This window comes from Kocuria sp. KRD140 (assembly GCF_017168375.1).
Classification (GTDB): domain Bacteria; phylum Actinomycetota; class Actinomycetes; order Actinomycetales; family Micrococcaceae; genus Kocuria; species Kocuria marina.
Window position 1 is genome coordinate 103,630 of sequence record NZ_JABFAW010000001.1, and the last position, 57,671, is coordinate 161,300.

Below are 57,671 nucleotides of genomic sequence, written 5' to 3' on the forward strand. Positions count from 1 at the left end.
CCCAGAAGGTGTCCCATTCGCCCACGGGCACGTCCCGGCGCGTGTAATGCGCCGTGAGCCCCAGGGCCTCGTAGGCGGCCGCGTGCAGCACCGGGGACAGAGAGTGGCCCACGGGGTGCCCCAGCACCGCGGCCCGCACAGAGGATCGCGTCATCGCGCGCCCCTCAGGAGCACTTACCGGGGTTGTCCGAGCACCACTGCTGGTACTCCTGCACGTAGCGCTGGTGCTCCTCGTACGTCTTGGAGAACTTGGTCTCACCGGTGTCGAGGTTCACCGTTACCCAGTAGTAGTAGTCGTTCTTCTCGGGGTTCGCCGCTGCGGCGATCGCGTCGTCGCTCGGGGACCCGATGGGACCCACGGGCAGGCCCGGGTTCGCGTACGTGTTGTACGGATTGGACTTGTCCCGCTTCTCCTCGTCAGTAAGGTGCACGGTGGTCTTGCCGAGCCCGTAGGTCACGGAGGCATCCGACTGGATGAAGCCGCTGGTCTCGCCGTTCGGGTTGTTGATCCGGTTCTCGATCGCCCCGGCCACGGAACGGTAGACCTGGGGCGTGCCCTCGAACTCCACGATGGAGCCGATCGTGAGCACCTCGAACCAGCGGTCCTCGGGGACGTTGTTCTTGGACAGCGTGTCCTTGGTGCGGTCCACCATTTCCTGCAGGATCTGCTCCGCGGTGGCGTCGAGCGGGAAGTGGTACTCCCCCGGGTGCAGCCAGCCCTCCAGGTCGGGGAAGCGGTCCGGGATGCCGAACTTGGCCTTGTCCGTGGCGAGCTTCTCGAACTCGGACTTGTCGATCCCGGTGGCCTGGCTCAGGGCCGCGAACGTGTCCCCCTTGCGCTGGGTCTTGGGGATGGCCGCATAGTGGGTGGCCTCCCCCCGTTCCATGAGGGCGTCGATGGCGGCGTCGGAGCTCATGCGGGTCTTGAGCTGGTACTCCCCGGGCTGGATGAACTGCTCTGGGTAGCGCTGCTGGAACGTGGAGACGAAGTGGGAGGCGTTGGCCACGATGTCCTGCGCCTGCAGGTCCTGGGCGATCTGTCCCGTGGAACTGCCGTCCGCCACGGAGAACGTGACGTCCTGGTCCCCGGAACCGTGGTAGTCCTTGCGTTCGAACAAACCGAACGCGGACCCCAGGACGGCCACGACCACGACCAGAGCCGCGATGAACAGCGCGATCGCCGTGGCCAGGGACGCGCGCGAACGGACCTTGCGGCGCTGCCGCTGTTCCGGGGTCACGTCGTGGTGTTCGAAGGCCCCCGCCAGGCGGGATTCCCCCGCGTCGTTCGAAGAGGTCAGCACGTCACCGTCGGACCGGTGGCCCTGTCCGTCACCGGTGCCGGTCTCCCGCGGCTCTCTGCTCACGAATTCTCTCCGCTCACGAATTCTCTCCGTCCGCCGTTCATGGTGCACATGTGGGGTGCTGCGGGCCAGGATCACCGCCCGCACGGTCAACTCTAATCAGCAGCCCGGTCCGGGACGGGTTCGCCCGGTTCCGTACCGGTCCGCCGCCCCTGGTCCACCGCCGTCTGCAGGAACGTCACCGCGGCGGCCTGATCGACCCTGTCCATGTGATGACGTCGGGACACACCCGAGTCCGACAGCGACCGGTGCGCGCTCACCGTGGACAACCGCTCGTCCACCAGGCGCACCGCTGTGGTGCACCCCCGTGAGCCTAACCGACGAACCAGTGAGGCCGCGTAATCACGAGCCATCCGCGTCGAGGCATTCTCACCGCCGTCGAGGCTGCGCGGCAGCCCCACGTAGACGGTCACCACGTCCCGTTCCTCGCACAACCGGGTGATGATCTTCACATCGAAGGCCTTACGGGAGTTGCTGTCCCGCCCGAGGGTGTCGTGCGGGGTCGCGAGCACGGCGTCGGGGTCGGTCAGGGCGATACCGACCCTGACCGTCCCCACGTCCACGCCCATGCGCACACCGCGTGCGAAGGGTTGCGGCATCAGCCCGCCGTGGCCAGGATCTGCTCGCGGATCCCGGCCAGCGCGTCGGGGATGCGGGCCGGGTCGGAACCGCCGCCCTGGGCCACGTCCGGCTTTCCTCCCCCGCCACCACCGAGCGCGGTCGCTGCGGTGCGCACGAGCTGGCCCGCGGCCAGGCCGGCGTCACGAGCGGCGTCGTTGACGGCGACGACGACGAGCGGGCGCCCGTTCGCGACACCGGTCACCGCGGCCACGGCGGCGTCGGATCCCAGACGGGCGCGCAGGTCGAGCGCGAGGGTGCGCAGGGCGTCCGCCGAGGCGATCTCACCGGCGTCGTGCAGGACGGCGCGCACGGAGCCCACGGTCTGCGCGTCCTGCGCGAGCTGGCCGGCCTGCGCCTGCAGCTGCTGCTGGCGCAGCCCCGCGAGCTGGCGCTCGGTCTCCTTGAGCTTCTCGAGCGTCGCGGCGAGGCGCTCGGGCAGTTCGGCGCTGGACTGGACCTTGAGCATGCCCGTGAGCTGGTTGACCAGGGTGCGCTCGGCGGCCAGGTGGTTGAACGAATTCAACCCCACGAGCGCCTCCACACGGCGGTTGCCCGAGCCCACGGACTGCTCCGAGACCAGGGACAGCGAGCCGAGCTGGGACGTGGAGCCCACGTGCGTGCCACCGCACAGTTCACGTGACCACGGGCCGTTCATCTCGACCACGCGCACCTCGTCCCCGTACTTCTCACCGAACAGGGACATCGCCCCGAGCTTTTTGGCCTCGGCGAGCGGCATCTCGCGGGTCACGACCTCGAAGTCGTCCCGGATCGCGGTGTTGGCGATCTGTTCGATCTCCTGCACCTGGGACGGCGTGAGGGCCTCCCCGTGGGAGAAGTCGAAGCGCAGGTAACCCTCCTTGTTGAACGACCCGCGCTGGACGGCGTCGGGACCCAACACGTCGTGCAGCGCCGCGTGGATCACGTGCGTGCCCGAGTGGGCGGCCTCGCCGTCGTGACGGCGCCGCGAGTCCACGCGCGCGGTGACCTCGTCACCCGTGACGACCTGGCCTGCGGCCACGGTGACCCGGTGCACGGACAGTCCCTTGACGGGTTGCTGGACGTCCTCCACGGTCAGGCGCAGCCCGTCCGCGGAGTCGATCACGCCGGTGTCGGCGGCCTGGCCACCGGACTCGGCGTAGAACGGCGTGGCCTCGAGTACGACCTCCACGCGCGCGCCCTCGCTCGCCGCGGGCACCGGGACGCCGTCGGCGAGGATCGCGCGTACGGTCGTGGGGGTCACGAGCTCGGTGTAGCCCGTGAACCGGCTGCCGTGGTCGTCCAACAGGCGGCGCAGTTCGGACAGGTCCGCCATGGCGCCCTTCTTGGCGCGCGCGTCCTGCTGGGCCCGCTCACGCTGCTCGGCCATGAGCTCACGGAAGGCCCGCTCGTCCACGGCCACGCCCGCCTCACCGGCCATCTCCAGGGTCAGGTCGATGGGGAAACCGAACGTGTCGTGCAGCGCGAACGCGTCCGCGCCGCTCAGGGCGCGCTTCTCGCCCTTGGCGAGCTCCACGGCGTGCTCGAGGCGGGTGGTGCCCGACTCGATGGTCTTGAGGAACGCGCGTTCCTCGGCGTACGCGATTTTGGAGATCCGTTCGAAGTCATCCGCGACCACGGGGTAGACGCCCTTCATCGCGTCGCGAGAGCGCGGAAGCAGCACGGGCAGGCAAGGGTCCGTCACCCCGAGCAGGCGCATCGCGCGCACCGCGCGGCGCAACAAGCGGCGCAGGATGTACCCGCGGGCCTCGTTGCCCGGCGTGACACCGTCCGCGATCAGCATGAGCGAGGAGCGCACGTGGTCGGCGACGACGCGCATGCGGACGTCGTCCTCGTAGCCCTGCTCCCCCGGCTTCTCCGCGCCGCGGTAGGCGCGACCGGACAGTTCGGCGGCGGCGTCGAGCACGGGGCGGACCTGGTCCGTCTCGTAGAAGTTCTCCACGCCCTGCAGCAGCATGGCCAGACGCTCCACGCCGAGACCGGTATCGATGTTCTTCTGGGGCAGGTCCCCCAGGATCTCGTAGTCCTTGCCGTTGCCCTCGCCACGCTGGTACTGCATGAACACGAGGTTCCAGATCTCGATGAACCGCTCGTCGTCCACGGCCGGACCGCCGTCCTGGCCGTAGCGCGGGCCGCGGTCGTAGAAGATCTCGGAGTCGGGACCCGCGGGGCCCGGCTGGCCGGTGTCCCAGTAGTTCTCGTCCCGGCCCATGCGCTGGATCCGCTCGGCGGGCAGCCCCACGGTGTCGTGCCACAGGTCGTAGGACTCCTGGTCCCCCTCGTACACGGTGACCCACAACCGCTCCGGGTCCAGCCCGAAGCCGCCGTCCTCGAGCGAGGAGGTCAGCAGCTCCCACGCCATGGGGATCGCGCCGGACTTGAAGTAGTCACCGAAGGAGAAGTTCCCGGCCATCTGGAAGAACGTGCCGTGCCGGGCGGTCTTGCCGACCTCGTCGATGTCGAGGGTGCGGATGCACTTCTGCACCGAGGTGGCCCGCGAGTACGGGGGCGTCTCCTGGCCCAGGAAGTACGGGATGAACGGGACCATACCGGCAATGGTGAACATGGCTCCGGGCTGCTGCGACACCAGCGAGGCCGAGGGCACCACCTGGTGGCCCTTGCCCTCGAAGTAGCTTAGCCAGCGCTGTGTGATCTCATGGGAGAGCATTACCGGTCATTCCCTTCCGATGGGACGTGTGTGATGATCCGACCCCGGGGGTCGCCCGGTGCGGGGCCCGGTTCGTGGGCGGTGTCCGCCCGCCACGGGGCATCCGGCGGTGGTGCGGCGTGGTGCGGGGCGTCCGGGTGGTTCGCGGTGTGGTCCACGGGCGTGCGCACGCCGAACTTCTCGTGCAGCTCGGCCTCGCGTTCGTTCATCCCCGCGCGCACCCGGGCGGCGAAGTCCTGGAACCGCCGCGCGGCGGTGCGGAAGAGCTCCACGGCGCTCCCGCTCGCGCGGCGTTCGACGGCGCCCTCGGAGCCGTGGCGGGCCACCGCACCCTGGGTGCCGCTCCGCACCTGCCGCCCGATCGCCTCGCGTGCGGCGGGGTCGGAGGCCACGCGCGTGGCCGCTCCGCCCACCACGGCGCCCGCGGCGAGCAGTGCGAGTTTGGACCACAAACCCATGCTCAGCTCCTGGTGTCCGTGGGCCCGGTCGCACGGCCTGCGGCGTGCGCGTCCGTGGACCCGGTGGTCGTGCCGGTCGCCGCGCCACCGGGCGCGGCACCGGGCTCGGTATGGGGGCCGGGCCGGGTCTGGGCACCGGCCTGGGGGCTGAACGCGCGGCGCAGCCCGTGGGAGAAGGACGCGACCTTGATCAGCGGCTGCCCCACCGTGGAGGCCACGAGGGAGGACAGCGCGGAGACATTGGCGGAGGCGTCCGAGACGTTGGACGTGATCCCGTCCACCTTCTCGAGCTGGGTGTTGGTGGTGGCCACGGTGCGCGTGACCTCGTCGATCAGCGGGGCGGTGCCGTCGTTGATGGAGCGGATGCTCAGGCGCAGCTCATCGAAGACACGACCTAGCTTGATGATGGGCACCGCGAGCAACCCCACGAGCACCGCGAAGACCAATGCCGCGAGCAATCCGGCGATATCCCCACCGTCCATGGGCGACCACAACTCCGTTCCTACTTCGAGATCAGGGTCGGACCCGCGCGCAAGACCGACCGAAGCGCAACTCTACCCAAGAACCCGGGTGCAACGGGGAATCCGGCGCCACCGGGCCCGGTGTGCCCGTGCGCCGTCGTCCCCGGGACGCGAACAGCCCGCAGCCGAGGGCCGCGGGCTGTTCGCCCGTCACCCGTGACACGGGCGACGGAGGGTACGGAGGATCAGACCATCCGTGCGTAGTACTCCACCACGAGCTGTTCCTCGCAGGTCACGGGGACCTCGGAACGCTGCGGCTTGCGCGTGAGCTTGGCCTGCAGACGGTCGATCGTGACGTCCAGGTAGGCCGGGGTGTCCGGGAGGACATCCTGGTTGGCGCCGGTCGCGGCGATCTGGAACGGGACCATCTTCTCGGAACGCGGGTGCACGTGGACCGTCTGGCCCGGGCGCACGCGGTACGAGGGGCGGTCCACGCGCTGACCGTCCACCATGATGTGGCGGTGCACCACGGCCTGGCGGGCAGCGGCCATCGTGCGGACGAAGCCGGCACGCAGGACAAGGGCGTCGAGACGGGTCTCGAGCAGGGCGATGAGGTTCTCACCGGTCTGACCCTCGACACGCTTGGCCTCGACGTACGCGCGGTGCATCTGCTTCTCGCGGATGTTGTACTGCGCGCGCAGCCGCTGCTTCTCCATCAGCCGGACCTTGTAGTCGGAGTCCTGCTTGCGGCGGGCACGGCCGTGCTCACCGGGAGCGTACGGGCGGCGCTCGAAGTACTTCTCGGCCTTCGGCGTCAGCGGGATGCCGAGGGCACGGGACTTGCGCACCTGACGGCGCACACGAACACTGTTGGAGCTGTTGGACACAACTTGCCTTTCATGCGGTTCGACGGCGTACGGGATGGACCCGCGTTCCGTTCTGGGTGGTACTGGCCTCCGGCGCGGGAATCGGTTCCCACGGGAGAGGTGCGGATCAGCCGCAATCCGACGGACCTAGCGTCCGCCGGGCACGCGCGGGATCGTGAGGGTGCCACGGGTCCCGGGAGTGCGCCGACGAGACGTGCCAGCCAACCGTCCACTATAGCCGATTCAGTCCACGTCCTCGTTCACCCAGTCGAGCGACTTGGTCACGGCCTTGCCCCAGTTGCGGAACAGCTTCTCCTGCTGCTCACGGTCCCCCTGGGGGTCCCAGCGCTTCTCCTCGGCCCAGTTGCGGGAGATCTCCTCGAGGTCCGCCCAGAAGCCCACGGCGAGACCGGCCGCGTACGCCGCACCCAGGGCCGTGGTCTCAGTGATCTTCGGCCGGATCACGGGCACACCCAGCTGATCCGCCTGGAACTGCATGAGCAGCTCGTTGGCCGTCATGCCACCGTCCACGCGCAGCTCCGTGAGGTCCTGCTTGGAGTCCTTGTTCATGGCCTCGACCACCTCACGGGACTGGTACGCGGTGGCCTCGAGCACGGCACGGGCGATGTGCTCCTTGCGCACGTAACGCGTGAGCCCCACCAGGGCGCCGCGGGCGTCCGGACGCCAGTGCGGTGCGAACAGACCCGAGAACGCGGGGACGAAGTACGCCCCGCCGTTGTCCTCGACCGCGCGCGCGAGCGGCTCGATCTCCTTGGCGTCCTGGATCAGCCCCAGGTTGTCCCGCACCCACTGCACGAGCGAACCCGTGACCGCGATGGAACCCTCCAGCGCGTAGACCGGCTTCTCGCCCTCGATCTGGTAGCACACGGTGGTGATCAATCCGTGCTCGGAACGCACCGGGGTCTCCCCCACGTTCATGAGCAGGAAACTGCCGGTGCCGTAGGTGTTCTTGCCCATGCCGGGTTCGAAACACGTCTGGCCGAACATGGCCGCCTGCTGGTCACCCAGGATGCCAGCGATCGGGACCTGCTTGAGGAACCCGCGGGCGCGGCCCTTGCCGTAGACCTCGCTGCTGCACCGGATCTCCGGGAGCATGGACATGGGCACGCCCACGGTCTCGCACAACTCCTCGTTCCATTCGAGGGTATCGATGTTCATGAGCAGGGTCCGGGACGCGTTCGTCACGTCCGTGACGTGCACCCCGTCCTCGGAGCCGCCGGTCAAGTTCCACACGAGCCAGCTGTCGGTCGTACCGAAGAGCAGGTCCCCGGCCTCGGCGCGCTCACGGGCGCCCTCCACGTTGTCCAAGATCCACTTGACCTTGGGACCGGCGAAGTAGCTGGCCAGGGGCAGACCCGTGAGCTCGCGGAAGCGTTCCTCCCCGCCGTCCTTGGCGAGTTCGTCTACGATCTCCTGCGTGCGAGTGTCCTGCCACACGATCGCGTTATACACGGGTTCGCCTGTGTTCTTGTCCCACACCACAGTGGTCTCGCGCTGGTTGGTGATACCCACCGCGGCGAGATCGTCCTTGGTCAGCTCGGTCTCTGCGAGCGCGTCCGCGACGCAACGGCGGGTGTTGCGCCAGATCTCCTGTGCATCGTGTTCGACCCACCCGGCGTGAGGGAAGATCTGCTGGTGCTCGTACTGGCCCACACCCATGATGGTGCCGGAATGGTCGAAGACAATGGCGCGGGTGCTCGTGGTGCCCTGATCGATGGCCATCACGTACTGGGGATCACCAGAACCTGTGGTCCTGGTACCTCGGGCGGTCTTGGTGGTGTTTGATTTGCTCATGGTGCTCACTCCTTGGGTCGAGGGGCGGAAATCGATGGGGATGCGTTCAGGGGATCAGAAAGCCGCACCCGGGAACAACTGGAAGACACCGCCGGCGAGCAGCGCGCCGAGGATGGGACCCACGATCGGGACCCACGCGTAGCCCCAGTCGCTACCACCCTTACCTCGGATCGGGAGGATCGCGTGGGCGACGCGAGGGCCCAGGTCACGCGCGGGGTTGATCGCGTAGCCGGTGGGGCCGCCGAGGCTCGCACCGATCCCGACCACGAGCAGCGCCACGGCCAGGGGGCCCAGGCCGGAGGGGGTCCCGCCGAACATGAGGATGACGAAGACCAGGACGAACGTGGCGATCACCTCGGTCAGCACGTTCCACCCCGCGGAGCGGATCTCCGGTCCGGTGGAGAACGTGCCCAGCTTGGCGGCCGGGTCCAGCGGCTCGTCGTAGTGCTGCTTGTACGCGATCCAGCAAACCACGGCACCCAGGAAGGCACCCAGGAACTCGGCGGCCAGGTAGACCACGGTCGACGCGGCGGTGATGGCCACCCCCGGCGCGTAGACATCGGCTCCGGAGGCCCAGATGCCGACCGTCACGGCGGGGTTTAGGTGGGCGCCCGATTGCCAGGCGACGTACACGCCGGCGAACACGGCGAGACCCCACCCGAAGCTGATGAGCAACCAGCCGCCGGCATTGCCCTTGGTCTTGCCCAGGAGGTGGTTGGCCACGACACCGACACCCAGAAGGGTCAACAGTGCGGTGCCCAGGACTTCGGACCAGAACACCGTGCCCAGGGGCACCACTTCCGCCGCCTCCATGGGCAGCATCGCGTTCAAAGTGGTCATGGATTGACTCCTTGCAGATCGTGTCGTTGTTGGGTGATTTGGACACACCGCCTCCCCATGGCATAAGCCACCGGGAAGCGGTGTCGGCGGGAATGGGACGCCCGCCTACGTCACAGGGTGTTGAGCGAGGGGGCTGCGCTGCGCGCGGCCGCCGCGGAGGCGTCGTCCGTGGTCTGCGCGGCGGCGTCCTCGGCGGCGCACACGGCGCGGTAGGCCTGGATCTCCTGCTCCTTACGGGCGTCGTCCCAGCCCAGTTCGGCGGCGAGCAGATCGGCGACCTCCTCGACCGCGGCCAGACCGTGATCGGGTTGGTCGTAGGACATCCGGGTCCGGGTCTCGAAGACGTCCGAGACGTGCAGGACACCCTCGTGCCGCGCCGCCTGGACCACCTCGGCCCGCAGGTAGGCGGGCGCCGCCGCGAGCGGCCGGGCCAGATCCTCCTGCTCCGCCACGAGGTCCTCGATCTCCGTGATGGCCGATCCGTAGCGGTTCAACAGGTGGTCGACCATGTCGTCGCTCCAGCCGTGGCGTGCGCCGATCCGGTCCGCCTGCCGGGTCATGGGAACGTACCCGTTGGCACCGTGGAGCAGCGTCCGGTCGGTGACCGAGGGCAGGCTCTTGGCGCGCTCCTTGCCGAGTGCGAAGTCCACGGCGTCCTGGGCCATGATGCGGTAGGTGGTCAACTTGCCGCCGGCGATCGAGATCAGCCCCGGCGTCGCCTCCGCGACCGTGTGCTCGCGGGAGATCTTGGTGGACGCGGTTTCCGTGCCCTCCTTGACGCCCGGCTGCAGCAACGGCCGCAGACCCGCGTAGGTGCCCATGACGTCGTCCCGGGTCAGGGGCTCGTCCAGGACCACGTTCGCGTGTTCGAGTACGTAGTCGATGTCCGCGGCCGTGGCCACGGGGGCCGAGATGTCCTGCTCGTAGGGGGTGTCCGTGGTGCCGATGATCCAGTAGTGCTCCCACGGGATCACGAACAGCACCGATTTCTCGGTCTGCAGGATCAGGCCCACCTCACCGCGGATCCTGTCCCGGGGCACCACGATGTGGATGCCCTTGGATGCGAGCACCTTGAGGCCCCCGTCCGTGTGGGCCATGTCCTGGGTCTCCTCGGTCCACACACCGGTGGCCGCGATGACCTTGCGGGCGCGGATCTCGTGCTGCGTGCCGGCCTCCAGGTCCGTGACGCGCGCGCCCACGACGGCGCCGTCGTCGTTCTTGAGGAGTTCCGTGACTCGCGTGCGGGTCGCGGCCAGGGCGCCGTAGCCCACGGCCGTGCGGATGAGCGTCAGCACCAGACGGGCATCGTCCACGCGACCGTCCCAGTACTTGACGGCGCCCACCATGACGCCCGGCTTGATGCTGGGGAACGCCTCCTTCACGCCGCGCTGCGAAAGCTGACGGTGGAAGGGCATGGACGCGACCTTGGAGCCCACGTGGGCCAGGGTGTCGTAGAGACCGACGCCCGCCGTCACGTACGGGCGCTCCCAGAACCGGTGCAGGATCGGGTAGAGGAAGGGGACGGGCTTCACCAGGTGGGGAGCCAGCGTGTACAGCAGGCGCTCCCGTTCATGCAGCGCCTCCGTGACGAGCTTGAAGTCGAACTGTTGCAGGTAGCGCAGGCCACCGTGGACCAGCTTGGACGACCAGCGGGACGTCCCTCCCGCCCAGTCCTGGGCCTCCACGATGCCCGTGCGCAGCCCTCGCGTGGCCGCGTCCAGCGCGATGCCGGCACCCGTGATGCCACCGCCGATCACCAGGACGTCCAACTCGGCCCCTTCGCTCATTTCACGGAGCGCGGCCTGACGGGTCTCGGAATTCAATTGGGTGGCAGTCACAGTATCTTCCTCACTCACTGTCGGTGTGGATGCGGTGTGGCCCGCAGTTCTTGCGGACCACGCTACGCACTGGGATGTGACGTACATCCCATTTCGTAGCCGTGCGCACTACCATGTCGCGCCGATGCACGTATGCTCAACCTATTTGCACATGTGTGCACGGGAGGTGAGGGGCGATGCACGACGATTCACTGCTCTACCAAGCCGCGGAACTGTACTTCGTGCAGGACATGACCATGGGTGCCGTGGCCGAGCGGCTGGGGGTCTCACGGTCCACGGTCTCGCGCATGCTGGCGGATGCGAAAGCCAGGGGCATCGTGACGATCACCCTGCGCCCACCCGACACACCCACGGACCGGCTGTCCCGTCGCATCCACGACACGTTCCGGGTCACGGCGCACATCGCGGGGACCCAGCGGGCGTCGCATAGCGGCCAACGACTCGACGCGGTCTCGCGCTACACCGCACAACTACTCGCGTCGTGGGTCCAGGACGGGACGTCCCTGGGGGTCGCGTGGGGCACCACGACCTCCGCGATCGCCTCTCACGTGCGCCACACCAACACCCAGGACGTCTCGGTGGTGCAGCTCAACGGGGCCGCCGGGCCGCGGACGGCCGGCACGGATACGTCCGCCCCACTGCTCTCGACGTTGGCGCAGGCCTTCAGCGCCGAGCTGTACCCGTTCCCGACCCCCGCTTTCTTCGACTGGGAACAGACCCGGACGCTGCTCTGGCAGGAATCCTCGGTCCGCCGCATCCTCGCGGCCCGGGCGAGTGTTGACCTGGCGGTGTTCAGCGTGGGGGCCTTCCACGGCCCGGTGCTGTCCCAGGTCTACACGGAGGGTCACCTCAGCTCGTCCGAGCTGCGCAGTCTGAGCGCGCACCGCGTCGTCGGGGACATCTGCACCGTCTTCATCCGCGAGGACGGCAGTTACTCGGACATCGAGCTGAACCGGCGGGCCTCCGGACCCACCCCCGCGGATCTCGCCAGGATTCCCCGCCGTGTGTGCGTGGTGTCCGGGCGGCACAAGGTGCGCGGCATCGTGGGCGCGCTGCGGTCGGGGGCGGTGACGGACCTGGTGATCGACGACCTGACCGCCAAGGATGTGCTGGACCACGTGGACGGCGCGGGAGCACGGCCCTGACCACGCATCGTCGTAACCGCGCCCTACGGCCGGGTGTCGCCGCGCACGATGTCGCGCAACCGGATCACGCGCTGCGCCAGGTCCCGTTCGTGGCCGTACCCTGTGGGCCGGTAGTAGTCCTTCCCCACGAGCTCGTCCGGCGGGTACTGCTGGGTGGCCACCGCGTTGGGCGTGTCGTGGGCGTAGACATAACCCGCGCCGTGGCCGAGCTCGTTCGCGCCCGGGTAGTGCGAGTCCCGCAGGTGCGGGGGCACGGGCCCAGCACGTCCGGCGCGGACGTCCGCGATGGCCTCGTTGATGGCCAGGTACGCGGCGTTCGACTTGGGCGCGGTGGCCAGATGTGCGACGGCCTCGGCGAGCGGGATCCGCCCCTCGGGCATCCCGATCAACTGCACGGCCTGGGCGGCCGCGACCGCGGTCTGCAGCGCCGCGGGATCAGCGAGACCGATGTCCTCCGACGCGCTGATGATCAACCGGCGCGCGATGAACCGCGGGTCCTCCCCGGCCTCGATCATCCGGGCCAGGTAATGCATCGCGGCGTCCACGTCCGAGCCGCGGATCGATTTGATAAACGCGCTCACGACGTCGTAGTGCTGATCGCCCTGCTTGTCGTAGCGCACCGCCGCGCGGTTGACGGCCTCCTGCGCGTGCTCCAGCGTCACGGTCACGACCGATGCATCGGGGGTTTCGCCCGCTGCCCCGGGCTCGGCCGCGCCGTCGTCCGATACCTCGGCTCCCGAACCCTCCGTGCCCGGGCCCTCCGCCCCGGAACGCGCGGCGCCATCGGCGTCGTCGTCCAACGCCGCCGCGTGGGAGAGCGCGACCGCCGCAGCCGCCTCGAGGGACGTGAGCGCCTTGCGCGCGTCTCCCCCGGAGACGTCCAGCAGGTGCTCGCGCGCCTCCGGACTCAGGACGACGGCACCGTCCAGCCCGCGCGGGTCGGTCACCGCGCGGTCGAGCAACTCCCCGATGTCTGGGCGCTCGAGCGGTTGCAGGGTCAGCAGCAGGGAGCGCGAGAGCAGCGGTGCGATCACGGAGAACGAGGGGTTCTCGGTTGTGGCGGCCACGAGGACCACCCACCCGTTCTCGACCCCGGGCAACAGCGCGTCCTGCTGCGCCTTGGTGAACCGGTGGATCTCGTCGAGGAACAGCACCGTGGTGCGCCCGTGCAGGTCGCGCGCGGTCAGCGCCTCGTCCATGACGCGCCGCACGTCCTTGACCCCGGCCGTAACGGCGGACAGCTCCACGAAGGTGGTGTCGTGGCCGCGCGCGATCACGTGCGCGATCGTCGTCTTGCCCGTGCCCGGCGGGCCCCACAGGATGACCGACGACGCCGCGGTCGGTCCCGAGCGCCCCGCGGTCAATCCGCGCAGGGGCGAGCCGGTGCGCAACAGGTGCTTCTGGCCCACGACCTCGTCCAGGGTGCGGGGGCGCATGCGGACGGCGAGCGGTGCGCGGGAGCGCGCGCGGGACGGGGTCCGATCCCTCGCGTGGGCGGATGGGCCGGACCCGTCCTCGCTCAGGGGATCCGGGACGTCGAACAATGCATCGCTCACGCCTCGACCCTACTGCCCGCCTCGGACACGCACGGGCCGCCGCGGGTTCAGCCGCGACGCGGGCGCTGCAGCTCGTCGCTGTCCACCACGAGGGTCACGGGCCCGTCGTTGACGAGCGAGACCTCCATGTGCGCACCGAACTCCCCGGTTTCCACCGGCAGACCGCGCTCACGTAGCGCCGCCACGAAGGCGTCGAAGAGGGGTTCGCTCACGTCCCCGGGGGCGGCGCGGGACCACGACGGTCGGCGCCCCCTCCGCACGTCCCCGTACAGCGTGAACTGGCTGACCACGAGCACCGGGGCCGAGCGGTCCTCGCACGAGGTCTCTCCCGGCAGGATGCGCAGCCCGGCGATCTTGGCCGCGAGCTGCGCGGCGATCTCCGGGGTGTCCGAGTGGGTGACCCCCACGAGTGCGACGAGCCCGGGGCCGGTGATCTCGCCCGTGCCCCGTTCCCCCACGGTGACACTGGCCCGCGACGCCACCTGTAGCACGATTCTCATGACGCCAGTCCATCACACTCGCACCCCGGCACCGTCCCAGGATGACACGGCCCGTCCCATGGGGAAACGGGTCGCCCCGGGAGTGGAACCGGTCGTCCCGCGAGCGCGGCGGGTCACGCAACCGGACCGCGCACGAAGGCTGCGGGGCCACCAACCTCGGGGGGACATCCCGGATCGGCGGCCCCGCAGCGCGTAGCGACGGTGTCACGTGTCGATGGCGTTACTTCGCGTCGCCGCCCTTGTCGGCGGAGGCTGCCTCGCGCGGCGCCTCGGCCTTCTTGGGCTCGGGCTTGGCGTCCACGCCGGCTTCCTTGCGCTGCTGCGCCGTGATGGGCGCAGGCGCGGCGGTCAGGGGGTCGTAGCCGTTGCCGGTCTTGGGGAACGCGATGACGTCCCGGATGGACTCGGTGCCCGCGAGCAGCGCGACCACGCGGTCCCAGCCGAAGGCGATGCCGCCGTGCGGGGGCGCGCCGAACTGGAAGGCGTCCAGCAGGAAGCCGAACTTCTCCCGGGCGTCCTCCTCGCTGAGCCCCATCACGCGGAACACACGGTCCTGCACGTCCCGGCGGTGGATGCGGATGGAACCGCCGCCGATCTCGTTGCCGTTGCACACGATGTCGTACGCGTAGGCCAGCGCGGAGCCGGGGTCCGTGTCGAAGGTGTCCACGAACTCGGGCTTGGGGGACGTGAACGCGTGGTGCACGGCTGTCCACGCACCGGAGCCTACGGCAACGTCGCCGGACTCGACCGCCTCGGACGCGGGCTCGAACAGCGGCGCGTCCATGATCCACACGAAGGCCCAGTCATTCTCGTTGATCAGGCCCACGCGGTGGCCGATCTCCACGCGCGCGGCACCGAGCAGCGCGCGGGAGGTCTTGGCCCCGCCCGCGGCGAAGAACACGCAGTCGCCGGGCTTCGCGCCCACGGCCTCCGCGAGTCCGGCCTTCTCCTCCTCCGAGATGTTCTTGGCCACCGGCCCGGCGATCTCGCCGTCCTCCTTGAACAGCACGTAGGCGAGGCCCTTGGCGCCGCGCTGCTTGGCCCACTCCTGCCACGCGTCGAGCTGGCGGCGGGGCTGGGATGCACCGCCTGGCATGACCACGGCACCCACGTACGGGGCCTGGAACACGCGGAACGGGGTGTCCTTGAAGTACTCGGTGAGCTCCGTGAGCTTCAGGTCGAAGCGTAGGTCCGGCTTATCGGAGCCGTAGTCGGCCATGGCCTGGGCGTAGGTCATGCGCGGGATGGGGGTCGAGACGTCCACGCCGATCAGAGCCCACAGGGACTTCACGATCTGCTCGCCCAGGGCGATGACATCGTCCTCCTCCACGAAGGAGGCCTCAACGTCCAGCTGGGTGAACTCGGGCTGGCGGTCCGCGCGGAAGTCCTCGTCCCGGTAGCAGCGGGCGATCTGGAAGTACTTCTCGATCCCGCCCACCTGCAGCAGCTGTTTGAACAGCTGCGGGGACTGCGGCAGCGCATACCAGGAGCCCGGGGACAGCCGTGCCGGCACCACGAAGTCACGCGCACCCTCGGGAGTGGAACGGGTGAGGGTGGGGGTCTCCACCTCGGTGAAGCCCTGCTCGTGCAGCAGGGTCCGGGCCACCCGGTTGACCTCGGAACGCAGCCGCATGATGCGGGCGGGCTCCGGGCGGCGCAGGTCCAGGTAGCGGTACTTCAGGCGGGCTTCCTCGCCCACCTCCACGTGCTCGTCGATCTGGAACGGCAGGGGGGCCGCGGTGTTGAGCACGGTGAGCTCATCCACCATGACCTCGACCTCACCGGAGGGCAGGTTGGGGTTCTCGTTGCCCTCGGGGCGGCGCTCCACGGTGCCCGTGACCTGCAGGACGTACTCGTTGCGCAGCTGGTGGAACTGCTCCTCGTCACGCACCACGACCTGCGCCACGCCGGAGGCGTCACGCAGGTCCACGAACGCCACGCCGCCGTGGTCGCGGCGCCGGCCGACCCAGCCCGCCAGCGTGACGGTCTGTCCAATGTTCTCGACGGTCAACGTGCCGAGTTCATGCGTTCGCAACAAGTGCATTCACCTTTTCAATCAATGGGATGGTCGGGATCGCGGGCCGGCGGAGCGCGTCGCACCGAGTGCCCGCGGAGCCGCACCGGATCGGGCGCCCCGGAGCAGGGCGTGCTCCCGTCCCCGCGAGTCTACAAGCCGACGCCGCGAGCGCACGGCCGTCGCGCGCGGGCACGCCTCTCGGAGGACAGAGCCGGCGTCAGTCGTTCGTGGTGGCCGCGCGCAGCACCGTGGCGTGCAGGTCCTCGGCGGGCGGCTGCCACGATGCGGGGTCCGCGGCCACCTGCTCGCCCGAGCGGATGTCCTTGACCTCGTGGGTCGGGCTCCCGTCCTCGGCCACCGAGGAGAACCACACGAACGGGATGCCGCGGCGCTCGGCGTAGCGGATCTGCTTGCCGAACTTCTGAGCCGTGGCGGCTACCTCGGTCGCAATCCCGCGAGCGCGCAACTGCCCGGCGACGTCCTGCGCGGCGGACCACGATGCGTCGTCGTTCAGGGCCACGAGGACCGCGGAGGGCACCGAACGGGAGGCCTGGGCCATGGAGCGGGACAGGATCCGGGTGACCAACCGGGTCACACCGATCGACAGGCCCACACCGGGGTAAGTCTTCTTCCCGGAGGACGCGAGGGACTCGTAGCGACCACCCGAGCACACGGAACCGAGCTGTTCGTGACCCACGAGGACCGTCTCGTACACGGTGCCTGTGTAGTAGTCCAGACCGCGGGCGATGGACAGGTCTGCCACGACCTTGCCGGGGGCGCGGCGGGAGGCCTCCCCCACGACCTCGGCGAGTTCGTTCAGGCCTTCGTCCAGCAGGTTGTTGCTCACACCGAGTTCCCGCACGCGCTCCACGAAGGACGTGTCCTCGGTGCGGATCGCCGCGAGGGACAGCGCGGCCTCCGCCTGCTCGGGCGTGGCACCCACCGTGTCCTGGAGATTCCGGGAGACCTGCTCGGCACCGATCTTTTCGAGTTTGTCGATCTCACGCAGCACCGCGGGGGCGTCATTGAGACCCACACCGCGGTAGAAACCCTCGGCGAGCTTGCGGTTGTTGACCCGCAGTACGAACGGCGGGATGGGCAGCTCGGACAGCGCCTCGATCATCACGAGCGCGAGCTCCACGTCGTAGCGGAACGCGAGCGTGCCGTCCCCCACCACATCGATGTCCGCCTGGGTGAACTCGCGCGCCCGGCCCTCCTGGGGGCGCTCGCCGCGCCACACCTTCTGGATCTGGTAGCGGCGGAATGGGAACGTGAGGTAGCCACTGTTCTCCACGACGTAGCGGGCGAACGGCACGGTCAGGTCGAAGTGCAGCGCCAGCGCGTCCTCGCGGGAGGAGTCCTCGTCCTGTTGCAGCCGGGAGACCCCGTAGACCTCCTTGTCGATCTCACCCTTGCGCAGCAACTGCTCCACGGTCTCCACCGCGCGCGTCTCGATCGAGGAAAAGCCGTGGAGTTCGAAGGTCCTGCGCAAGGAGTCCAGCACGTGTTGCTCCACGATCCGTTCCTCCGGGAGCCATTCGGGGAAACCGGACAGAGACGTGGTGCGGGCCATGGGTGGGAACTCCTCGGTAGTGGGTCTCGGGCGGTCCGGGGCTCGGCCTGTGCGCCGTGGAAGCCCCGGGCGGCGAGGCGTCGTCGTACGAGCAACCCCCGGAACCGGGGCATGCGCGAGCGCGGACGGTGTCAGCTGCCAGTCTAAGCCGCGCGGCTCGATAGGATGGCCGGTGTCCACCATGGGAAACCCCACCGCGACGCCCGCAGCTGCGGGCAGCGCCGGCGGGGTCGTGCAGAAAGAGTTGTAGCGGTGACAGAACGTCCTGAATCCGACGACCGCCGTCCCGTCCCGGGACCGGCCACCCCCGCGGCGTCCGCGCCCAGGCCCGCGGCGCCGTCGCTGCCTCTTATACACATCTGACACCGTCCGCGCTCGCGCATGCCCCGGTTCCGGGGGTTGCTCGTACGACGCCGCCTCGCCGCCCGGGGCTTCCACGGCGCACAGGCCGAGCCCCGGACCGCCCGAGACCCACTACCGAGGAGTTCCCGGACGCCACACCGGACGAGGCGCTCGCGTACTTCGCGCGCAAGTTCGACGACGCCGAGGCGCAGGTCGCACTGCTTGAACAGCGCATCGCCGCCAAGGCACCCGCCGGTGACATGCGCAAGACCGTGGACCACGTGCGCGAGCAGGTGGACGCGCACACCATGGTGGGCGATCTCACGGATCTCTCCACGCGCCTGGATACCCTCGAGGACGCGATCAAGGTGGCTCTGAACCGCGAACGCGAGGAGACCAAGGCCGCCAAGGCGCAGCAGCTCGCGCACCGCACCGCGATCGTGGAGGCCGCCGAGGAGGTCGCCGCGCAGGATCCCGCCAAGACGCAGTGGAAGCACTCGTCCGCGCGCATGGCGGAGCTGTTCTCGCAGTGGCAGGACCACCAGCGCTCTGGCGGACGCCTGTCCAAATCGGACGAGGACGCCCTGTGGAAGCGCTTCCGCAAGGCCCGCACCACGTTCGACCGGCACCGTAAGGCCTTCTTCTCGTCCCTGGACGAGACCAACGCCAAGGCCAAGCGCGTCAAGGAGGGCCTGATCAAGGAGGCCGAGGCGTTGTCCTCGTCCACCGAGTGGGGTGAGACCGCCGGGAAGTACCGAGAGCTCATGGACCGGTGGAAGGAGGCCCCGCGCGCGTCCCGCAAGGAGGACGACGCCTTGTGGGCCCGGTTCCGCGCCGCCCAGGACGCGTTCTTCTCCGCGCGCACCGCCGCGAACGAGCGGATCGACCAGGAATACGCGGGCAACCTCACGGTCAAGGAGCAGCTGCTCGCCGAGGCCAAGCAGATCCTGCCCGTCAAGGACCTCGACGCCGCCAAGAAGCAGCTCGCGTCCGTCCAGCAGCGCTGGGAGGAGGCCGGTAAGGTCCCGCGCGCCCACATGCGCCGCGTGGAGAACGAACTGCGCGCCGTGGAGGACGCCGTGAAGAAGGCCGAGGACGACCGCTGGCGGCGCACCGACCCCGAGACCAAGGCGCGCTCCAACTCCATGCTGTCCCAGCTGGAGAACAAGATCGCCGATCAGCGCGCTGCCCTCGAGGCCGCCCGTGCGGGTGGCAACACCAAGAAGGCCGCGTCACTCGAGAAGGACCTGGCCACGAGCGAGCAGTGGCTCGCCACGCTGCAGGCCTCGGCGTCCGAACTGCGCTGATTTTCTGCCGCTGACTGCAGGAACGCCCCCGTCCCCGGTTTGCCGGGGCGGGGGCGTTCCACTGGTTCCTAAGGGTGGGGGCGCTCCTCGCCTCGGCGCGCGATGCGTACGGCACCGGCCCGCGCACCGTGGCGTGGGAGCGCGCCGCAGGTCTCGGTCCACGGGCGTTCTCCACAATCGGTGCGCTGCCCTGCCCTTCCGGTTCGCCGTGGGGTGGGATGGGTCCATGACCTCCGTGCTCACCGCTCGCGGCACCACCGCGCCCCTCGTCCTGCTCCCGGGCCACCCGTTCAGCCGCGCCGAACTGAGCGCGATGACCGAGGACGGTTTGTTGCGCCGCGAACTGCTCGACGCCTACGTACCTGCGACCACCGCCCCCACGCTCCAGTTAAGAGCCACGGTGGTGAGCAGGGTCGTGCCCGGGCACCTGCAACGGCGGGGTGTGCTGGGGCGGCTCGGAGCCGCGTGGTTCTACCGCTGCGCACCCGAGCCCTCGCCCGTGACGATCCTCGTGGACAAGTCCGCGCGCACAACCACCACGGTGCCGCCGGGCCTCGTGATCCACCAGACGGGGTTCGCGCCGCGGGACCTCGTGGTCCACCACGGCATCACACTGACCACTCCCCTGCGCACCGCCGTGGACCTCGCGATACACGTCACCGGCCCGGCCGGCGACGCCGCTCTGCTCGCCCTACTGAGCGCACCGCGCCTGCACTGCTCACCGCAGCATCTGCTCGCCGAACTCGAGGCCCTGGCAAAGCTGCCGGGGCGCCGGGTCGCGATCGCCCGCGTCCGCAAGCTCGCACGGGCGCTCGAGGCCGGACGCGCGGGCGGACCCGTCAGGAGTTGACCGGGCGGTGTCCCGAGGTGCGGTAGACGTCGTAGACGCCGTCGATCCGGCGCACCTGGTTGAGCACGTGGTCCAGGTAGCGGGTGTCCCCCATCTCGAACGAGAACCGGGAGATCGCCAACCGGGACCGCGAGGTGTGCACCTGGGCCGAGAGGATGTTCACGTGGCTCTCCGACAGCGCCTTGGTCACGTCGTAGAGCAGGGACTTGCGGTCGAGGGCCTCCACCTGGATCTCCACGAGGAACAGGGAGGACTGGGTGGGCGCCCACGAGACGTCCTTGATCCGGTCGTCGTCCTCCGGGATGACACGCATGTTGGCGCAGTCCTTGCGGTGCACTGAGATCCCGGACCCGCGCGTGACGAAACCCACGATCTCGTCCGGGGGCACCGGGGTGCAGCACCGGGCGATCTTGACGTAGACGTCCGAGGCCCCCTGCACGAGCACACCCGCGTCCAAGACGCCGGGGCGCACGGGGTGGGTCACCCGCGTGGTCTCGGCGAGGTCCTCCTCGGTGCCCTCGGCCCCGCCCAGGTGTTGCAACAACTTGTCGACGACCTGGTGGGCGCCCACGGCGTTCGAACCGATGGCTTCGTAGAGCGCCGCCACGTCGCCGCGGTTGAAGTCCTGGGCCACCGCGAGCAGCGCTTCGCTCGTGACCGTGCGCTGCAACGGGAGGTGGTGTTTGCGCAGCGCCCGGGTGAGCTGGTCCTTGCCCCGCTCGATCGCTTCCTCGCGGCGTTCCTTGGAGAACCACTGCCGGATCTTGGTGCGCGCCCGCGGGGAGCCCACGAACTTGAGCCAGTCCTGGGACGGAGCGGCCTGTTCCGACTTGGACGTGAGGATCTCCACGCGGTCCCCGTGCTGCAGCCGGGAGGACAGCGGGGCGAGCTTGCCGTTGACGCGCGCGCCGATCGTGCGGTTGCCCACCTCGGTGTGCACCGCGTACGCGAAGTCCACCGGCGTGGACCCCGTGGGCAGGGCCATGACCTCGCCCTTGGGCGTGAACACGTACACCTCGGCGGTGTTGATCTGATAGCGCAGCGAGTCCAGGAAGTCCGAGGAGTCCTTGGCTTCCTCCTGCCACGACACCAGGGAGCTGAGCCAGTTCAGCTCACCCTCCTTGGCCTTGGGGGTCGCGGAGTTCGCCTGGTTGACCTTGTCCTTGTACTTCCAGTGCGCGGCCACGCCGTACTCGGCGCGGCGGTGCATCTCGTGGGTGCGGATCTGGATCTCCACGGGACGCCCCGCGGGCCCGATCACCGTGGTGTGCAAGGACTGGTACATATTGAACTTCGGCATGGCGATGTAGTCCTTGAACCGCCCGGGCAGCGGCCGCCACTTGGCATGCAGCACGCCCAACGCCGCGTAGCATTCGCGCACGGAGTTCACGAGCACGCGCGCGGCCTGCAGATCGTGGATCTCGTCGAAGTCCTTACCCCGCACGATCATCTTCTGGTAGATCGAGTAGTAGTGCTTCGGCCGGCCCGTGATGGTGGCCTCGATGCCGGAGGCGTCCAGCGCCTCGGCGATCTGACCGCGGATCTCCGCGAGGTGACGCTCGCGCTCGGGGGTGCGTTCCCCCACCATGCGCACGATCTCCTCGTAGACCTTGGGGTGCAGGGCCGCGAAGGACAGGTCCTCGAGCTCCCACTTGATCGTGTTCATGCCCAGTCGGTGGGCCAGCGGCGCGAAGATCTCGAGGGTCTCGCGAGCCTTGCGCCCGGAGGACTCGGAGGACACGAAGCGCCACGTCCGGGCGTTGTGCAAACGGTCCGCGAGTTTGATGACCAACACGCGGATGTCCTTGGCCATGGCCACGATCATCTTGCGAACGGTCTCCGCCTGCGCGTTCTCCCCGTACTGGATCTTGTCCAGCTTGGTCACGCCGTCCACGAGCGCGGCGACCTCCTCGCCGAACTCCTCGCGCACCTGCTGGAGAGTGTAGGACGTGTCCTCCACGGTGTCGTGCAGTAGACCGGCCACGAGCGTGGCACCGGTCATCCCGAGTTCCGCGAGGATCGTGGTCACGGCCACCGGGTGGGTGATGTACGGGTCCCCGGACTTGCGCTTTTGTCCCTCGTGGTGGGTGTCCGCGACCGTGAAGGCCCGCTCCAGGACCGAGAGGTCCTCCTCGGGATGCGTGTTCTGCACCGTGCGCAGCAGGGGCACCAGGATGGGCGAGCTCGGGACCGATTCACCGCTGAGCACCGAGAGGGTCGAGCGGGTGCGTTCACTGCGCCCCGGGAAGACCGCCCGCCCGAACACGGGCCGAGAGGCGGGTAGGACGAAATGGGTGCCCCCGAAGTCACCGTGCGCGACACTCGGGCGAGCGGGCGGGGCGGCATTGGGACGGGACGCCTCTTGAGCGGAGGGCGCGTCGGAGGACGTGACCGCGGAGCCCACGGGTGCCTGGGCACCACCGTTCTCGGACTGGCTGGACATGATCCGGGGCCTCCTCATCGTCGCCGCGACCGCGGGAGGCCGGACATGAGCCCCCGCGGGCTGATGTCCCAGTCTAAGCCCGCGCCGACACGCCGCGGACAACGGTGCGGATGTGCCGCGGACACGGTACGGACGTGCCGCGGACGCAGTGCTCACGTGCCGCGGACGGGGTCCTGAGCGACGTCGCCGCCCGCACCGTTCGGTCACAGCGCTCGTGGCCGGTCACGCCATGCGCGACCGGCCACGAGTGCGAGGTGTCGCGTCAGACCTCGACGGGATCCGCGCTCACCGGAGGGGCCTCGCCCGTGCGGTGCTCGAGCACCCGGCGGGTCTGCTCCCGCACGCCGGCTTCGCGGTCGCGCAACCACGAGTACAGGGGCGCGGCCACGAACAGCGTGGCGAGAGTGCCCACGATGATGCCCACGAACAGCGACAGCGAGAGGTCCTTCAACGTTCCGGCCCCGAGCAGGTACGCACCGATGAACAGGATGGACCCCACGGGGAGGATGCCCACCACGGACGTGTTGATCGAGCGCACGAGGGTCTGGTTCACGGCCAGGTTGACCTGTTCCCCGAACGTGCGTTTCCTGCGTTCCTCCGGGGCGCTGCCGCCCACGAGCCCCGCGGTGTTCTCACGCACCTTGTCGAAGACCACCACGGAGTCGTAGAGCGAGTAGGACAGCACCGTGAGGAAGCCGATCACCGCGGAGGGGGTGATCTCGAAGCCCACCAGGGAGTACACACCCGCGGTGATGACGATCGTGAAGAGCATGGCCGCGATCGCGGCCACGGACATCTTCCACGTGCGGAAGTACAGCGCCATGAGTGCGAGCGCGAGCACCACGAAGATCACGAGCCCCCACAGGGCCTGTCGGGTGACACCCTGGCCCCACGTGGGTCCCACGAAGTTGGAGGTCACCTGGTCCTCGCCCACGCCGTAGGCGTCCTGCAACTTGTTCTTCAGGGTCAGGGTCTGGTCGTCGTCGAGCTGCTGGGTCTGCACCCGCACGGTGCCCGGGGCGATGTTCGTCACGGTCGCCTCGTGGGCACCGGGGGTCTCGGCGACCGCCCGCTCGCCCAGGGAGACGTCCGTGGTGGACACGTCCGAGACCGTGAACTCGGAGCCGCCCGTGAAGTCGATCCCCAGGTTGAACCCGCCCTTGATCACGGGGATCAGCACGGAGATCACCACGAGGGCCAGGCTCACGGCGAGCCACGGTCCCCGCTTCTGGACGAAGGGGTAGGACTTGCGCCCGCTGTGCAGGTCATTGCCGAAACGCGCGAGTCGGTTGCTCATCGCTGGGTCTCCTCGGAATCGGGACGGGCGGTGGCCGCGGTGGAGCCGACGGACGCGTTCCCGTGGGTTCCGGCGGTGGACGACGGCGCTGCGCTCGCCTGCTGTGCCGCGCGGCGTCGTCGTTCGGCGATCGTGAGACCGTCACCGTCCTCGGGGCTGCGCAGCCGGCCGGCGCCGCGGTAGAGCGGGACGGCGTCGAGCGCTTCGGGGTCCAGACCGGAGTGCCGCGCGCCGTTGCCGAAGTAGCGCGTGCGTGCGAGCAACACCATGATCGGGTGAGTGAACAGGAACACGACCAGCAGGTCCGCGATCGCGGTGAGACCGAGCGTGAACGCGAAGCCGCGCACATTGCCCACGGCCACGAAGTAGAGCACCACGGCGGCCAACAGGTTCACGGCCTTGGACGCGAGCACCGTCTGGCGCGCGCGTTGCCAGCCGTGATCCACGGCGGCCGGGATCGTACGCCCGGCGCGGATCTCGTCACGGATGCGTTCGAAGTACACGATGAACGAGTCCGCGGTCTGACCGATCGCCACCACGAGACCCGCGACGCCGGCCAGGGACAGCCGGTAGTTCGCGCCCCACCCCAGCAGGGTGATGGCCAGGTAGGTCACGACACCGGCCACGACGAGTGAGGCGATGGTCACGAGACCCAACCAGCGGTACTGGAACAGCGAGTAGATGCACACGAGCGCCAGACCGATCAGCCCCGCGATGATGCCCATCCGCAACTGGTTACTGCCCAGGGTTGCGGAGATCTGCTGCTCGGAGTCGATCGAGAAGGACACCGGCAGCGCACCGTACTTCAACTGCTCGGACAGGAACTTGGCCTCGTCCTCGGTGAAGTTGCCGGTGATCTGCGCACGACCGTCCGTGATCACGGCGTTCATGGTCGGCGCGGAGACCACGGAACCGTCCAGCACGATCGCGAACCGGTTGCGTGCACCGTTCTGTCCACCCTGGCCGAGTCCGTAGAGCCGTTCGGAAAGTTCCTTGAAGGTCTGCGTGCCCTCGTCGTTGAACTGCAGGTTCACGGCGAACCCGCCCGTCGCGTGGCCCTGGGAGTTGGACGCCTGTGCGTAGGACGCCGTGGCGATGTCCGTGCCGGGGATCTCGACGGGGCCCAGGATGAACTTGGCGTTGCTCAGCGGATCGCACGCCACGATCGCCTTGTCCTGCGGCTGGGAGGCGCGCTCCTCCTGGGGCCGCGGCGCGCTGCAGTCGAGCGCCTCGTACCTGGCGAAGAGATCCCGCGTGACCCACTTGGGGTCGGACGAGTTCTCGGGCTCACCCTCCGGCTGGGGGATCGACTTGGGGTCGGTGCGCTGGTTCTCCGGGGTGGCCGCGCCGGCGCCTGAGACGATCACGGGACGGAACGCCATCTGCGCGGAGGTCTGGATCAGCTCACGCGTCTCGGACGAGGGCACACCGGGCATCGACACCACGATGTTGCGCCCGGACTGCGTGGTGATCTCCGCCTCGGAGACACCCGCACCGTCCACGCGCTGGCGGATGATCTCGACCGCCTGGTCGAGCTGCTCCTGGGAGATGTCCTGACCGGAGTTTTCCCCCTGCAGCGTGGGCGAGAGCACCATCTGCGTGCCACCCTCGAGATCCAGCGCCAGTTTGGGCGCCCACCCGGTGCGGTCGGTCGTCACACCGTAGACGAGCACCCCGGCGAGGATCGCGATCACCGCTGCAAGGGCCACCAGCGCCTTGCGCGCCGCCGACGCCCCCGCCCCGGAGCGGGGGCGCCGCTTCGCGGTACCCGTCCCGTTCCGACCGGACGTGCCGTTCGCCGCTGCGGTCCCGTTCCCGGGGGTCCCCTCCGACGTGCTGGAGGCCTTGGTGCGCCGCCAACGGGACCCGCCACGCGATCCCGGGGTCTGCGCCTTCTTCTCTGCTGCCATTGGTGTCCTTCAACGTGTCCTCGACCGGGGCCGCGGCCCGGTCGACACATGAGAAACGGGCCGAGGTCATCGGCCCGTGTCCCGGTGGGGGGAAATCAGGTAGTGGGGTTACCGCGATCGTCGCGGTCGCGGGCGTCGCGCCAGGTCCGGTGTGAGGCATCCGGGGCCGCCGCGCCCGGTGTGGTGCCGGGCTGGGTGGTGCCGCGCTGGGTAGTGCCCTGCTCGCCGGCGGCCGTGGAACCGTCCACGGGGTCGACCGGGTCCACGCGGCGCGCCGAACCGGCCGCCTCGGGGGTACCGGCCTGCACGGAGTCCGCCTCGACCACGCCGGGGGCGGCGGTGGCCGCGGACTCGGCGGGCAGCTCGTCCACCACGGTGGTCACGGTCTGGGAGTGCACCGTGACGAGCTGGCCCGGGGAGACCTCCAGGACTGCCTTGTTGTTCTCCCGGTCCATGTCCCGCAGGGTGCCGTAGAGACCGAAGCTCGTCATCACGCGCGTACCCGGCTCCATGGTGGCCTGCTTGGCCTTCATCTGGGCCTGGGCCTTCTTCTGTCGGCGCATGGGCAGCCACAGCAGCAGGACCATGACCACGAGCATCACGGGCAGGAACCATGCGGTTCCGGCGCCGCCACCGGCAGCGTCCTGGGTCTGAGCGAGGATGGTCACGAAGGATCCGTTCTGTCGAGGTGCACGTACAGCGCGACCGGGCACGACTGCGCAGGGGTGCGAAGGTCCCGGCCGATCCTCCCCAGCTTAGGGGATGGATCTGGTCACGTGCTGGACGGATCCTCCGAGTCCGGTTCGGTGGCGAGCGCGGTTTTCAGCGCCGGGTCCTTGAACGCAGCGTGCTCCGGGACGTCGAGTCCCAGGTGCTCCCACGCCGCGGCCATGGCGATCCGCCCGCGCGGGGTGCGACCGAGCAGGCCCTCGCGGACCAGGAATGGTTCCGCGACGGTCTCGACCGTCTCGGTCTCCTCCCCCACGGCGATCGCCAGGGTGGACAACCCCACAGGGCCGCCGTTGAACTTGTTCACCAGGGCCGAGAGCACGTTGCGGTCCAAGCGGTCCAGACCCCGGGCGTCCACCTCGTACATGTCGAGTGCGGATCCGGCGGCCCGCGCGTCGATGCGCTCCACGCCGTGCACGAGCGCCCAGTCCCGCACGCGCCGCAGCAGTCGGTTGGCGATACGAGGGGTGCCGCGTGAGCGCGATGCGACCTCCGTGAACGCCTCGCTCGTCATGGTGAGGTCGAGCAGCCCTGCCGAACGGCGCAGCACGAGCTCGAGTTCCTCGACGGAGTAGAACTCCAGGTGACCCGTGAAGCCAAACCGGTCGCGCAGTGGCCCGGGCAGCAGCCCCGCGCGGGTGGTGGCACCCACGAGCGTGAACGGGGGCAGGTCCAGTGGGATGGACGTGGCACCGGCGCCCTTGCCCACCACGATGTCCACGCGGAAGTCCTCCATGGCCATGTACAGCATTTCCTCCGCGGGCCGGGACATCCGGTGGATCTCGTCCAGGAACAGCACCTCCCCGTGGGTCAGGGAGGACAGGATGGCCGCGAGGTCACCGGCGTGCTGGATCGCGGGACCGGACGAGATCCGCAGGGGGACATCCAGCTCCTGCGCGATGATCATGGCCAGGGTCGTCTTGCCGAGGCCCGGGGGCCCGGACAGCAGCACGTGGTCCGCGGTGCGCCCGCGCAGCTTGGAGGCCTCGAGCACGAGGGACAGCTGTGCCCGCACCCGTTTCTGCCCCACGAAGTCGTGCAGGGTCCCCGGGCGCAGGGACGCCTCGAGCTGCTGGTCGTCGTAGTCGCCCTCGGCGCCCACGAGACGTTGTGGGCCCACCGATCCACGTTCCTCCACGGCCATGCTCACCGCCCCCTGGTCCGCGTGTGGGACGTGGCCTTGGCGGTGCCGAGCCAGGACAGCACGGCGCGCAGGATCTCGGCCACGTTGGCGGACTCCGCCAGTTCCGGCTGGGTCTCGAGGGCGTCGTCGATCCCGCGGGCCGCGTCCTTCTCGCTCCAGCCCAGACCCGTGAGAGCGTCCACGACCTGCTCACGCCACACCTGCATGCCGGGCTGTGCGCTCTGCTGCGGCGCGGGGTCCGGCAGGACGAGCTTGTCCGCGAGTTCCAGGACGATGCGCCGCGCGGACTTCGGTCCGATCCCGGGGACGGCCGTGAAGGCTTTGTCGTCGCCGGCGGCGATCGCGCGCCGGGCGTCGTCGGGCCCGAGGACAGAGACTGCGGCGAGCGCGGTGCGCGGGCCCACCCCGGAGACCCCGAGCATGACGGAGAAGATCTCCTTCTCGTCCGCCTGGGCGAAACCGAACAGCACCGGCGCCTCGTCCTTGCGGGCGATGTACGCGGTGTGCAGGTGCGCGGTGGCACCGACCCGCAGCCCGGCGAGCGTGCGGGGGCTCGCGTTGACCTCGATGCCGAAGCCCGAGACCTCCACCACGGCGAGTGTGGCCCCCACGAAGCGCACCTCACCGGTTATCGAGGCGATCACGGTGCCCCTCCCCTCCCACGGCCGCCGGCCGAGAACATCGGTGTGTCCGAACGCGCCGCGACCTGGGGGCAGGACGTGGTGCGCCGTTCGAACACGTGTACGACTTCCTGCTCGTCACTGTACCAAGCGCCGGGGACACCCAGAACGTGTGCTCCCGCTCGTGAGGCGGGCCCGCAACGGGAGGCTCAGGACACCCGGCCGCGCCGCCCGCGGGTACCTGTCGCTGCGCCCGGCGCGCGGGACGCGGCCGTACCGGATGCGCGGGGCGCAGTGGCACCGGGGGCTCGCGACGCGGTCTCGGCGCGTCGCCACGCCTGCTGCGCCGGAGTCAGTGCGGCACCCCGGCGGGTCTGCATCGGGCGCGACCCCGAGTGGGTGGACGTGCGCTCGGCCGCGTTGACACCGGCCATCCCACCGCGCCACCCGTGGCACACGGCCAGGGCCAGCGCGTCGGCGGCGTCCGCGGGCCGCGGCGGGGCGTCCAGGCGCAGGATGCGCACGACCATGCGGTTCACCGATTCCTTGTCCGCGGAGCCGTCCCCGGTGACCGCGGCCTTGACCTCGGACGGGGTGTGCCACGCGACCGGGATGCCCCGCACCGCGGCCGCGGCGATCACGACGCCCGTGGCCTGGGCCGTGCCCACGACCGTGGGAGCGTTGTTCTGCGCGAACACGCGTTCCACGGCCACGACGTCCGGGCGGAAGCGGTCCATGAGTTCCTCGGCGGCCCGCATGATCGACAGCACGCGGTGTTCGAGGGCCTCGTGCGCGCGCGTCCCGCTCACCTGGACGTGCACGAACGTCCCGGTGCGCTGCGCGGACATGTCCACCACGGCGAAACCACACCGGGTGAGACCGGGGTCCACCGCGAGCACGCGCTGTTGGGACTGCCGGGCCACCACGGGACTCACGGAATTACTCGTCGTCCTCGAGCACGGCCATGACCTCGGCCGGGATGTTGGCGTTCGAGTAGACGTTCTGCACGTCGTCGAGCTCCTCGACCGCGTCCGCGAGCTTGAGGAACTTGCGGGCGCCCTCGGCGTCCAGGTCCACCTTCATGGTGGGGCGGAACTGGGGGTCGTCGTTGTTGTACTCGAGACCGGCCTCGTCCAGGGCGGTGCGGATCGCGGGCAGGTCGGTCGCCTCGCTGACCACCTCGAAGTCGTCGGACTCGTCGAGCACTTCCTCGGCGCCGGCGTCGAGCACGGCCATCAGGACGTCGTCCTCGGTGAGACCGTCCGTCTTGGCGACCTCCACCACGCCCTTGCGCTCGAACAGGTACGCCACGGAACCGGAGTCCGCCATGGTGCCGCCGTGGCGGGTCACGGCCACGCGCACCTCGGAGGCCGCGCGGTTCTTGTTGTCCGTGAGGCACTCGATGTACAGCGCGGTGCCTTGCGGGCCGCGGGCCTCATAGAGGATCTCGGTGTAGTCGATCGTCTCGCCCGTGAGCCCGGCGCCGCGCTTGATCGCGCGGTCGATGTTGTCGTTGGGCACCGAGTTCTTCTTGGCCTTGGAGACCGCGAGTTCGAGCGCGGGGTTACCCGAGGTGTCCGCGCCGCCCATGCGGGCCGCGACCTCGATCCCCTTGATGTACTTGGCGAACGCCTTGGCGCGCTTGGCGTCAATCGCCGCCTTCTTGTGCTTGGTCGTGGCCCACTTGGAGTGACCTGACATGAATGACCTCCTCGAAAGAATGCGTCCGGCCCCTGCGGACCGGACACGGATCGACCTCCATGATAACGAGCGCGGGGCGGGGCCCGTCAGCGCGGGCGCGACGCTGCGACGTCGCGGGCGCGCTGGGCGAGCGTGTCGTCGAGTTCCCCCTCCGGCAGGGTCTCGCCGCGCAGCTCGAGTGCCGCCGCGAGCAGGAAGTCCGCGACACGCGGGTTCTTGGGCAGCAGCGACCCATGCAGGTAGCTGCCCAGCACGTTCGCGGTGCGCGCACCCTCCGTGGCGTCCTGCCCGTTGTTGCCGGCCCCCGAGACGACACTCGCGAGGGGTTGTTGCCCGGCGCCCAGGTGGGTGAGCCCCGAGTGGTTCTCGTAGCCGACGATCGTGCCCAGGTCCGCGGACTCGGTCACGATGTTGCCGATCAGCCGTTCCGGACCGGCCACCGTCTCGAGGTCGAAGATCCCGATCCCGGACAGTGTCTCCCCGGCCCCCGTGCGGAAACTGTGCCCGAAGAGCTGGTAGAGCCCGCAGATCGCGAGCATGGGCACGCCTCGGGCCACGGCCTCGTGCAGTCGCGGTGCCACCACGGCGAGGTCGTCGGCCACGCGGAACTGTCCCGAGTCCTGTCCTCCGCCGCCCACGAAGAGGTCGGCGTTCTCGGGCCACGGGTCGCCGGGGTTGTAGTCCACGATCTCGGTCTCGAGGCCGTGGCGTTCGGCGCGGCGCTTGAGCGTGAGTGTGTTGCCCCAGTCGCCGTAGATGTTCATGTCCCGGGGGTAGAGCTGCACGATGCGCAGCGCCCCGGCGGTGTCGTGTGCCACGGTGTCCTCCTAGATGGCCGCCACGTGCGTCATGTCGCCCAGGATCCTGCGCAGGGAGAGCATGGCCGTGTACGTGCAGAAGATTCTCATGGGGCGCTCCCCCGAGTCCGCGATGAACCGGCGTAACGCGTCCTCGAGGTCCGGTTCCACCGCGGCCACGCGCACGAGGTCGTAGTCCAGGCGCAGCGCCATGTCCCACGCGCGCACGCCCGAGACCATGTCCACGCCGCCGTCGCGCAGCGCGTCGAAGTCCACGTCCCACAGCCACGAGACGTCCCGGCCGTCCGCGTACTGGTCGTTGATCGCGATCATCGTGGCGTAGTCCTGCGCGGAGGCCGAGGCCAGGGAGAGCCGGAAGCCCGCGGGGTTCTTCACGAGCAGCAACTGCAGGGGCTTGTCCTGGACCGTGATGGTCTCCCCGCGACCGAACGCCGGGGTGACCTTCCCCAGTTCGGCCACGAGGGAGGGGACGTCCGCGGCGTCGCCGAGCACCTGCAGGCTCGTGGCGAGGGCGGCCGCGGCGTTGTACTGGTTGTAGACGCCGTACAGGTCCACCGTGGCGTCGTGCTTGCGCCCGCGCACGTCGAGTTCCACGCTGCGCGCGTTCACGGCCTCGAGCACGACGTCGGCGTCGGGCCGACGCGCGGACGGCACGTCCGAGTCCTGGGCGCCGGGGTCCACCTGTCGTAGCCCGTCACGCATGTCGTCGTCGGACGGGAACATGGGGCGCAGTGCGTCCGAGAGCCCGAACCAGCTCACGGCGGTGCCCTCGGTCACGTCCTGGGCGAGGCTCGCGATCCGAGGGTCCTCGCGGTTGAGCACGATCGTGCCCGTGGTGGCGCGCGCGACCTGGCTCAGCATCCGGCGCGTGGTGTCGATCTCCCCGAACCGGTCGAGCTGGTCCCGCATCACATTGAGCAACAGCGAGATCCGGGGCCGGACCTGCTTCACGAAGTGCACCGCGTGGGCCTCGTCCAGCTCGAGCACCGCGACGTCCGCCACGAGCCGACCGAACGCGTCCATCTCCGCGAGCAGGGACGCCGCGACACCGCGCACGAAGTTGGAGCCCGTGCGATTGGTGAACACGCGCAGTCCTTGTGAACGCAACAACTGGACGGTCATCTTGGTCGTGGTGGTCTTGCCGTTGGTGCCGCTGATCACCACCACGCCGAGTGGCAGCTTGGCGAGCTCCTCCGCGACGAACCCGGGGTGCAGTTTCTCCATGACCAGGCCGGGGAAGGCGGAGCCACCGCCGCGCAGGCTCGAGGCCCAGCGCACCCCCTGGCCGAGGACACGTACGAGTGGTCGGGACATGGTCTCCATCCTAGTGAGCGGGCGGATTCGCCCGGCGGGGCGGTTCGGGGCCCGCGGGCTGGCTCTTATACACGTCCCGGGGCCACGCGCGGGCGATGTCCTCGCGCGTGGCCGCCAGGGTCTGGATGAGGGGTTTGGTGTGGGCGACGACGGGCATGAAGTTCGCGTCCCCCGTCCAGCGCGGGACCACGTGTTGGTGCAGGTGCTCGGACAGCGAACCGCCGGCGGCCTGGCCCAGGTTGAGTCCCACATTGAACGCCGCGGGGCTGGCGACGTCCCGGATCACGAGGACCACGGTGCGGGTCAGCGTGTTGAGCTCCCACAGTTCGTCGTCCGTGAGCTCCGTGAGCTCCGCCACGTGGCGGTACGGGCACACGAGCACGTGGCCCGGGTTGTACGGGAAGAGGTTGAGCACCGCGAAGCAGTGCTCCCCGCGGTGGACGATCAGCGCGTCCTCGTCCGAGCGGCCCGGCGCGGTGCAGAACGGGCATCCCGGAGGCTGCTCCACGGACGTCTCCTCCCCGCGCACGTACGCCAACCGGTGCGGGGTCCACAGCCGTTGGAAACCGTCCGGGTCGCCGGGCAGTTCGAACTCGTCCCGACTCACGCCCTCCCCGTCCGACGCCGCGGCGTCCGGGGCACTCACGACTGTCCCGACGCCGCGTCACCCGCCGCGGTGTCGGCCGCGACGGCGCCGTCCCCTGCGGCCGGGGCCTCCGGGGTGTCCTGCGCGGGCGCCGTGGGGTCCGCGTTCTGACGCCGATCGATGTGGCCCGTGATCAGTTCCACCGCGTCCTGCTGGGACACTCCGTTGTACTGCGAGCCATCGCGGAAGCGGAACGAGACGGTACCGGCCTCGGCGTCGTCGCCCCCGGCGATCACGACGAACGGGATCTTGTCCTTGGAGGCCGTGCGGATCTTCTTGGGGAACCGGTCCGAGGACGTGTCCACCTCCACACGCACGCCGCGTTCGCGCAAGGCCTGAGCGAACTCGTCAAGGTAATCGTCGAAGGCGTCCGCCACGGGGATCGCCCGGACCTGGGTGGGCGACAGCCACACCGGGAACGCCCCCGCGTAGTGCTCGGTGAGCACGCCCATGAACCGCTCCACGGACCCGAACAGGGCCCGGTGGATCATCACGGGCCGGCGCCGGGTGCCGTCCGACGCCTGGTACTCGAGGTCGAAGCGCTCGGGGAGGTTGAAGTCGAGCTGGATCGTGGACATCTGCCACGTGCGCCCGATCGCGTCCCGCGCCTGCACCGAGATCTTGGGACCATAGAACGCCGCTCCCCCGGGATCCGGTACGAGCTGGAGCCCCGAGTCCTGGGCGACCTCCTGCAGGGTGCGAGTGGCCTCCTCCCAGATCTCGTCCGAGCCCACGAATTTCTCCGGGTCCTTGGTGGACAGTTCCAGGTAGAAGTCGTCCAGACCGTAGTCCTTGAGCAGGGACAGCACGAAGTTCAGGGTGCTCGTGAGCTCGCCCTTCATCTGCTCACGCGTGCAGTAGATGTGGGCGTCGTCCTGCGTCATCCCACGCACACGCGTCAGACCGTGGATCACACCGGACTTCTCGTAGCGGTAGACCGCACCGAACTCGAACAACCGCAGCGGCAGTTCCCGGTAGGAACGGCCCCGGGAGCGGTAGATCAGGTTGTGCATGGGGCAGTTCATGGGCTTGAGGTAGTAGTCCTGGCCCGGTTTGGTCAGCTCACCCGTGGCCGGATCGTGCTCCTCGTCCACGTGCATGGGAGGGAACATCCCGTCCCGGTACCAGTCCAGGTGACCCGAGACCTCGTAGAGATGACCCTTGGTGATGTGGGGCGTGTAGACGAACTCGTACCCGGCCTGGGCATGGCGCTCGCGGGAGTAGTCCTCCATCTCCTTGCGGATGATCCCGCCCTTGGGGTGGAACACCGGCAGCCCGGAGCCCAGTTCGTCCGGGAAGGAGAAAAGGTCCAGCTCCACACCCAGCTTGCGGTGGTCGCGGCGCTCGGCCTCTGCCAATCGTTCCTTGTACTCGCGCAGTTCGTCCTTGGTGGGCCATGCCGTGCCGTAGATCCGCTGCAGCTGCTTGTTCTTCTCGCTCCCGCGCCAGTACGCGGCGGCCGAACGCATCAGCGCGTAGCCGTTGCCGATGTGCTTGGTGTCCGGCAGGTGCGGGCCGCGGCACAGGTCCCGCCACACCACGTCCCCGCTCTTACGGTCCAGGTTGTCATAGATCGTGAGGTCACCGGCGGCCACCTCCACCGAGGCACCCTCCGCGGACTCGTCCATGGCACCGGAGCCGGGACCGCCGGCCAGGTCGATGAGTTCGAGCTTGTACGGCTCGTCCGCCATCTCCGCCCGGGCATCGTCCTCGCTCACGCTGCGCCGGCGGAAGATCTGGTTCTTGTTCACGATCTTGAGCATCGACTTCTCGAGCTTCTTCAGATCGTCCGGGGTGAACGGCTCCTCGACGTCGAAGTCGAAGTAGAACCCGTCCGTGATGTAGGGCCCGATCCCCAGTTTCGCGTCCGGGCGCAGCTCCTGCACGGCCTGGGCCATCACGTGGGCCGTGGAGTGGCGCAGCACCTCGAGGCCCTCGGGGTCGCCGATCAGCACGCGCTCCACGGTGTCCCCGTCCCGCAGCTCGATCGCGAGGTCCTTGAGCTCACCGTTGACGTGCGCCACCACGACGTGGCGCTGCTCGCTGTACAGCTCCGCGGCCGTGGTGCCCTGGTCCACGGTGCGTGACTCGCCGTCCACCGTCAACCGCAGGGAAGGGGCATCCGTCATGGTGTTTCTCCTCGTCAGATCTTGTGTGCGCCCGCCCGTACCGGGGGCGGGCCGTCGTGCAGGACTCGCGCGCTGGACGCGCCGACGACCTCATCGATGCTACCGCCCCGGCCCCGCCGCCACGAAGACGGGCACGACGCCGCTGCGGGGCCGCGTCCGTGCGGACCGCACCTCTCCGACCGAGCCGGCCGCCTCCACGACAGCGCGGTGCGCGGACGCGGGCGTGCCCCGGCGCGGTTGTACCCGGACATGGCTGTACCCCGGGCCGGAACCCGGGGTACAACCGTCAGTGCTCACACGGCGTCAGCCGCGCGCCGCGGATCAGCGGCGGGGAGCCTCGCCGTCACGGCCGAGGTCACCACGATCGACGTCGGTCTCGACATCGACCTGTTCCTTGCGGACGTCGGCCTCGACGCGCTGGGTCTCCTGGACGGTCTGCTTGTTCAGCCCGACCTCTTCCACGGCCACGGCTTCCTTCTGGACGACGGGACGCTCCTCGTGCAGGGTCACGTCCACCTCTTCCTCACCAATGGTGCCGTTGTCCACGCGAGCGTTCGTGTCGTTGATCGGCGTGCGCTCGACGGTGACCTCTTCGCGCTCGACGGGGACGTCCACGGTGTCGTGGTCGGTCACGACGTACTTGCGCAGGCGGGCGTGGCCGGCCTCGCGCTCCTGCGTGCCCACGTTGAGGCGCTCCTCGTGGCGGACCACGGAGGCCTCGTCACCGGCGGTCGCGGCGACATCGCGGCGGTCCTGGGCCACGGCGTCGCGGTCACGATCGGCAACATCGCGGTCGGTGACGCCGCGGTCGGCGGCGGCGGTGCCGGCGACACCCGCGGTACCAGCGGCAGCGGTGGTGCGATCACGATCGGTGCCCGCGGTACGGCCGTCATCGTAGTTCAGCTCGTAGTAGCGGTACAGCTCCTCTTCCTCGGCCGGGGAGAGGTGCTGGTCGGCGTCGACCTTCGGAGCGTCCTTGATGACGTCCTTGGTGTAGGGCAGGACCACACGGTCGCCGTCCTGACGAGCGCCCTTCACAGGAACGAAGTTCTCCTTGGCGCCGAACAGACCGGTGTTGACGGTCAGGAACGTCGGCTCGCCCGAGTTGTCGTCCAGGAAGACCTGCTCGACCTTGCCGATCTTGTCACCGTCGGAACCGTAGGCCGTGCTGGACAGAATTGCATTCACGTCGAACGTGGTCATCGCATAAACTCCTCAGTAAGTCTCTGCTGCCGGCGCACGGTTTGTGCGCCGTAGGCCGCCGCACCCGCAATGGGTGTGTGGTCTGGCTTCGTGACCCATATTACGACCCACATAGTGACGCGCCACTGATTTCCCGCACGTTTCTCTCACGGGGAAACCGGCGCGCCGTTGCCGCGGGAGCGCCGCGGCATGTGATTACCAGCGGCACTGGCGTGGGGCCTGCGGGATCACGTCGGTGTCGTAGGGCACAATGGGCTGGACCACGTGAGATGGATCCCCGGGCTCGCACCGGGGCATCCGAGAACCGATGACACCGGACGAGGACGGAGCCGCACCGTGTGGGACGCACTGGTCAACAATCCCTGGATCCTGTGGCTGATCGTGATGCTGGTGCTCGCAGCCATCGAGATGCTCACCCTGGACTTCCTCTTTCTCATGATGTCGCTCGCCGCCCTGGTCACCGCCGGCGTGAGCCTGGTCGTGGACAGTTTCACCGCGCAGGTGGTGATGTTCGCGCTGGTGTCGGTGCTGCTGATCTTCTTGATCCGCCCGATCGCCCTGCGACGTCTCAACAGGTCCACGCCCACGACCCGCTCCAACACCGATCGCCTCATCGGGCTGCGGTGCATGGCACTGGAGCCCGTGAGCCAGCACAGCGGCCTGGTGCGCCTGGAGGGTGACATCTGGACCGCCCGCACCGCCACGGCCGCCGCCCTGCCCGAGGGTAGCACCGCCTACGTCCACCGCATCGAGGGGGCCACCGCGGTCGTCGCGGACGTGGCCCCGGTGCCCACGCACACCGACCCCGGGCGCGGCGTCCGACCCTGACCCCGGACGAGCGCCCCGGCGCACCGCCGAACCCCCACCGAAAGGACCCCATGTCCATCGTCATCGTCGTCCTGTTGGCCGTGGTGGTGCTCGCCGCGGTCATCACCCTTATCAAAGCGGTGCGGATCGTCCCGCAGTCGCGCGCGGGCATCGTGGAGCGACTGGGCAAGTACCAGTCCACCCTCAATCCCGGGCTGCACTTCCTCATCCCCTTCATCGACCGGTTGCTGCCACTGATCGACCTGCGCGAACAGGTCGTGCCGTTCCCCGCCCAGTCCGTGATCACCGAGGACAACCTGGTCGTGGGCATCGACACCGTGGTCTACTTCCAGGTCACTGATCCCCGCGCCGCCACGTACGAGATCACCAATTACATCCAGGCCGTGGACGAGCTCACGAGCGCCACGCTGCGTAACGTGGTGGGTGGGTTGAACCTCGAGGAGACCTTGACCTCCCGCGACAAGATCAACGCGGAGCTGCGCGGCGTACTGGATTCCACGACCGGGCGCTGGGGCATCCGGATCTCCCGCGTGGACATCAAGGAGATCACTCCCCCGCCGTCCATCCAGGACTCCATGGAGAAGCAGATGCGCGCCGAGCGTGACCGCCGCGCCGCGATCCTCACCGCCGAGGGCGAGAAGCAGTCCCAGATCCTCACCGCCGAGGGTGAACGTCAGGCCGCCGTGCTCTCCGCGGAGGGTGACGCGAAGGCCGCGATCCTGCGCGCGGACGGTGAGGCGCAGGCCATCGCTAAGGTATTCGACTCGATCCACCGCGCCCGCCCCACCCAGAAGCTGTTGGCGTACCAGTACATCCAGACTCTGCCCAAGGTCGCCGAGGGCACGGCCAACAAGGTGTGGATGATCCCCGCCGAGCTGAGCACCGCGCTGCGCGGTGTGGGTTCCTACCTCAACCCCGGCGCGTCGGACGGCCCCGAGGACGACGAGTACGAGGACGAGGCCCCCGCTGCACCGGACCTGCCGGAGAGCGCCCCCATCGTGGAGCACGAGACCGTCAAGGTCACCGAGAAGGACCTGGAACCGGACCTCACCTTGACGGACCCGAGCGAGTTCGAGATGCCGGATTCGCCCTACACGTCCCCGATCGCCCAGGAGGCCGCCGATCCCCACGTGGACGAGGTCAACCTGCCGGTCACGGACTCGGAACCCACGACCGCCGGCACCACCGGGACGGATGCCGAGTCCGGCTCGTTGCCCCGGCACGCCCGCCCGGAGGCCCCCGAGACCGATCCGGGGAATGAATCCCGCTGACTCCCCGTTACGCTGGGGAACGAAGAGTGGGCCCGCGAGGACGGGACGCCCGGTGTGAACGCACCGCAGCGTCGTCGTCGCGCGGCCCACGAGAACGTACGTCGGGAAGGATCGTCGCGTGAGTGATCGCAGCCTACGAGGGATGCGCCTGGGCTCCCAGTCCATGGAAACCGAGGCCGGGGTGGAGCCGGCGCCGCGTCAGCGCGTGGAATACCGCACCGCGGAGGGCGAGTCCGTGTCCGTGATGTTCGCGGCGGAGGCGGAGATCCCCCCGGTGTGGACCACCAAGACCGGCCAGGAAGCTATCCTGGTCAACGGTGAGAAGCCCGAGAACCCCAACGAGAAGCACCAGCGCTCCCACTGGGACATGCTCCTGGAGCGGCGCAGCATAGAGGAACTCGAGCAGACCCTCGAGCAGCGGCTGGCGTTCTACAAGGAGCAGCACGCTCTCTGATCCCTTCGCGCGGTCGATGATCGACCGCCGACACACCAACGGAACGACCCCCGCCCGATGGGCGGGGGTCGTTCCGTTGGACGAATAGTAGGTATGCGCGAGGCGATGCCGGCGCGGCGGCTCGAACCGACCCGCGAGCCGGCCGGGCACGGAGCAGCGGCCGGTCAGCGGCCCAGGCCCAGCTTCCCGGCGAGCGTGCGCGCACGGGCCGTGAGGCCCCACTTGGCCACGCTCGTGGCGGCCTCCACGGTGACGTCGTTGCTCATCTTGGACGCACCCTCCTCGCGTTCGACGAACGTGATGGGCACCTCCACGATCTTCAGCCCCAGGCGCTCGGCGCGCCACGCGAGGTCGATCTGGAAGCAGTAGCCGCGCGAGCGGACCGAGTCCAGGTCCAGGGCCCGTAGCGTGGTGTCCCGGTAGGCGCGGAAGCCACCCGTGATGTCGTGGATGGACGTGCCCAGCAGGACACGCGAGTAGATGTTGCCACCGCGCGAGATCAGCTGTCGCTGCAGCGGCCAGTTCTCGGTGCGCCCACCCGGGACGTAGCGCGAACCGATGGCCATGTCCGCGCCCTGCTCCACGGCGTCGAGCAGCAACGGCAACTGCTCGGGCTGGTGGGAGCAGTCCGCGTCCATCTCCACGAGGACGTCGTAGTCGCGCTCGAGACCCCACGCGAAACCGGCCAGATACGCGGGCCCCAGGCCCTCCTTGGCGGGTCGGTGCAGGACGTGGATGTTGCCGTCCTGCTCGGCCATGGCATCGGCCATGTCACCGGTACCGTCCGGGCTGTTGTCGTCGGCGACCAGCACGTGGGCGTCCGGCACGGCGGCGCGCAGCCGCTTGATGACCGTGGGCAACGATTCACGTTCGTTGTACGTGGGGATGATGGTGAGAACTCGCACCGGGCGTCCTTTCATGCCGCTGGTAGCCGGGCACCCGAGCCCGGACAGACCACTGGGCGGGCCCATCCGCCTTCGGACCAGAGCGGCCCGAAGGGCGCGCGCTGTTTTCTAAGGACGGATGAACCCACCCGGCAGTAAGAACTCAGTCTAACGTCAGGGGCGATCAGGACCAAGATGAAAACGCGACGTCATGGGCGCGGTTCCGCGCCGCTCGCGAGCGTCCCGGCCACCACGGTGGCCTCGCACCGCGGCAAGCGGGAATCGTCGAGCGCGGGCAGGACGGGCGTGCGCGCCCGCGGGTCCGTGCTCCATGACGCACCCGTGCCCTGGGCCTGTTGCACCATGACGGATTCGGCGTCCCACACCGCGAGCGTGGCCTCCGCGCCCGGTGCGAGCTGCCCCGCGAGGGGTGTGCCCCCGCGGTGAGCGCGCCACACCCCGCGGGTCAGAGCCAGGAACGCAGCGCGCGCGGAGGTGCGCAGGTGCTCGTCGGGTGCCTCGAGGGCCGCCTTGACGGCGGTCCACGGATTGGGGTCGTCGGTCATGAGCGTCACGGGCACACCGGCACGGGACAGGTCCCGCAGCGGCGCCCGTCCGGGCACGCACGAGACGGTGACCGCCAGATCGGCCAGGCGTTCGCACTGGGCCTCGGACAACTGTTCGACTCCCACGATCCGGTGCCCCCGCGCATGGAACGCCCGGCCGCCGAGTTCCTCCGCGGCGGCGTCCGCGGCGTCCAGCAACGCGTCAACGCGGGGATCCCCTGACGACGACGCATCTTCCGTCGACGCCTCGTCCTCCCCCGCGGTCTTGTCCGGATCGTCCTCGGGGCGGTCGTTGCCGGAGGCGTCGCTCCCGGACAACTCGTTCCCGGACAGTCGGCTTCCGGACGGGTCGTCCCCGAACGAGCCACTCTCCGACGCGCCGTCCCCGGACGGGGGCAGAACGAGCACCGCTTGCAGCCCCACTCGCGTGCATACCACGAGGTGTTCCCGCGCGGCATCGGCCAGAGCAGCGGGATCACCGAACGCAGCGGCGTCGAACCCCAGGGCGGGCGACGGCAGTGCCGAGGGGTCGAGCTCGTCGGTGTCCCGCGCGCGGCGCACCAGGATCGGCAGGGCATGCAGCCCGTCCGCGCGGACCTCCCGCGTCGCGGCGTCGAGCGCGTCGGGGTCCGAGCTCACCAGTTCCACGGCTCCGTAGCCGTGCTCGGCGCGCGGAAGCTGCCCGGACCCGACCACTCGGTGGTGGGCGACGAACGCGGGGGTGACCACCGCGGCCCGCAGGTCTCCCGGGGTGACGTCCGCGTCGGCCATGGCCCGGGCGGCGTCGTCGGAACCGACCCACGCCACGGTCGCGCCGTCCAGGAGGATGGCGGTGGCGAACGGGTCAGCGGGCGAGTACACCGATCCGTTGATCCACACCCGCACGGCTTGTTGTTCTGACTTCACGTGATTCCCTCCGACCGGGCGGGCGGAACCCCCGCGCCCGGCATTGTCTTACTGGTCGAAGACGCTGTACTCGACGACGCCGCGGCGCACGGCTTCGATGGCCCGGTGCGCGGTCTCGCGCAGCTCGGGATCGAGCCCTTCCACGCCGCGCAACTGGTCCAGGACGTCCACGGTCTGTTTGGCCCAGCGCACGAAATCCCCCGCGGCCAGGTCGGTGCCGGTGAGCGTCCGGGTCAGAGTGGCGCCCCGGGCCCAGCGGTACATGGCGTCCGCGAGCCCCAGCTCGGGGGCGGCCGTGAGCGGCAATCGGTGCTCGGCCTCGCGCGCGGAGAGCACCGACCAGTTGTGGAGCAGGATCTGGACGGATTCCTCCATGTGGGCCGTGGGCATCTTGGGACGCGCGCCCTGGTCCTCGCGCCGGGGCTGGTAGACGAGTGCGGTCATGACACCGGCAAGTCCGGGGGCGTCCAGTCCGTCCAGGAAGCCGTCCCGCAAGCACAGTGCGAGGAGCAGGTCCCGCTCACCGTAGAGCCGGCGCAACTGTTCGCCCGCCGCGGTGGGCTGCAGGTGGCCGGATTCGTCCGGGCTGAGATACTCGAAGTGCGTGAGCACCGCGCACACGCGGTCGAAGGTCGCGGCGATGCTCCCGGTGCGCCCGGCGATCTGCTTACGTAGTGCCTGGGTGTCCTTCTCGAGCTTCCACGCGCGCTCCGCCCAGCGGGCGTGTTGTTCGCGGTCCGAACAACCATGACACGGGTGCGAACGCAACCGTCGGCGCAGGTCCTCGATCCGGTGATCGCGCGCGGAGGTCCCCCGGTCGAAGCGGATCGCGTGACCGCCCGAGCGGGTGCGCGCGGGACGGTGCTCGCGCAACGCGGCCCGCACGGTCGCGGCGAGGTCCTTGCGTTCCTGGGGGGACTTCCCCGAGAAGTGCTTGGGGATCCGGATCCGGGATTCGGGTTCCAGGGAACCGTCCAGGTCGTTGACACCCACCCGGCGCAGTTTGCCGTCCACCGTGAGAATGTGGGGGCGCGGGTCGAAGGGGTGCGCGTCCTCGCGCAGCACCACGGCCCACCCGGCGTTGCGGCCCTGAGGGATCTCGATCACGTCCCCGGGCAGCAGGTCCTGCAGGGCCACCGCGGCGTCGTTACGTTGACGCGCCGAGCGGGACTTGCTCGCGGACTTCTCCTCCGCCGTGAGCTCACGGCGGAGCGCAGCGTACTCGGTGAAGTCGCCCAGGTGGCACGTCATGGCGTCCCGGTAGCCCTCGAGGGTCTTCTCCTGGGAGCGCACCCGTTTGGCCAGGCCCACGACCGAGCGGTCCGCCTGGAACTGCGCGAACGAGGTCTCCAGGATGGACCGGGAGCGTTTGGCCCCGTAGCGCGCGATGAGGTTGGTGGACATGTTGTATGTGGGCCGGAAGCTCGAGTTCAGCGGGTACGTGCGCGTGGACGCGAGTCCCGCGACGGCCTGGGGGTTCATCCCGTCCCGCCACAGCACCACGGCGTGGCCCTCGACGTCGATCCCGCGCCGGCCCGCGCGCCCCGTGAGCTGGGTGTACTCCCCCGGGGTGATGTCCACGCGAGCCTCACCGTTGAACTTGTCGAGGCGTTCGAGCACCACGGAACGGGCCGGCATGTTGATCCCGAGCGCCAGGGTCTCCGTGGCGAACACGGCTTTGATGAGCCCCTCCGAGAACAGCTGCTCGACCACTTCCTTGAACACGGGCAGCATGCCCGCGTGGTGGGCGGAGATCCCCCGGATGAGGCCCTGGTACCAGTCCTCGTAGTTCAGTGCCGCGAGGTCCGAGGTGGACATGTGCGCGGTGGCTTCCGCCGCGAACGCGCGCAGGGTGCGCTGCTCCTGCGGCGTGGTGAGCCACAGGTCCGCGGCCACGCACTGTGCCACGGCGGCGTCGCACCCGGCGCGGGAGAAGATGAAGGTGATGGCGGGCAGCAGGGCCTCGGCATCGAGCCGGCGCAACAGCTGGGGGCGGGAGATCCGCTCCTGCCGCCCGGTGCGGGGCTCCTGGTGGCGACCGCCGTGACGACGGCGATTGCGGTGACCGGGTCCGCGCCCACCCGACCGACCCCCGCGGGGATGCTGGGCGCGGAACAACCGCAGCAGCTCGGGGTTGACCTCCGGTTCGTCCCGGTGTTTGTCCGAGTGGCGCTGCGCGGCCTCCTCGACCGTGGTGTCGTCCACGAACAGGTCCAGCAGCTGCGGCCCCACCTGGACGTGCTGCCACAGCGGGACCGGACGGTGTTCGGAGACCACCACGTCCGTGCTGCCGCGGACGTCATCGAGCCACGCACCGAATTCCTCGGCGTTGGAGACGGTCGCGGACAGGGAGGCGAGCTGGACGTGCTCGGGCAGGTGGATGATGACCTCTTCCCACACCGCACCGCGGAAGCGGTCCGCGAGGTAGTGCACCTCGTCCATGATCACGAACCCCAGGTTCGCCAGGGTGGACGAGCCCGCGTAGAGCATGTTGCGCAGCACCTCGGTGGTCATCACGACCACGTCCGCTTCCGAGTTCACGGACGTATCACCCGTGAGCAGACCCACACGGTCCGAGCCCCAGCGGCGCGAGAACTCGTGGAACTTCTGATTGCTCAACGCCTTGATGGGCGTGGTGTAGAAGGCCTTCTTACCCCGGGTCAGTGCGAGGTGGATCGCGAACTCCCCCACCACGGTCTTTCCCGCGCCCGTGGGGGCGGCCACGAGCACTCCCCGGCCCTCCTCGAGAGCGCGGCACCCCTGCGTCTGGAACGGGTCCAGTTCGAAGTCCACGGTGTTCTCGAAGGCCGACAGCTCCGTGCTCACGTGGGCCGCGCGAGCCTTCGCGGCAATGTACCGTTCGGCGGGGGAAGACATGCTTCCACCCTACGCGGTGCCTCTGACACCCCGGGAATCGGGGCGGATCAGTCTTCGTGGGCGGTGCTGCCCATCGAGCGCAGCGCTTCCGCCGAGGTTCCCCGGTCCGCGTTCGCACCGGTCGCGGCGGCCTGCCGGGCCTGCTTCTTGGCACGACGCCGGTCCAGGTACAGACACAGCCCCACGGCCACGAAGAACAGCGCCAGCAGCGGGATGGCCAGGTAGAGCATGGTCACGGGATCCGGACCCGGCGCGGCCATCGCGGCGATCACGAGCACGACCACCACCACAATCCGCCACGCCTTGAGCACGGTGCGCCCGGACAGCAGGCCCAGCACGTTGAGACCCACGAGCAGCACGGGGACCACGCACGAGATGCCGAAGGTCAGGATGAGCTGGAGGAAGAAGCGCAGGTAGATCCCGGCCTCCACGAAGTTCGCCCCGCCCTCGGGTGTGAACGCGGTGAGCGCGTAGACGGCCGCGGGCAGCGCGGTCACGGCCAGGGCGCACCCACCCAAGAACAAGGGGATCGCCGCGGCGAGGAAGGCCATGGCGTAGCGGCGTTCGTTCTTGTGCAGCGCCGGCGTGATGAACGCCCACAACTGGTACAGCCACACCGGCGACGCGAAGATCAGCCCGAGCACCACGGCGACCTCCACCATGATGTTGAAGGACCCGCCCACCGAGGAGTAGTTGATGGTCGCGGTGCGCCCGGACTCGGCCAGGCGCTGCAGCGGCTCGGTGATGTACTGCATGAACGGCTCGTACGCCATGAAGCCGAGCACCGCGCCCAGCACGGTGGCCACGGCGGACTTGATGAGGCGGTTACGCAGTTCCCGCAGGTGCTCCTTGAGCGCCATCTGGGCCTGCGGGTTGTGCCGCCGCGACGTGCTCCTACGGCGTTCCCGGCGCTGTTGCCGAGTGGAACCGGGGGCCTTCCCGGAATCCGTGGTGGACATGGGTCCCTGTCCTCTCTGACGGGCCGTTCACCCGCATGCGACGGGGCCGAGCCGTGCGGCTCGGCCCCGCGCGGGTCCCGACGGACGATGCCGGGATCAGGCGGTGGGGCGCTGGTTCTGGTCCACGGTGGGCGCGGGCTGGCCCGGCTGCGGGGTGATCACGGTGGACTGCTCGGCGGCCGGCTGTTGCACCGAGGGCTGGGTGCTCGACTGCGCGGCGGTGGTGCCCGCGACGGGCTGGCCATCGGCGACCGGCTGGCCGTTGACGGTCACGTTCGGATCGTCGTCGCGCTTCATCTCCTTGACCTCGGACTTGAAGATGCGCAGGGACTGGCCCAGGCTACGAGCCATCCCGGGCAGCTTGGGGGCACCGAAGAGGAGCAGGATGACCACGAGGATCAAAACGAGGGTCAGGGGGCTGTCAAACAAGCGGCCCATGGCGGAGTCCTTTCTGTTCAGCCCGGCGCACGTCCGAATACCTCTGGGGCTGCCCCAGGGTGTCCCTGCGCTGCATCCTGCGGATGAGCCGAGCTGTTTGTCGTTGGTCCCGGCCGCTACGGTAGGCGGCGCGGGTCTCGTCCACCGGGGTGAACATGGCTGGCGGGGCGGGTGTGCGCAACGGCGTGGAGTGTCCCTGGGCCGCGGCGTTCCAGCGGGTGGCGAAATCGGTACCGCTTCGCTCGATCTCGTCCAGCGCGGGCAACACCTGCGTGCGCACGACCCGGTAGAGCACCCACCCGATGAACGCGGCGGCGCCCAGGACCAGAACGGTCCACAGCACGACCCACATCCACCACAGCATGGCCCCAGTATAGGCAGTCGACGGCTACGGACGCCCGGGGGTGGGCTCGGGACAGCTGCTGTTCAACCACTGTTCAACGGCGGCCACAGCCTCGGGCGGTGAGACCACGCCCACGTGTCCCGCATGCCGTGTGACCAGGGACGACAGTGCATCCAGTGTGGGGAAGTCCACCTCCGCGGCCACGTACTCGGGCAGCGGACGCGGCCCCCGCGCCGCGCGTGCGCGGGACCCGGGAATCGGCTGGGAGTTCGCCTCCCGGGGCGCGGCGTCGGATTCCTCTGTCTCCCCCGGTGCCGAGGGCACGGAGACCTCCACGAAGCGCTTGGCGTGGTAGTGCTCCACGATCCACCGCCCGCGCCGATCAGTGACGACCACAGCCTGGACCGGACGACGCTTGGCCGGTTGGATGCTCGAACGCACCTCCGATTCCATGCGCGGGTGCACCTCGGCCTCACCCGCGTCCTCGCAGCCCACGATCCGGTCGGTGCGGAACGTGCGCGGCGCGTTGGCCTGCAGGCACCAGCCCCGCACGTACTGCTGCCCGTCCGAGAAGATCATCCGCACGGGGTCCACATGCCGCTCCGTGACCTCGTCCCGGGAGGCCACGAGGTACTGCAACCGCACGCGCCGGCCGTTCTTGATCGCGTCCCGCAGGCGGGTGACGAGCGCGCTGTCACGGGGCTCCGCGGCGGCGTCGGCGTCCGGTGCCGCAAGCGCGTCCGCGAGCGGCAGCGCGTCCGCGGCGGTCGCGACCTTCTGCATGGCCGAGCGCACGACCCTGCTGTCACCGCCCGGAACGGCCTGCAGGGTCTGCAACCCCATGAGCAGCGCGCTGGCCTCGGGGACGGTCAACCGCACGGGTTCGGACAGTTCCTGCGCGTTGCCCAGGTAGATGTGGCCGTCGTCCCAGGACGCGTCGATGAGCTGGTCCGGCATGTGCCCCGGGCGCCCGCACACGAACAGGGTCTGCAGGTCGTTGACAAGTTCCGCGTCCGTGATCCCGAAATGCCGGGCCGTCTCCTCGAGTTCCGCGCCCTGATGGGCGTAGACGTGGCGCACGATGTGTAGCAGCCGCGCGAGGTGCTGTTCGGTGCTGGCCTTGGCCGCGCCGTGACGGCGCTGCTTGCCCCAACGCACGTCCACGCCGGGCATCCGCGCCTGGAAGGCCCGCGCGTCACGGAGTCTGCGGGCCACGGCGTCGGCGACCGCGTTCTGGGTCGCGATGTCCTCGGCGGTCGGGGCGTCGTCGCTCGTCGAATCGGGTTCGGCCGACGGCCCGCCCTCGGCCGTCGGGGCGCTCCCGCCCTGTGCGGCGTCGCCCCGAATACCGGGCACGGGTTCGCGGGGCACCCGGGCGTCCGGGCCCGCCGCGCACACGTGTTCCGCCGCGGACTCGGTGTCGTGCACCGCGAGCTGCACGGCGTCGTAGCCCTCGGGGGCCCGCCACGCGGGCGAGTCGGACGGCGCGGCAATGCGGCGCAGCAGCTGGCCCGCGCCCTGGCGGACATGGACCACCACGCACAGCTGCGGCGGCTGGCTGACCATGCGCGCGAGCTGACCGCCCATGGAAAAGTCCCGGGGCGGCTCGAACGTCTCGCGCGTGGTCTCCACCTCGGAGATGATGCGGGAGAGCCGGAACGTGCGCTGTGCACGCCGGTCCGTGTCCCAGCCCGCGAGGTACCAGGCCCCGTAGCGGGAGCCCACACCCCACGGCTGCACCGTGCGCTGGGAGAATGCCCCGGTGCGGTCCACGTAGTCGAAGCGCACTGTGCGGTGCGCAAGCACTGCCGAGAGCAGCGGCTCGAAGGCGGGGTCCGCCACGGCCACGGTGGGCTGCAGGTCCCGGCCCGGCGCGGCCTCGCCGCTGAGCGCCGGTTCGAGCTTGTCGAGGGCGCGGCGTGCGAGCCGGTCCTGGGCAGCGTCGTTCCACGCGTCCGCCGCGACGGCGAGCACCGCGGACTCCTCCGCACTGAACCGCACCCGGGGCAGCCGGTACGAGCCCCGGGGCACGCGGTAGCGCGGGGTGAGCTGCGCGTCCGAGGCCCAGGGGTCGTCGTCCGGGATCTCCTCCACCGGGTACCCGAGTGAGCGCAGGTGCGCCTTGTCGCGCTCGAACATGCGCTCGAACGCGTCCTGGTTCCCGGCGCGGTCGTAACCGGGCACGATCCCGCGCAGCTGCTCACGGGTGTACCCGGACTCGCGGTCGAGCAGGGCGATCAGCAGGTTGAGGAGCCGCTCGGCGGACGCCGTGGTGGAACGGCGCGCCGAGGGCCCCGCGGAGGGCGCCATTCAGCGGACGTCGAGCAGGTCCACCACGAAGATCAGGGACTCGTCCGGGCCGATCACGGCGCCGGCGCCGCGCGAGCCGTACGCCAGCTCGGAGGGGATCTCCAGCCGACGCCGACCACCCACCTTCATGCCCAGCAGACCCTGGTCCCAGCCCTGGATGACCTGTCCCACGCCCACCGTGAAGCCCAGCGGCTCACCGCGGTTCCAGGAGGCGTCGAACTCCTCGCCCCCCGAGTACGTGACACCCACGTAGTGGCACGAGACCGTGTCCCCGACCTTCGCCTCCCGGCCGGTGCCCTGGATCTCGTCTACAATCCGCAGCTCGGTGGGAACCGGGTCCTGGGGGAAGTCGATCTCCGGCTTGGAACGATCAAGCTTGCGCTCTCCGAATGACACGGGCTCTACCTTTCGTCGTGGGCCCCCGGGCGGGGCCGTGCCGAGCACACAGTGTAGCCGTGTCTCACTTGCCGGACGCAGAGGACTCCGGGCTCGCGCTCGGTGCCGTGGACGCACCGGGAGTGGTGCTCGCCGAGGCCTGCGGGCTCGCGGTCTCCGTCTTCGGGGTGGGTGTGGTGCCGAGGATGTCCACCACGAACACGAGCGCGCCCGCGGGGTACTGGGAGTCCTTGCCGAGCTCCTTCTCCGTGCCGTAGGCCTTGTCGGTGGGGATCACCAGCTCCACGCGCGAGCCCACCTTCTGGCCCTTCAGACCCTCCTTCCAGCCGGCGATCACACCGTTGAGGGGGAAGGAGGCCGGGGTGCCCTTCTCGTAGGAGGAGTCGAAGGACTTCCCGTCCGCCCAGCGCACGCCCACATAGTTCGCGATCACGGTGTCCGACTCCTTGACGGTGTCACCGTCCCCCTCGATCAGCACGTCCGTCTTCAGCTCCTTGGGCTCGCTACCGGAGGGCTTGGCGATCGTGGGGGTGCCCTTGTCGTCCTGCGTAACGTTGGGCATGCCCTTGGAGGGGGTCTTCATCTTCTCGTTGAGCGACGGCATGATCTTCTTGGTCACCTGGTAGACTTCCACCGAGGTGGAGTCGTCCCCCTCGGAGGCCGCGCCGCTTGTCTTGGGAGAGCTGTACGCGATGATCTCCCCCTCCTTGGCCTTCGTCAGGGCGTCGTACATCTGCGGCAGGGAGTCCTTGAGCTCGTCGTTGACGGTCAGCACCTGTCCGGCACCCTGACTGTAGGTGTCCCCCAGCGAGGAACCATCCGAGCCCTTGTACAGGGCCGCCTGCAGCATGATGCTGTCGCCGGCGTGGATCTCCTCACCGTCCCCTTCCTTCAGGACCTTCGTCTGCGCGTCGTCCACCTTCATTGGGGTCTTGAAGGACACCGACGGCGCGGTGCCCTGCGAGGGGTCTGCGGACAGTTCCACGGAGTCCCAGCCCGAGCCCCCGCCGCAGCCGGTCAGCAGCAGGGACAGGGCGAGCGCGGCGGTGCCGGCAGGGATGATCTTTCGCACGAGGGGGTGACCTTTCGTCATCGGGGTGCTGGCTCGGGGCCAATGTAGAGGACCCGCGTGGGCCGCGGCTGGGAGAGTCCCCGGAACACTGCGGGCGGGTGGGGTCAGGCGCGTCCGGAGGTGATCTCTGCGATCAGCTCCTCGACGTCCGGCTGGGTGGTGGCGAAGGGGTCCTTGCACATGACCGTGCTCTGCTGGTGCTCCCCGTTGAGCTTCAGGTGCACCCAGTCCACGGTGGTGCTGACCCCGGCGTCGTGGGCCGCGGCCACGAACCGCCCGCGCATCCGCGCCCGGGTGGGAGGGCCTTCGACGACGGCGCGCTCGACGTCCTGCGGGGCCACGAACGTCTCCACGGCACCGCGGCGCTCCAGCATATGGAAGAGTCCGTGGCGCACGGAGGTGTCGTGGTAAGCGAGGTCCAACTGCGCCATGCGGGGGTGGGACCAGTCCATCCCGTGGGTGCTCGCGTAGGAGTCCAGCAGCTTCTTCTTGATGGCCCAGTCCAGCTCGCGGTCCACCAGCGAGCTGTCCTGCTCCTCGACGGCGCGCAGCCCACGGTCCCACAGCCCGACGACCCAGTCGAGGCGGTCGTGGTGCGCGCCGTGGCGCTGCACGAACCGGGTGACTTCCTCAAGGTACTCGCGCTGCAGTTCGATCGCCGAGCGGTAGCCCCCCGCGGCCAGCTCCAGCGGTGCCAAACCGGTGAGGTCGTGGGAGACCTGCCGCAGGGCGGCAGCCGGGTCCGCGAGCGTGCGGTCCGGCAGGATCTGGCCCGCCTCGATCATGCGCAGCACCGCGTCCGTGATGCCGATCTTCAGCGCCGTGGTGGTCTGGGACATGGACGAGTCGCCCGTGATGACGTGCAGCCGGCGGTAGCGCTCGGCGTCCGCGTGCGGTTCGTCCCGGGTGTTGATCATGGGGCGGGAGCGGGTGGTGGCCGAGGACGACCCCTCCCACACGTGGTCCGCCCGCTGGGAGAACGAGTAGCCGGGGCGCCCGTCCCCCAGGGCCAGGGAGCCGAAGGGCGGCGGCCCGTCCGGGTGCACCCGACCCGCGCCCACGAGGATCTGCCGCGTCACCAGTAGCGGCAGCAGGTGCTGGACCAACCGGGAGAACTCCGTGCGGCGGGCAATCATGTAGTTCTCGTGCGAGCCGAACGAGTTGCCGGCGGAGTCCGCGTTGTTCTTGAACAGGTGCACCGTGCCGCCCACGCCCTCGGCGTCCAGGCTTTCCTGCAGCTGAGCGCGCAGGTCGTCCACGATCCGTTCGCCGGCGGCGTCCTGGGCGACGACGTCGTGCAGGGTTGCGGCCTCGGCCGTCGCGTACTCGGGGTGGGAGCCCACGTCCAGGTACAGGCGCCCGCCGTTAGGCAGGAACACGTTGGAGGCCCGCCCCCACGCGAGCACCGGTGCGAACAGCCGCCGCGCCGTCTCGTCCGCACCCAGGGGACGGCCCTGCGGTGCGCTGTGGATCAGGCCGAACTCGGTCTCGATCCCGTAGATCCGCCGTTCCACGGTATTACTGGCCGCCCTTCTGCACGAAGCCCTTCACGAAGGCCTCCGCGTTGGTCTCGAGTACGCCGTCGATCTCCGCGAGCAGGTCGTCGGTGCCCTGGGTGTCCCGCTGGGCCTGTGCGGCGCCCGAGGCGGGCGGGGTCGCGGGGGCCGGGGCGTCCGGTTCCTCCTCGCGGCGGGATCCGGTGCGGAAGATGCGTTCCTGTGCCATGGTGTCCTCCTGTGGCTTCTCGAATGGGGTGTGCTGCGCCCGACCGGGCGGTTCAGCCGATGTCGCTGCCCGTGACGAGGGCGGGCCGGTTCGCGGCCACGCGCTCGATCCAGGTCTCGACGTCCGGGGCGTCGAACCAGTCCTCGCACGTGTCCCGGGTGAGGTCGTGAGGTTCGGGCATCCTGACCCGAGCTCCCCGGCGGATCCCGGGGAACGTCACGGTCAGTGTGTCCCAGCCCACCGCGGCCATGTCCCGCGGGTACCGGGACACCGCGGTGCCCCGGAAGTACGCGCGGGTGTCGGTCGGCGGATGGTCCGCGGCCGCGGTGATCCGGTCGTGGTCCACGAGGGTGCGGATCCGTCCGGCGGCGGCGAGCTTGTGGTAGAGCCCCTTGTCGGGGCGCACGTCCGCGTACTGCAGGTCGATCGCCACGAGCCGGGGATCGTCCCACGCGAGACCGTCGCGTGTGCGGTACGCGGTGAGCAGCGCGTACTTGGCCGCCCAGTCCAACCGGTCGGACAAGCGTGCGGGGTCTTCGGCGAGGTCCGTGAGCACCTCGTCCCAGGTCTGCAGCACGTGGGCGGTGTCCTCGTCCAACCCGTTCGGGGCCAGCTCGGTCTCCAGCGCCAACGCTGCGCGGTAGTACTCGCGCTGCAGCTCCACCGCGGTCAACTCCCGACCGTTCGCGAGCGCCACCGTGGTGCGCAGGGACGGGTCGTGGCTGATGGCCTGCAGCGCGGCCACGGGATCCTCGAGCTCGAGGCGCGGCGCCCGGTCGTGTTCCACGAGGTTCAGCACCAGGGACGTGGTCCCGAACTTGAGCAGCGTGGCCACGTGGGAGAGGTTGGCGTCCCCGATGATCACGTGCAGGCGCCGGTAGCGGGTGTCGTCCGCGTGGGGTTCGTCCCGCGTGTTCACGATCGGGCGGTGGATCGTGGTCTCGAGCCCCACGGTGCGTTCGAAGAAGTCGGCGCGCTGACTCAGTTGGAACCCAGGATGTGAACCGTCCACCCCGAGGCCCACACGGCCTGCACCACACATAATTTGCCGGGACGCGAAGAACGGCAGCAGGGCCGCGGTGATCCGCTCGAAGGGCACGGCGCGTTCCACGGTGTAGTTCTCGTGCGCGCCGTAGGACACCGACTTGTTGTCCGTGTTGTTCTTGTAGAGGTTCACCGGCGCGGCATCCGTCCCCGCGGAAATCTCCGCGAGGTACTCCACGGCGCGGGCGGCCACCACGTCCCCCGCGGCGTCCCACGTGAGCGCGTCCAGGGGCGTGGTGACCTCCGGGGACGAGTACTCCGGGTGGGAGTGGTCCACGTAGACCCGCGCGCCGTTGGGGATCACGGTGTTCATGATCACGCGGCGCCAGTCGAGGTCCTCCGTGTACATCGCGGATTCGCTGATCGCCTCCGCGGCGATCTCCTCCGCGGTGAGCACCGGCGCCTCATCGGTGAGCTGGCTCGGGTGGGCGTCCTCGCGGGCCACGGTGAACCCCCGGGCATCCGCGAGCGGGTTCTCGGAACCGTAGTCCCACCCTGTGCCGAGCGGGGTGTCCGGGGAACCGGGCTGCGCGGCGTCGTCGTCCGATGGCGTGGGCCCGGCCGAGCCCACGGACCGTTCCCCGCGTGCCGCCTCCTGTTCCCGAAGCCGTCGGGCGACCCACGCGGCGTACCCCGTGACCACGCGGGTCGAGAGCACCGTGGGGTTCGCACCCGGCTCACCCTGGGCCAGCACACCGAACTCGGTCTCGCTGCCCATGATCCGCCGTACCGTCATGCCGCGCCCCCGTCCGGACGCTGCGTGCCGGAGACCCCGGGGCGGTCCACCGCGATCCGGACGTCCTGGATGGTGTCCGCGCGCCGACCGGTCAACCGGGCCCAGTCCTCCGGGTCCGCGGTGTTGGGCAGGTCCTGTTGTTCGTGGAACTCCTGGTTCACCGCGTCCACGAGGTGCTGCGAGGTGATCCCCCGCCGGCCCGTGGTCAGCAGCGTCTTGATGGCCTGCTTCTTGGCGCGGTCCACCACGTTGCGGATCACCGCGCCGGACGCGTAGTCCGCGAAGTACAGGGTCTCCTGGCCGCCGTCGCGGTACGTGATCGTGAGGAACTCGGTGTCCGGGGTGCGCGCGTACATGCGCCCGATCGCGGCGTCCACGAGCTCCCGGGCGGCCTGCGCGCGGGAGCCGGCGCGAGCGACATCGTCCTCACGCAGGGGCAGGTCCTCGGTGACGTACAGCGAGAAGATCTCCCGCGCGCCCTGCTCGTCCGGGCGGTCGATGCGGATCTTCACGTCCAGGCGACCGGGGCGCAGCACCGCGGGATCGATCATGTCCTCGCGGTTGGTCGCGCCCACCACGATCACGTTGTCGAGCTGCTCCACGCCGTCGATCTCCGTGAGCAACTGTGGCACGATTGTGGTCTCCACGTCCGAGGACAGCCCCGAACCGCGCACGCGGAACAGCGAGTCCATCTCGTCGAAGAACACCACAACGGGGATCCCGCGCGCCGCCTGCTCGCGCGCGTTCGCGAAGATCGAGCGAATCTGGCGCTCGGTCTCCCCCACGTACTTGTCGAGCAGCTCGGGGCCCTTGATATTGAGGAAGTAGCCCTCGGGCCGCGCGCGCCCGGCCTTGGCCGCGCTGCGCTCGGCGAGCGAGCGCGCAACAGCCTTGGCGATCAGCGTCTTGCCGTTGCCCGGGGGACCGTAGAGCAGGATGCCCTTGGGCGGGCGCAGACCGTGTTCGCGGTAGATGTCCGGGTGGACGTAGGGCAGTTCCACGGCGTCGCGGATCGCCTCGATCTGAGGCCCCAGCCCTCCGATGTCTGTATAGCGGACCTCCGGGACTTCCTCGAGCACGAGCTGTTCCACGTCCGTGCGTTCCACGGGTTCCAGGGCGAAGCCCGTGCGGTGGTCCACGGTCAGGGCGTCCCCGGGCTTGGGGCGCTCACGCCGCAACCGACCCGAGAGCAACAGCACGCGTTCCTCGTCCGAGCGGCCCACGGTGAGCACGCGGTCGTGGTCGATGACCTCCTTGACGGTGGCCACCTCCCCGGTGCGCTCGTAATCGAGCACCGCGATCACCACGTAGTGCTCGTTGAGCAGCACCCCCAGTCCGGGCTCGCACGCACTCAGCGACACGAGAGGGCTCAGGGCCACGCGCATCTTCCGTCCCGCGGAGAGCACGTCCACCGACGGGCCCGTGACCACGGGACCGTCCCCGGTGGCCTCCCCCAAGGGCTGGCGACCGTGGTTGACCTGCAGCACCACGGCGAACGTCGCGGGCGCCTCGGCCTCCGCCGCGAGGGTCTTCTTGAGCGTCACGATCTCCTGGCGGGACGCGTTGAGCAACCGCACCAGCTTCTCGTTCTGCGATCCCACCGCCGCGAGCTGCTTGTCCAGGTTGCGCTTCTGGTCCCGCAGCATGTTGATCTGGCGCTGGGTGATGTCCGCGGCCGAACGGCCCGCGGTGCCGCCCGATTCAGTCATCGCGCACCTGACCCTCGTCCGCGCGGGCCTGCTCGTCGATCTCCCGCTGGGCGCGCGCGGCGTGCTCGGCCAACGACGCCGCATCGCGGCCCGCGCGGCGCAGCTTGCGGTCCGAGACCACGCGCTCGCCCAGGGCCACGGGAGTCCACGCCTGCAGATCCTCTTCCGTGAACTCGCTCTTGGAAGCGCGCCGCTTCGGAGCCAACCTGGGTGCGCCGTCCACGAGTCGGCGGGACTGGATCAGGAACCCGGTGTGCGCGACCATGCGGTGGTCCGGGCGCACCGCGAGCCCCTCCACATGCCACCCGCGCACCATGGTCTCCGAGGCCTCGGGCTCGGTGAAGCGGCCGTCCGCGCGCATGGCCTCCGCCACGCGGGACAACTGCGGCACGGTGGCCACGTAGCAGATCACCACGCCGCCGGGCGCGAGGGTTGTGGCCACGGCGTCGAGGCACTCCCACGGGGCGAGCATGTCCAGGATCACGCGGTCCACGGACCCGGGCTCCTCCCGCGCGCCCAGTTCCTCCGCGAGGTCCCCGAGGCTCAGTTCCCACGCGGGGTGCGGGCCGCCGAACATGGTCTCGATGTTGCCCCGGGCGATCTCCGCGAACTCCTCCCGGCGCTCGAACGAGTGGACGTGGCCTTCGTCCCCCACCGCGCGCAGCAGGGAGATGGTCAGCGCGCCGGAACCGACCCCGGCCTCCACGACCCGGGCGCCCGGGAAGACGTCCGCCATGGTCACGATCTGCCCGGAGTCCTTGGGGTAGACCACCGCGGCTCCGCGGGGCATGGACAGCACGAAGTCCTTGAGCAGTGGCCGCAGCGCCTGGTACTGGATCCCCGAGGTGTTGGACACGACCGTGCCCTCGGGTTGGCCGATCAACAGCTCATGTGCCAGCACCCCGCGATGGGTGTGGTGTTCCCCTCCGTCCACCAGGGTGATGGTGGTCATCTTCCCGGTCTCGTCCATGAGTTGGACGCGCTCGCCGGAGCGGAACGGGCCGCGCCGGTTGGCTGCTCCCCGTACGGTGGCGCCGGTGGGATTCGGGTGGGATTCCTGCTGCTCGCTCATCTGCTCGCTCTCACGCGTGGTCGTCGTCGGGGCCGTCCGGCTCCGTAGGTACGCCCGCACCGCGGGCCGCCCCGAGCCATTCTCCCACCGTAGCCCCGATCGGATCACCACGCCCCGCGGCGATGGCCCCACCGCGCTCATGGAGCGATCAGGCGCGCAGGGCCAAGCGTGCGAGGTCCTCGTGGTGCACCACGCCCGTGACGTGACCGGCACCGTCCACGACGCACACCCAGGCGCGGCGCCCGGACTCCAGCACGCGGGCCAGTTCGCCGCCGGGGGTGCCCGGGTCCACTGTGGTATCCGCGGGGTGCCATTCGGCTACGTCCCCCACGGCGACGACGCCGCGGTGTGCCAGTGCCACCCGTTCGGCGAGCTCGGGGTCCAGCAGGCCCACGGCACCGCGGTCACGGACGACGACGTCCGGGGTCCATCCCCGGTAGTCGTCCCCCGTGGCGGCCATGACGGTGGCGTCCACGAGGGCCAGGGGCGTGGTCGGGGAGAACTCCATCGCGGGACGCGCGACACCCCCGGCCCGCACGGCGTCGAGCACGCCCAGAACGCGTGCCTGGCGCAGCGCCTGCCCCGCGCCCATGAAGATGAACCCGGCCACGAGCAGCGTGATCACGAGCACCACCGGTTGGCGCCATACCTGCGCCCACAGCAACCACGCAACCGTGAGGATCGCGATCCCGCGCCCGCACCACGCGGCCACGGTCGTGCCCTTGGCCTCCGAGCGGGTCAGTGCCCACACGATCGCCTCCACCACGCGCCCGCCGTCGAGCGGCAGTCCGGGCAGCAGGTTGAACAACCCCAGGATCCAGTTGGCCAGGATCAGCAACTGGACGAGCGCCCACCCCGGGCCCGCGGGGCTGTCCGCGGTCACGAAGAGCACACCGGTGCCCAGCGCGGCGAGCACCACGTTGCTCAGCGGTCCGGCCAGGGACACGAGCGCGGTGGGCAGCGGCGTGGTGCGCACGCTGCCGAACGCCGTGTGCCCACCCATGAGGGTCAGCACGATCCGGGTCACTGGCCACCCGGCCGCGCGACCCGCGAGCGCGTGGGCGAGTTCGTGCACCAGCACGCTCAGGGCCAGGCCCACCGCGAAGCCCAGGGCCAGGAGTAGGTTGAGCCAGCCGAGCTCGGGGTACAACCGCCACAGCACGGGCCCGTACATCACCAGGGTCAGCCCCGCGATGAGGAACCACGAACGGTCCAGCAACAGCTCCACGCCCAGCAGCAGACCCAGCCGCACGCCGCGGGGTCGGGGGCCGGCGGGGGCCGGTGCGGCGCGGTCGTCGGAGGGCTGGCGGAACCGGGGAAGGGGCATGCTGAACATGGTAGGTGCGCCCGCCGGTACCGCGCTGGGGATCGGCTCGTGGAACACCCGCATGGGCCGTACAGTGGGACGGTGACCACGTTGGACAATAATTCGGAGCAGCCCGGTATCGGACCTTTCGGGGTCGTGCGTGACGGTGCGGACCAGGAGACCGTCACGGTGCTCATCGCCGCGTTCGAGGGCTGGAACGACGCCGGCGACGCCGCCACGGACACCCTCAAGCTCATCCGCGAGCAGCTCAACGCGAAGGACGTGTTCGAGGTCGCCTCGGACGACTACTACGACTACCAGTACTCCCGTCCCGTGATCCGCCGGCCCCTGACCGGGGAGCAGAAACTGCACTGGCCCACCACGCGGTTGTCCAAGGCGTCGGTGCCCGGGACCAACCTGGACGTCGTGCTGCTGCACGGCTGGGAGCCGTCCTACCGGTGGCGCGCGTTCACCGCCGAACTGCTCGAGCAGGCCGCGGCCCTGGACGTGGACTTCGTGATCATGCTCGGCTCGCTGCTCGCGGACGTCCCCCACACCCGCCCGATCCCCGTGACCCTGACCTCGGACACCGAGGAGCTGCGCGAG

General features: G+C 69.8%; 47 protein-coding genes and 2 pseudogenes (1 of these 49 running past the window's edge). 7 read left to right on the forward strand and 42 right to left on the reverse strand.

What is annotated here, in order from left to right; all coding sequences use genetic code 11:
- The 10 genes and pseudogenes from J1M36_RS13135 to J1M36_RS00485 all read right to left on the reverse strand — a co-directional run.
- Positions 1-154: pseudogene (locus tag J1M36_RS13135) on the reverse strand (shikimate dehydrogenase); the annotation flags it as partial.
- 10 nt (positions 155-164) lie between these two features.
- Complete coding sequence (gene mltG / locus J1M36_RS00445; RefSeq protein ID WP_206478276.1) at positions 165-1,364, reverse strand: endolytic transglycosylase MltG; 1,200 nt, start codon at positions 1,362-1,364, stop codon at positions 165-167.
- Between the two features lie 92 nt (positions 1,365-1,456).
- Positions 1,457-1,960, reverse strand: coding sequence for a Holliday junction resolvase RuvX (gene ruvX / locus J1M36_RS00450; protein WP_206478277.1), 504 nt, complete (start codon positions 1,958-1,960; stop codon positions 1,457-1,459).
- Positions 1,960-4,647: an alanine--tRNA ligase gene (gene alaS / locus J1M36_RS00455; RefSeq protein ID WP_206478278.1), complete on the reverse strand. Its 2,688-nt coding sequence runs from the start codon at positions 4,645-4,647 to the stop codon at positions 1,960-1,962. The genes ruvX and alaS overlap by 1 nt, the downstream gene beginning before the upstream one ends.
- On the reverse strand, positions 4,647-5,105 hold the full coding sequence (locus J1M36_RS00460) for a hypothetical protein (RefSeq protein WP_206478279.1): 459 nt from the start codon (positions 5,103-5,105) through the stop codon (positions 4,647-4,649). Before J1M36_RS00460 ends, alaS begins: the two co-directional genes overlap by 1 nt.
- 2 nt (positions 5,106-5,107) lie before the next feature.
- Positions 5,108-5,587: a DUF948 domain-containing protein gene (locus J1M36_RS00465; protein WP_241180694.1), complete on the reverse strand. Its 480-nt coding sequence runs from the start codon at positions 5,585-5,587 to the stop codon at positions 5,108-5,110.
- A 224-nt stretch (positions 5,588-5,811) separates the two neighbouring features.
- The gene (rpsD, locus tag J1M36_RS00470; RefSeq protein ID WP_035961694.1) at positions 5,812-6,453 is read right to left on the reverse strand and encodes a 30S ribosomal protein S4; all 642 of its coding nucleotides are present in this window, start codon (positions 6,451-6,453) and stop codon (positions 5,812-5,814) included.
- Positions 6,454-6,675: 222 nt separating this feature from the next.
- Positions 6,676-8,175 carry a glycerol kinase GlpK gene (gene glpK, locus J1M36_RS00475; protein ID WP_206478555.1) on the reverse strand — a complete coding sequence of 500 codons (1,500 nt, stop codon included), beginning with the start codon at positions 8,173-8,175 and terminating at the stop codon, positions 6,676-6,678.
- Positions 8,176-8,301: 126 nt separating this feature from the next.
- Entirely contained in the window at positions 8,302-9,036 is a 735-nt protein-coding gene (locus J1M36_RS00480; RefSeq protein ID WP_064845912.1) for an MIP/aquaporin family protein, read from the reverse strand.
- Between the two features lie 161 nt (positions 9,037-9,197).
- Positions 9,198-10,874: a glycerol-3-phosphate dehydrogenase/oxidase gene (locus J1M36_RS00485; RefSeq protein ID WP_206398907.1), complete on the reverse strand. Its 1,677-nt coding sequence runs from the start codon at positions 10,872-10,874 to the stop codon at positions 9,198-9,200.
- A gap of 227 nt (positions 10,875-11,101) precedes the next feature.
- On the opposite strand from J1M36_RS00485, the gene J1M36_RS00490 reads away from it, so the two are divergent.
- Positions 11,102-12,070 carry a sugar-binding domain-containing protein gene (locus J1M36_RS00490; protein ID WP_206478280.1) on the forward strand — a complete coding sequence of 323 codons (969 nt, stop codon included), beginning with the start codon at positions 11,102-11,104 and terminating at the stop codon, positions 12,068-12,070.
- Positions 12,071-12,093: 23 nt separating this feature from the next.
- Here J1M36_RS00490 and J1M36_RS00495 read toward each other — a convergent pair whose 3' ends face one another.
- The 4 genes from J1M36_RS00495 to hisS form a co-directional block, all read right to left on the reverse strand.
- A complete protein-coding gene (locus J1M36_RS00495; protein WP_240918833.1) occupies positions 12,094-13,626 on the reverse strand; it encodes a replication-associated recombination protein A in 1,533 nt (510 codons plus the stop codon).
- A 47-nt stretch (positions 13,627-13,673) separates the two neighbouring features.
- The gene (gene dtd, locus J1M36_RS00500; protein ID WP_098055907.1) at positions 13,674-14,126 is read right to left on the reverse strand and encodes a D-aminoacyl-tRNA deacylase; all 453 of its coding nucleotides are present in this window, start codon (positions 14,124-14,126) and stop codon (positions 13,674-13,676) included.
- 220 nt (positions 14,127-14,346) lie between these two features.
- Positions 14,347-16,164, reverse strand: a complete 1,818-nt coding sequence (gene aspS, locus J1M36_RS00505) for an aspartate--tRNA ligase (RefSeq protein WP_206478282.1) — start codon at positions 16,162-16,164, stop codon at positions 14,347-14,349.
- Between the two features lie 196 nt (positions 16,165-16,360).
- A complete protein-coding gene (hisS, locus tag J1M36_RS00510; protein ID WP_206478283.1) occupies positions 16,361-17,716 on the reverse strand; it encodes a histidine--tRNA ligase in 1,356 nt (451 codons plus the stop codon).
- Positions 17,717-18,198: 482 nt separating this feature from the next.
- On the opposite strand from hisS, the pseudogene J1M36_RS00515 reads away from it, so the two are divergent.
- Both J1M36_RS00515 and J1M36_RS00520 read left to right on the forward strand, forming a co-directional pair.
- Positions 18,199-19,365: pseudogene (locus J1M36_RS00515) on the forward strand (DUF349 domain-containing protein); the annotation flags it as partial.
- Positions 19,366-19,591: 226 nt separating this feature from the next.
- A complete protein-coding gene (locus J1M36_RS00520; protein WP_064845900.1) occupies positions 19,592-20,215 on the forward strand; it encodes a type IV toxin-antitoxin system AbiEi family antitoxin in 624 nt (207 codons plus the stop codon).
- Here J1M36_RS00520 and J1M36_RS00525 read toward each other — a convergent pair.
- The 13 genes from J1M36_RS00525 to J1M36_RS00585 form a co-directional block, all read right to left on the reverse strand.
- Positions 20,205-22,658 (reverse strand): bifunctional (p)ppGpp synthetase/guanosine-3',5'-bis(diphosphate) 3'-pyrophosphohydrolase, encoded by a 2,454-nt coding sequence (locus tag J1M36_RS00525; protein WP_206478284.1) that lies wholly within the window; start codon positions 22,656-22,658, stop codon positions 20,205-20,207. The two genes, J1M36_RS00520 and J1M36_RS00525, sit on opposite strands and share 11 nt — an antisense overlap.
- Before the next feature lie 262 nt (positions 22,659-22,920).
- Positions 22,921-23,955: a protein translocase subunit SecF gene (gene secF / locus J1M36_RS00530; protein ID WP_167318539.1), complete on the reverse strand. Its 1,035-nt coding sequence runs from the start codon at positions 23,953-23,955 to the stop codon at positions 22,921-22,923.
- Entirely contained in the window at positions 23,952-25,865 is a 1,914-nt protein-coding gene (gene secD / locus J1M36_RS00535; protein WP_206478285.1) for a protein translocase subunit SecD, read from the reverse strand. The genes secF and secD overlap by 4 nt, the downstream gene beginning before the upstream one ends.
- Before the next feature lie 95 nt (positions 25,866-25,960).
- On the reverse strand, positions 25,961-26,533 hold the full coding sequence (gene yajC / locus J1M36_RS00540) for a preprotein translocase subunit YajC (RefSeq protein WP_342358259.1): 573 nt from the start codon (positions 26,531-26,533) through the stop codon (positions 25,961-25,963).
- A 104-nt stretch (positions 26,534-26,637) separates the two neighbouring features.
- Entirely contained in the window at positions 26,638-27,738 is a 1,101-nt protein-coding gene (gene ruvB, locus J1M36_RS00545) for a Holliday junction branch migration DNA helicase RuvB (RefSeq protein ID WP_064845904.1), read from the reverse strand.
- Between the two features lie 2 nt (positions 27,739-27,740).
- On the reverse strand, positions 27,741-28,382 hold the full coding sequence (ruvA, locus tag J1M36_RS00550; protein WP_064845905.1) for a Holliday junction branch migration protein RuvA: 642 nt from the start codon (positions 28,380-28,382) through the stop codon (positions 27,741-27,743).
- Positions 28,383-28,567: 185 nt separating this feature from the next.
- On the reverse strand, positions 28,568-29,293 hold the full coding sequence (gene ruvC, locus J1M36_RS00555) for a crossover junction endodeoxyribonuclease RuvC (RefSeq protein WP_286737729.1): 726 nt from the start codon (positions 29,291-29,293) through the stop codon (positions 28,568-28,570).
- A gap of 4 nt (positions 29,294-29,297) precedes the next feature.
- Positions 29,298-30,059, reverse strand: a complete 762-nt coding sequence (locus tag J1M36_RS00560) for a YebC/PmpR family DNA-binding transcriptional regulator (RefSeq protein ID WP_064846326.1) — start codon at positions 30,057-30,059, stop codon at positions 29,298-29,300.
- 86 nt (positions 30,060-30,145) lie between these two features.
- The gene (locus J1M36_RS00565) at positions 30,146-30,877 is read right to left on the reverse strand and encodes a type 1 glutamine amidotransferase (protein WP_085105998.1); all 732 of its coding nucleotides are present in this window, start codon (positions 30,875-30,877) and stop codon (positions 30,146-30,148) included.
- A 9-nt stretch (positions 30,878-30,886) separates the two neighbouring features.
- A complete protein-coding gene (locus J1M36_RS00570) occupies positions 30,887-32,200 on the reverse strand; it encodes a Mur ligase family protein (protein WP_144996767.1) in 1,314 nt (437 codons plus the stop codon).
- Between the two features lies 1 nt (position 32,201).
- Entirely contained in the window at positions 32,202-32,837 is a 636-nt protein-coding gene (locus J1M36_RS00575) for an HIT domain-containing protein (protein ID WP_206478287.1), read from the reverse strand.
- On the reverse strand, positions 32,834-34,966 hold the full coding sequence (gene thrS, locus J1M36_RS00580; RefSeq protein ID WP_206478288.1) for a threonine--tRNA ligase: 2,133 nt from the start codon (positions 34,964-34,966) through the stop codon (positions 32,834-32,836). The genes J1M36_RS00575 and thrS overlap by 4 nt, the downstream gene beginning before the upstream one ends.
- 321 nt (positions 34,967-35,287) lie before the next feature.
- Positions 35,288-36,169 carry a PRC and DUF2382 domain-containing protein gene (locus tag J1M36_RS00585; RefSeq protein WP_206478290.1) on the reverse strand — a complete coding sequence of 294 codons (882 nt, stop codon included), beginning with the start codon at positions 36,167-36,169 and terminating at the stop codon, positions 35,288-35,290.
- Positions 36,170-36,505: 336 nt separating this feature from the next.
- Between J1M36_RS00585 and J1M36_RS00590 the strand changes: the two genes are divergently transcribed.
- From J1M36_RS00590 to J1M36_RS00600, 3 genes are all read left to right on the forward strand, one after another.
- Positions 36,506-36,997: an NfeD family protein gene (locus J1M36_RS00590; RefSeq protein ID WP_085105993.1), complete on the forward strand. Its 492-nt coding sequence runs from the start codon at positions 36,506-36,508 to the stop codon at positions 36,995-36,997.
- 50 nt (positions 36,998-37,047) lie between these two features.
- The gene (locus tag J1M36_RS00595) at positions 37,048-38,268 is read left to right on the forward strand and encodes an SPFH domain-containing protein (RefSeq protein ID WP_206478292.1); all 1,221 of its coding nucleotides are present in this window, start codon (positions 37,048-37,050) and stop codon (positions 38,266-38,268) included.
- Between the two features lie 118 nt (positions 38,269-38,386).
- Positions 38,387-38,722 (forward strand): RNA polymerase-binding protein RbpA, encoded by a 336-nt coding sequence (locus J1M36_RS00600; RefSeq protein WP_085105991.1) that lies wholly within the window; start codon positions 38,387-38,389, stop codon positions 38,720-38,722.
- A 164-nt stretch (positions 38,723-38,886) separates the two neighbouring features.
- On the opposite strand, the gene J1M36_RS00605 is transcribed toward J1M36_RS00600, so the two are convergent.
- The 15 genes from J1M36_RS00605 to J1M36_RS00675 all read right to left on the reverse strand — a co-directional run bounded on the left by J1M36_RS00605 (position 38,887) and on the right by J1M36_RS00675 (position 57,086).
- Positions 38,887-39,627 (reverse strand): polyprenol monophosphomannose synthase, encoded by a 741-nt coding sequence (locus tag J1M36_RS00605; protein WP_064846996.1) that lies wholly within the window; start codon positions 39,625-39,627, stop codon positions 38,887-38,889.
- A 188-nt stretch (positions 39,628-39,815) separates the two neighbouring features.
- On the reverse strand, positions 39,816-41,078 hold the full coding sequence (locus J1M36_RS00610; protein WP_206478294.1) for a hypothetical protein: 1,263 nt from the start codon (positions 41,076-41,078) through the stop codon (positions 39,816-39,818).
- Between the two features lie 48 nt (positions 41,079-41,126).
- On the reverse strand, positions 41,127-43,955 hold the full coding sequence (locus tag J1M36_RS00615) for a DEAD/DEAH box helicase (RefSeq protein ID WP_206478296.1): 2,829 nt from the start codon (positions 43,953-43,955) through the stop codon (positions 41,127-41,129).
- 47 nt (positions 43,956-44,002) lie between these two features.
- Positions 44,003-44,815, reverse strand: a complete 813-nt coding sequence (gene tatC / locus J1M36_RS00620) for a twin-arginine translocase subunit TatC (RefSeq protein ID WP_206478558.1) — start codon at positions 44,813-44,815, stop codon at positions 44,003-44,005.
- A 195-nt stretch (positions 44,816-45,010) separates the two neighbouring features.
- Complete coding sequence (tatA, locus tag J1M36_RS00625; RefSeq protein ID WP_206478297.1) at positions 45,011-45,352, reverse strand: Sec-independent protein translocase subunit TatA; 342 nt, start codon at positions 45,350-45,352, stop codon at positions 45,011-45,013.
- Positions 45,336-45,716 carry a hypothetical protein gene (locus J1M36_RS00630; RefSeq protein ID WP_035961557.1) on the reverse strand — a complete coding sequence of 127 codons (381 nt, stop codon included), beginning with the start codon at positions 45,714-45,716 and terminating at the stop codon, positions 45,336-45,338. Before J1M36_RS00630 ends, tatA begins: the two co-directional genes overlap by 17 nt.
- A gap of 24 nt (positions 45,717-45,740) precedes the next feature.
- Positions 45,741-48,005: a WYL domain-containing protein gene (locus J1M36_RS00635; RefSeq protein WP_206478298.1), complete on the reverse strand. Its 2,265-nt coding sequence runs from the start codon at positions 48,003-48,005 to the stop codon at positions 45,741-45,743.
- Positions 48,006-48,401 carry an FKBP-type peptidyl-prolyl cis-trans isomerase gene (locus J1M36_RS00640; RefSeq protein ID WP_144996777.1) on the reverse strand — a complete coding sequence of 132 codons (396 nt, stop codon included), beginning with the start codon at positions 48,399-48,401 and terminating at the stop codon, positions 48,006-48,008.
- Between the two features lie 64 nt (positions 48,402-48,465).
- Positions 48,466-49,473: an FKBP-type peptidyl-prolyl cis-trans isomerase gene (locus J1M36_RS00645; protein ID WP_206478300.1), complete on the reverse strand. Its 1,008-nt coding sequence runs from the start codon at positions 49,471-49,473 to the stop codon at positions 48,466-48,468.
- A 104-nt stretch (positions 49,474-49,577) separates the two neighbouring features.
- On the reverse strand, positions 49,578-50,987 hold the full coding sequence (gene pafA, locus J1M36_RS00650) for a Pup--protein ligase (RefSeq protein ID WP_206478302.1): 1,410 nt from the start codon (positions 50,985-50,987) through the stop codon (positions 49,578-49,580).
- A 4-nt stretch (positions 50,988-50,991) separates the two neighbouring features.
- On the reverse strand, positions 50,992-51,198 hold the full coding sequence (locus tag J1M36_RS00655; RefSeq protein WP_098055493.1) for a ubiquitin-like protein Pup: 207 nt from the start codon (positions 51,196-51,198) through the stop codon (positions 50,992-50,994).
- Positions 51,199-51,250: 52 nt separating this feature from the next.
- On the reverse strand, positions 51,251-52,978 hold the full coding sequence (dop, locus tag J1M36_RS00660) for a depupylase/deamidase Dop (RefSeq protein ID WP_206478304.1): 1,728 nt from the start codon (positions 52,976-52,978) through the stop codon (positions 51,251-51,253).
- Entirely contained in the window at positions 52,975-54,687 is a 1,713-nt protein-coding gene (gene arc / locus J1M36_RS00665) for a proteasome ATPase (protein WP_064846986.1), read from the reverse strand. Before arc ends, dop begins: the two co-directional genes overlap by 4 nt.
- A complete protein-coding gene (locus tag J1M36_RS00670; RefSeq protein ID WP_206478305.1) occupies positions 54,680-55,759 on the reverse strand; it encodes a tRNA (adenine-N1)-methyltransferase in 1,080 nt (359 codons plus the stop codon). The genes arc and J1M36_RS00670 overlap by 8 nt, the downstream gene beginning before the upstream one ends.
- Before the next feature lie 148 nt (positions 55,760-55,907).
- Positions 55,908-57,086, reverse strand: coding sequence for a site-2 protease family protein (locus J1M36_RS00675; protein ID WP_241246685.1), 1,179 nt, complete (start codon positions 57,084-57,086; stop codon positions 55,908-55,910).
- Positions 57,087-57,167: 81 nt separating this feature from the next.
- Between J1M36_RS00675 and J1M36_RS00680 the strand changes: the two genes are divergently transcribed.
- Positions 57,168-57,671 carry the 5' portion of a PAC2 family protein gene (locus tag J1M36_RS00680; RefSeq protein ID WP_206478308.1) on the forward strand. The gene runs 393 nt beyond the window's last position, so 504 of the gene's 897 nt are visible here — the first part of the coding sequence; it begins with the start codon at positions 57,168-57,170; its stop codon lies beyond the right edge, outside the window.

Coding starts and splice junctions, on each gene's coding strand:
- ruvX (WP_206478277.1), bottom strand. CDS start 1,960: ATGCCGCAACCCTTCGCACGCGGTGTGCGCATGGGCGTGGACGTGGGG.
- alaS (WP_206478278.1), bottom strand. CDS start 4,647: ATGCTCTCCCATGAGATCACACAGCGCTGGCTAAGCTACTTCGAGGGC.
- J1M36_RS00460 (WP_206478279.1), bottom strand. CDS start 5,105: ATGGGTTTGTGGTCCAAACTCGCACTGCTCGCCGCGGGCGCCGTGGTG.
- J1M36_RS00465 (WP_241180694.1), bottom strand. CDS start 5,587: ATGGACGGTGGGGATATCGCCGGATTGCTCGCGGCATTGGTCTTCGCG.
- glpK (WP_206478555.1), bottom strand. CDS start 8,175: ATGGCCATCGATCAGGGCACCACGAGCACCCGCGCCATTGTCTTCGAC.
- J1M36_RS00485 (WP_206398907.1), bottom strand. CDS start 10,874: ATGAGCGAAGGGGCCGAGTTGGACGTCCTGGTGATCGGCGGTGGCATC.
- J1M36_RS00490 (WP_206478280.1), top strand. CDS start 11,102: ATGCACGACGATTCACTGCTCTACCAAGCCGCGGAACTGTACTTCGTG.
- dtd (WP_098055907.1), bottom strand. CDS start 14,126: ATGAGAATCGTGCTACAGGTGGCGTCGCGGGCCAGTGTCACCGTGGGG.
- hisS (WP_206478283.1), bottom strand. CDS start 17,716: ATGGCCCGCACCACGTCTCTGTCCGGTTTCCCCGAATGGCTCCCGGAG.
- J1M36_RS00520 (WP_064845900.1), top strand. CDS start 19,592: ATGACCTCCGTGCTCACCGCTCGCGGCACCACCGCGCCCCTCGTCCTG.
- J1M36_RS00525 (WP_206478284.1), bottom strand. CDS start 22,658: ATGTCCAGCCAGTCCGAGAACGGTGGTGCCCAGGCACCCGTGGGCTCC.
- secF (WP_167318539.1), bottom strand. CDS start 23,955: ATGAGCAACCGACTCGCGCGTTTCGGCAATGACCTGCACAGCGGGCGC.
- secD (WP_206478285.1), bottom strand. CDS start 25,865: ATGGCAGCAGAGAAGAAGGCGCAGACCCCGGGATCGCGTGGCGGGTCC.
- ruvB (WP_064845904.1), bottom strand. CDS start 27,738: ATGGCCGTGGAGGAACGTGGATCGGTGGGCCCACAACGTCTCGTGGGC.
- J1M36_RS00560 (WP_064846326.1), bottom strand. CDS start 30,059: ATGTCAGGTCACTCCAAGTGGGCCACGACCAAGCACAAGAAGGCGGCG.
- J1M36_RS00570 (WP_144996767.1), bottom strand. CDS start 32,200: ATGGAGACCATGTCCCGACCACTCGTACGTGTCCTCGGCCAGGGGGTG.
- thrS (WP_206478288.1), bottom strand. CDS start 34,966: ATGACGGATGCCCCTTCCCTGCGGTTGACGGTGGACGGCGAGTCACGC.
- J1M36_RS00585 (WP_206478290.1), bottom strand. CDS start 36,169: ATGACCACGTTCGACGTGAATGCAATTCTGTCCAGCACGGCCTACGGT.
- J1M36_RS00595 (WP_206478292.1), top strand. CDS start 37,048: ATGTCCATCGTCATCGTCGTCCTGTTGGCCGTGGTGGTGCTCGCCGCG.
- J1M36_RS00615 (WP_206478296.1), bottom strand. CDS start 43,955: ATGTCTTCCCCCGCCGAACGGTACATTGCCGCGAAGGCTCGCGCGGCC.
- tatC (WP_206478558.1), bottom strand. CDS start 44,815: ATGGCGCTCAAGGAGCACCTGCGGGAACTGCGTAACCGCCTCATCAAG.
- tatA (WP_206478297.1), bottom strand. CDS start 45,352: ATGGGCCGCTTGTTTGACAGCCCCCTGACCCTCGTTTTGATCCTCGTG.
- J1M36_RS00630 (WP_035961557.1), bottom strand. CDS start 45,716: ATGCTGTGGTGGATGTGGGTCGTGCTGTGGACCGTTCTGGTCCTGGGC.
- J1M36_RS00635 (WP_206478298.1), bottom strand. CDS start 48,005: ATGGCGCCCTCCGCGGGGCCCTCGGCGCGCCGTTCCACCACGGCGTCC.
- J1M36_RS00655 (WP_098055493.1), bottom strand. CDS start 51,198: ATGGCACAGGAACGCATCTTCCGCACCGGATCCCGCCGCGAGGAGGAA.
- dop (WP_206478304.1), bottom strand. CDS start 52,978: ATGACGGTACGGCGGATCATGGGCAGCGAGACCGAGTTCGGTGTGCTG.
- arc (WP_064846986.1), bottom strand. CDS start 54,687: ATGACTGAATCGGGCGGCACCGCGGGCCGTTCGGCCGCGGACATCACC.
- J1M36_RS00670 (WP_206478305.1), bottom strand. CDS start 55,759: ATGAGCGAGCAGCAGGAATCCCACCCGAATCCCACCGGCGCCACCGTA.
- J1M36_RS00675 (WP_241246685.1), bottom strand. CDS start 57,086: ATGCCCCTTCCCCGGTTCCGCCAGCCCTCCGACGACCGCGCCGCACCG.